This is a genomic window from Micromonospora sp. NPDC005252 (assembly GCF_042872475.1).
Taxonomy (GTDB): Bacteria; Actinomycetota; Actinomycetes; order Mycobacteriales; family Micromonosporaceae; genus Micromonospora.
Window position 1 is genome coordinate 1 of sequence record NZ_JBIAKN010000020.1, and the last position, 54,611, is coordinate 54,611.

Annotated in this window: 45 protein-coding genes and 1 pseudogene; 20 read left to right on the plus strand and 26 right to left on the minus strand. The window is 69.9% G+C overall.

Going from position 1 to position 54,611, the window contains the following annotated elements:
- From ACFYPH_RS29515 to ACFYPH_RS29525, 3 genes and pseudogenes are all read right to left on the minus strand, one after another.
- Window positions 1-131, minus strand: a pseudogene (locus ACFYPH_RS29515) (4Fe-4S ferredoxin); the annotation flags it as partial.
- A 3-nt stretch (window positions 132-134) separates the two neighbouring features.
- The gene (gene fdh, locus ACFYPH_RS29520) at window positions 135-3,410 is read right to left on the minus strand and encodes a formate dehydrogenase (RefSeq protein WP_387186331.1); all 3,276 of its coding nucleotides are present in this window, start codon (window positions 3,408-3,410) and stop codon (window positions 135-137) included.
- 136 nt (window positions 3,411-3,546) lie between these two features.
- Complete coding sequence (locus ACFYPH_RS29525) at window positions 3,547-4,344, minus strand: PrsW family intramembrane metalloprotease (RefSeq protein ID WP_354856811.1); 798 nt, start codon at window positions 4,342-4,344, stop codon at window positions 3,547-3,549.
- Window positions 4,345-4,468: 124 nt separating this feature from the next.
- Here ACFYPH_RS29525 and ACFYPH_RS29530 point away from each other — a divergent pair, with 124 nt between their 5' ends.
- Complete coding sequence (locus ACFYPH_RS29530) at window positions 4,469-4,801, plus strand: hypothetical protein (protein WP_387186332.1); 333 nt, start codon at window positions 4,469-4,471, stop codon at window positions 4,799-4,801.
- Window positions 4,802-4,852: 51 nt separating this feature from the next.
- Here ACFYPH_RS29530 and ACFYPH_RS29535 read toward each other — a convergent pair whose 3' ends face one another.
- Entirely contained in the window at window positions 4,853-5,017 is a 165-nt protein-coding gene (locus ACFYPH_RS29535; protein WP_387186334.1) for a hypothetical protein, read from the minus strand.
- Between the two features lie 61 nt (window positions 5,018-5,078).
- Between ACFYPH_RS29535 and ACFYPH_RS29540 the strand changes: the two genes are divergently transcribed.
- On the plus strand, window positions 5,079-5,477 hold the full coding sequence (locus ACFYPH_RS29540) for an NUDIX domain-containing protein (protein ID WP_387186335.1): 399 nt from the start codon (window positions 5,079-5,081) through the stop codon (window positions 5,475-5,477).
- An 884-nt stretch (window positions 5,478-6,361) separates the two neighbouring features.
- Window positions 6,362-7,903, plus strand: coding sequence for a TROVE domain-containing protein (locus ACFYPH_RS29545; protein WP_387186337.1), 1,542 nt, complete (start codon window positions 6,362-6,364; stop codon window positions 7,901-7,903).
- A 41-nt stretch (window positions 7,904-7,944) separates the two neighbouring features.
- Here the strand turns inward: ACFYPH_RS29545 and ACFYPH_RS29550 are convergent, their stop codons facing one another.
- Complete coding sequence (locus tag ACFYPH_RS29550) at window positions 7,945-8,829, minus strand: LysR family transcriptional regulator (protein WP_355066247.1); 885 nt, start codon at window positions 8,827-8,829, stop codon at window positions 7,945-7,947.
- 55 nt (window positions 8,830-8,884) lie between these two features.
- Here ACFYPH_RS29550 and ACFYPH_RS29555 point away from each other — a divergent pair, with 55 nt between their 5' ends.
- Window positions 8,885-10,162, plus strand: a complete 1,278-nt coding sequence (locus ACFYPH_RS29555) for an MFS transporter (RefSeq protein ID WP_387186395.1) — start codon at window positions 8,885-8,887, stop codon at window positions 10,160-10,162.
- A gap of 56 nt (window positions 10,163-10,218) precedes the next feature.
- Here the strand turns inward: ACFYPH_RS29555 and ACFYPH_RS29560 are convergent, their stop codons facing one another.
- Window positions 10,219-10,968 (minus strand): glyoxalase, encoded by a 750-nt coding sequence (locus ACFYPH_RS29560; RefSeq protein ID WP_354856827.1) that lies wholly within the window; start codon window positions 10,966-10,968, stop codon window positions 10,219-10,221.
- 165 nt (window positions 10,969-11,133) lie between these two features.
- On the opposite strand from ACFYPH_RS29560, the gene ACFYPH_RS29565 reads away from it, so the two are divergent.
- From ACFYPH_RS29565 to ACFYPH_RS29580, 4 genes are read left to right on the plus strand one after another with little or no spacing between them, the layout of a single operon-like run.
- Window positions 11,134-12,060, plus strand: a complete 927-nt coding sequence (locus ACFYPH_RS29565) for a hypothetical protein (protein ID WP_387186339.1) — start codon at window positions 11,134-11,136, stop codon at window positions 12,058-12,060.
- Window positions 12,057-12,509 (plus strand): ABA4-like family protein, encoded by a 453-nt coding sequence (locus ACFYPH_RS29570; protein ID WP_387186341.1) that lies wholly within the window; start codon window positions 12,057-12,059, stop codon window positions 12,507-12,509. The genes ACFYPH_RS29565 and ACFYPH_RS29570 overlap by 4 nt, the downstream gene beginning before the upstream one ends.
- Before the next feature lie 5 nt (window positions 12,510-12,514).
- Entirely contained in the window at window positions 12,515-13,768 is a 1,254-nt protein-coding gene (locus ACFYPH_RS29575; protein WP_387186343.1) for a sensor histidine kinase, read from the plus strand.
- Window positions 13,765-14,391, plus strand: a complete 627-nt coding sequence (locus tag ACFYPH_RS29580) for a response regulator (protein WP_387186345.1) — start codon at window positions 13,765-13,767, stop codon at window positions 14,389-14,391. Before ACFYPH_RS29575 ends, ACFYPH_RS29580 begins: the two co-directional genes overlap by 4 nt.
- A gap of 21 nt (window positions 14,392-14,412) precedes the next feature.
- Here the strand turns inward: ACFYPH_RS29580 and ACFYPH_RS29585 are convergent, their stop codons facing one another.
- Both ACFYPH_RS29585 and ACFYPH_RS29590 read right to left on the minus strand, forming a co-directional pair.
- Complete coding sequence (locus ACFYPH_RS29585; RefSeq protein WP_354856839.1) at window positions 14,413-16,203, minus strand: gamma-glutamyltransferase family protein; 1,791 nt, start codon at window positions 16,201-16,203, stop codon at window positions 14,413-14,415.
- Window positions 16,204-16,255: 52 nt separating this feature from the next.
- Window positions 16,256-16,840 carry a TetR family transcriptional regulator gene (locus tag ACFYPH_RS29590; protein WP_354856841.1) on the minus strand — a complete coding sequence of 195 codons (585 nt, stop codon included), beginning with the start codon at window positions 16,838-16,840 and terminating at the stop codon, window positions 16,256-16,258.
- Between the two features lie 66 nt (window positions 16,841-16,906).
- On the opposite strand from ACFYPH_RS29590, the gene ACFYPH_RS29595 reads away from it, so the two are divergent.
- The 6 genes from ACFYPH_RS29595 to ACFYPH_RS29620 all read left to right on the plus strand — a co-directional run bounded on the left by ACFYPH_RS29595 (window position 16,907) and on the right by ACFYPH_RS29620 (window position 20,574).
- The gene (locus ACFYPH_RS29595) at window positions 16,907-17,602 is read left to right on the plus strand and encodes an NAD(P)-dependent oxidoreductase (RefSeq protein WP_387186348.1); all 696 of its coding nucleotides are present in this window, start codon (window positions 16,907-16,909) and stop codon (window positions 17,600-17,602) included.
- A 127-nt stretch (window positions 17,603-17,729) separates the two neighbouring features.
- Window positions 17,730-18,128, plus strand: a complete 399-nt coding sequence (locus ACFYPH_RS29600) for a YbaB/EbfC family DNA-binding protein (protein WP_354856845.1) — start codon at window positions 17,730-17,732, stop codon at window positions 18,126-18,128.
- A complete protein-coding gene (locus ACFYPH_RS29605; RefSeq protein ID WP_387186350.1) occupies window positions 18,115-18,435 on the plus strand; it encodes a type VII secretion target in 321 nt (106 codons plus the stop codon). Before ACFYPH_RS29600 ends, ACFYPH_RS29605 begins: the two co-directional genes overlap by 14 nt.
- A gap of 56 nt (window positions 18,436-18,491) precedes the next feature.
- On the plus strand, window positions 18,492-19,625 hold the full coding sequence (locus ACFYPH_RS29610; protein WP_387186351.1) for a WXG100 family type VII secretion target: 1,134 nt from the start codon (window positions 18,492-18,494) through the stop codon (window positions 19,623-19,625).
- Window positions 19,622-19,969 carry a hypothetical protein gene (locus tag ACFYPH_RS29615; protein WP_387186353.1) on the plus strand — a complete coding sequence of 116 codons (348 nt, stop codon included), beginning with the start codon at window positions 19,622-19,624 and terminating at the stop codon, window positions 19,967-19,969. Before ACFYPH_RS29610 ends, ACFYPH_RS29615 begins: the two co-directional genes overlap by 4 nt.
- 389 nt (window positions 19,970-20,358) lie before the next feature.
- The gene (locus tag ACFYPH_RS29620; RefSeq protein ID WP_387186355.1) at window positions 20,359-20,574 is read left to right on the plus strand and encodes a DUF4926 domain-containing protein; all 216 of its coding nucleotides are present in this window, start codon (window positions 20,359-20,361) and stop codon (window positions 20,572-20,574) included.
- A 168-nt stretch (window positions 20,575-20,742) separates the two neighbouring features.
- Here the strand turns inward: ACFYPH_RS29620 and ACFYPH_RS29625 are convergent, their stop codons facing one another.
- Window positions 20,743-26,733, minus strand: coding sequence for a DUF4011 domain-containing protein (locus ACFYPH_RS29625; RefSeq protein WP_387186357.1), 5,991 nt, complete (start codon window positions 26,731-26,733; stop codon window positions 20,743-20,745).
- A gap of 118 nt (window positions 26,734-26,851) precedes the next feature.
- Here ACFYPH_RS29625 and ACFYPH_RS29630 point away from each other — a divergent pair, with 118 nt between their 5' ends.
- Window positions 26,852-27,340: a hypothetical protein gene (locus tag ACFYPH_RS29630; RefSeq protein WP_355138692.1), complete on the plus strand. Its 489-nt coding sequence runs from the start codon at window positions 26,852-26,854 to the stop codon at window positions 27,338-27,340.
- Window positions 27,341-27,547: 207 nt separating this feature from the next.
- Window positions 27,548-28,417 (plus strand): NAD(P)-dependent oxidoreductase, encoded by an 870-nt coding sequence (locus ACFYPH_RS29635; RefSeq protein ID WP_387186359.1) that lies wholly within the window; start codon window positions 27,548-27,550, stop codon window positions 28,415-28,417.
- Between the two features lie 48 nt (window positions 28,418-28,465).
- Here ACFYPH_RS29635 and ACFYPH_RS29640 read toward each other — a convergent pair whose 3' ends face one another.
- Both ACFYPH_RS29640 and ACFYPH_RS29645 read right to left on the minus strand, forming a co-directional pair.
- Window positions 28,466-28,816, minus strand: coding sequence for a hypothetical protein (locus ACFYPH_RS29640; RefSeq protein WP_387186360.1), 351 nt, complete (start codon window positions 28,814-28,816; stop codon window positions 28,466-28,468).
- A gap of 82 nt (window positions 28,817-28,898) precedes the next feature.
- Complete coding sequence (locus ACFYPH_RS29645; RefSeq protein ID WP_363935736.1) at window positions 28,899-29,348, minus strand: VOC family protein; 450 nt, start codon at window positions 29,346-29,348, stop codon at window positions 28,899-28,901.
- 111 nt (window positions 29,349-29,459) lie between these two features.
- Between ACFYPH_RS29645 and ACFYPH_RS29650 the strand changes: the two genes are divergently transcribed.
- Window positions 29,460-29,894 (plus strand): TIGR03668 family PPOX class F420-dependent oxidoreductase, encoded by a 435-nt coding sequence (locus tag ACFYPH_RS29650; RefSeq protein WP_387186362.1) that lies wholly within the window; start codon window positions 29,460-29,462, stop codon window positions 29,892-29,894.
- Between the two features lie 16 nt (window positions 29,895-29,910).
- Here the strand turns inward: ACFYPH_RS29650 and ACFYPH_RS29655 are convergent, their stop codons facing one another.
- The 5 genes from ACFYPH_RS29655 to ACFYPH_RS29675 form a co-directional block, all read right to left on the minus strand.
- On the minus strand, window positions 29,911-30,822 hold the full coding sequence (locus tag ACFYPH_RS29655; RefSeq protein WP_387186364.1) for a TIGR03619 family F420-dependent LLM class oxidoreductase: 912 nt from the start codon (window positions 30,820-30,822) through the stop codon (window positions 29,911-29,913).
- A 40-nt stretch (window positions 30,823-30,862) separates the two neighbouring features.
- A complete protein-coding gene (locus ACFYPH_RS29660; RefSeq protein ID WP_387186366.1) occupies window positions 30,863-31,255 on the minus strand; it encodes a DUF2267 domain-containing protein in 393 nt (130 codons plus the stop codon).
- Window positions 31,256-31,303: 48 nt separating this feature from the next.
- Window positions 31,304-31,720, minus strand: coding sequence for a DUF2267 domain-containing protein (locus ACFYPH_RS29665; RefSeq protein ID WP_387186368.1), 417 nt, complete (start codon window positions 31,718-31,720; stop codon window positions 31,304-31,306).
- 158 nt (window positions 31,721-31,878) lie between these two features.
- Window positions 31,879-32,130 carry a hypothetical protein gene (locus ACFYPH_RS29670; protein WP_387186369.1) on the minus strand — a complete coding sequence of 84 codons (252 nt, stop codon included), beginning with the start codon at window positions 32,128-32,130 and terminating at the stop codon, window positions 31,879-31,881.
- Window positions 32,127-32,426, minus strand: a complete 300-nt coding sequence (locus ACFYPH_RS29675; protein ID WP_387186371.1) for a DivIVA domain-containing protein — start codon at window positions 32,424-32,426, stop codon at window positions 32,127-32,129. The genes ACFYPH_RS29670 and ACFYPH_RS29675 overlap by 4 nt, the downstream gene beginning before the upstream one ends.
- Before the next feature lie 231 nt (window positions 32,427-32,657).
- On the opposite strand from ACFYPH_RS29675, the gene ACFYPH_RS29680 reads away from it, so the two are divergent.
- Together ACFYPH_RS29680 and ACFYPH_RS29685 are read left to right on the plus strand one after the other, a co-directional pair.
- The gene (locus ACFYPH_RS29680; RefSeq protein ID WP_387186372.1) at window positions 32,658-33,545 is read left to right on the plus strand and encodes a helix-turn-helix domain-containing protein; all 888 of its coding nucleotides are present in this window, start codon (window positions 32,658-32,660) and stop codon (window positions 33,543-33,545) included.
- Entirely contained in the window at window positions 33,538-33,753 is a 216-nt protein-coding gene (locus tag ACFYPH_RS29685; protein WP_387186374.1) for a DUF397 domain-containing protein, read from the plus strand. Before ACFYPH_RS29680 ends, ACFYPH_RS29685 begins: the two co-directional genes overlap by 8 nt.
- Window positions 33,754-33,800: 47 nt before the next feature.
- On the opposite strand, the gene ACFYPH_RS29690 is transcribed toward ACFYPH_RS29685, so the two are convergent.
- Genes ACFYPH_RS29690 through ACFYPH_RS29700 form a run of 3 tightly spaced genes read right to left on the minus strand, consistent with a single transcriptional unit; the run spans window position 33,801 to window position 43,761 of the window.
- Complete coding sequence (locus tag ACFYPH_RS29690; protein ID WP_387186376.1) at window positions 33,801-35,105, minus strand: serine/threonine-protein kinase; 1,305 nt, start codon at window positions 35,103-35,105, stop codon at window positions 33,801-33,803.
- A gap of 50 nt (window positions 35,106-35,155) precedes the next feature.
- The gene (locus tag ACFYPH_RS29695; RefSeq protein WP_387186378.1) at window positions 35,156-37,336 is read right to left on the minus strand and encodes a UvrD-helicase domain-containing protein; all 2,181 of its coding nucleotides are present in this window, start codon (window positions 37,334-37,336) and stop codon (window positions 35,156-35,158) included.
- Window positions 37,333-43,761, minus strand: a complete 6,429-nt coding sequence (locus ACFYPH_RS29700; RefSeq protein WP_387186380.1) for a DEAD/DEAH box helicase — start codon at window positions 43,759-43,761, stop codon at window positions 37,333-37,335. Before ACFYPH_RS29700 ends, ACFYPH_RS29695 begins: the two co-directional genes overlap by 4 nt.
- Window positions 43,762-44,017: 256 nt before the next feature.
- Between ACFYPH_RS29700 and ACFYPH_RS29705 the strand changes: the two genes are divergently transcribed.
- Entirely contained in the window at window positions 44,018-46,546 is a 2,529-nt protein-coding gene (locus ACFYPH_RS29705; RefSeq protein WP_387186382.1) for a DUF262 domain-containing protein, read from the plus strand.
- 526 nt (window positions 46,547-47,072) lie between these two features.
- Here the strand turns inward: ACFYPH_RS29705 and ACFYPH_RS29710 are convergent.
- From ACFYPH_RS29710 to ACFYPH_RS29740, 7 genes are all read right to left on the minus strand, one after another.
- Window positions 47,073-47,516, minus strand: coding sequence for a hypothetical protein (locus ACFYPH_RS29710; protein WP_387186383.1), 444 nt, complete (start codon window positions 47,514-47,516; stop codon window positions 47,073-47,075).
- Window positions 47,517-48,019: 503 nt separating this feature from the next.
- Entirely contained in the window at window positions 48,020-48,508 is a 489-nt protein-coding gene (locus ACFYPH_RS29715) for an NUDIX domain-containing protein (protein ID WP_387186385.1), read from the minus strand.
- 27 nt (window positions 48,509-48,535) lie between these two features.
- On the minus strand, window positions 48,536-49,402 hold the full coding sequence (locus ACFYPH_RS29720; RefSeq protein ID WP_387186387.1) for a protein phosphatase 2C domain-containing protein: 867 nt from the start codon (window positions 49,400-49,402) through the stop codon (window positions 48,536-48,538).
- A complete protein-coding gene (locus ACFYPH_RS29725) occupies window positions 49,351-50,352 on the minus strand; it encodes a hypothetical protein (RefSeq protein ID WP_387186389.1) in 1,002 nt (333 codons plus the stop codon). The genes ACFYPH_RS29720 and ACFYPH_RS29725 overlap by 52 nt, the downstream gene beginning before the upstream one ends.
- Window positions 50,353-50,365: 13 nt before the next feature.
- Window positions 50,366-51,103, minus strand: coding sequence for a hypothetical protein (locus ACFYPH_RS29730; protein ID WP_387186391.1), 738 nt, complete (start codon window positions 51,101-51,103; stop codon window positions 50,366-50,368).
- Window positions 51,104-51,122: 19 nt separating this feature from the next.
- Entirely contained in the window at window positions 51,123-51,455 is a 333-nt protein-coding gene (locus tag ACFYPH_RS29735; protein ID WP_355250282.1) for a hypothetical protein, read from the minus strand.
- A gap of 92 nt (window positions 51,456-51,547) precedes the next feature.
- Window positions 51,548-54,412, minus strand: a complete 2,865-nt coding sequence (locus tag ACFYPH_RS29740; RefSeq protein WP_387186393.1) for a DEAD/DEAH box helicase — start codon at window positions 54,410-54,412, stop codon at window positions 51,548-51,550.
- Between the last annotated feature and the right edge of the window lie 199 nt (window positions 54,413-54,611).

The window sequence follows — 54,611 nt, forward strand, 5'->3', positions numbered from 1 at the left end:
GCCACCTCGCACGCCTTGCACCCGATACACACGCTCGTGTCGGTGAAGAACCCCATCCGCGGCGGCGCGTCCACATAGCCGGCGTCCGGCGCCGGGTCGAGCGGCCCGTACAGGGCGTTGGGGTGGGGCATCGGTCAGGCCTCCTGGTCGCTGCTGCTGTCGGCGACGTCGGTCGTGATCAGCGGCGGGTAGCGGTGGGTCAGGTGCCCCGACCGTCGCCGGTAGTCGAATACGAGGTTCAGCAGATCCTGGCCCCTCGGGCGTCGGCCGGGCCGCACGTCGCACGTGCCGACCTTGCTTTCCTGGATGAGGACGTTGGGGTCGAGGGTGATGCCGAACAGGTCGTTGGCCGAGTCGCCGGTGACCAGACCCTCGTAACCGAAGTGGTACGGCACCCAGACCTGGTGGATGATCCGACCGTCTACCCGCAGCGGGGTGATCCGGTCGGTGACCAGGACCTTCGCCTCGATGGCCGCGCGGGCGGTGACCAGGTGCGCCCAGCCCAGGTGGGTCAGGCCGCGTTGGGCGGCCAGTTCCGGCGACACCTCGACGAACATCTCCGGTTGCAGCTCGGCGAGGTGCGGCACGGTCCGGCTCATGCCGCCGGCGGTGTGGTGCTCGGTGAGCCGGCTGACCGTGAACACGTACGGGAAGACGTCGCTGTACGGCTCGGGCGGGCTCGGGTTGAGGGTGTTGATCGGATGGATGTAGACCTTGCGAGCCGGGTTGGCCTGCTGGCGGTAGAGCGGGTTGCGCACCGGCGACTCGATCGGCTCGTAGTGCGTCGGCAGCGGCCCGTCCAGCACGCCGGTGGGCGCGTAGAGCCAGCCCTTGCCGTCGCCCTGCATGATGAACGGGTCGTCGCCGGCGATCCCCGCCGGCCCGGACGCGTCGGCCGGCGGCCGGTACGAGGGCGGTTTGGTCTTCTCGAAGTCCGGCACGTCGTAGCCGGTCCACTCGGCCTTCTCCGGGTCCCACCAGACGTACTTCTTGCGCTCGCTCCACGGCCTGCCCTCCGGATCGGCCGAGGCACGGTTGTAGAGGATCCGCCGGTTGGACGGCCACGCCCAACCCCATTCGAGCGCCACCGAGGACTGCTCCGAGCCGGGCTTGCGGCGCGCGGCCTGATTGACGCCGTCGGCGTACACCCCGGTGTAGATCCAGCAGCCACCGGCGGTGGAACCGTCGTCCTTCATCTCCGTGTAGCTCGACAGCGGTCGGCCGCTGGCCACCTCGTATCCGTTGATCTCGTATAGCACCGATTCGGCGCTCGGTTCGGCGTGCGGACCGTGCGTGGGGTAGTTCCAGTTGAGGTCGAGCAGCGCCCGGTCGCGGGGCCGGGTCGAGCCGGCCAACCGCTCCCTGACGATGCGTCCGAGGTGGTAGAAGAACCACAGTTCGGAGCGGGCGTCGCCCGGCGGCTCGACAGCCTTCTCCCGCCACTGCAACAACCGCTGCGTCTGGGTGAACGTGCCCTCCTTCTCCACGTGTGAGGCGGCCGGCAGGAAGAACACCTCGGTACGACACTCCTCGGGCACGATCTCGCCCGTTTCGATCTCCGGGGCGTGCTGCCAGAACGTGGCGCTCTCGACCATGAAGAGGTCCCGCACGACCAGCCAGTCCAGGTTGGCCATGCCGAGGCGCTGCGCGCGGGCGTGCGCCGAGCCCACCGCGGGGTTCTGCCCGAGCAGGAAGTACCCCTTGACCTTCCCGTCGATCATGTTGAGCACCTGCTGGTAGGTGCCGTGGTCACCGGTCATCCGCGGCAGGTGGCCGTAGCAGTAGTCGTTGTCGGCGGTGGCCGCGTCACCCCAGTACGCCTTGAGCAAGTTCACGCCGTAGGCGCGCGCGTCACCCCAGAAGCCCTTCTGCCCGGGGTGGCGGATGCTGTCCACCCACTCGTCGAGGGTCGGGTGGTCGGCGTGGTGCGGCATCGGCAGGTAGCCGGGCAGCAGGTTGAACAGGGTCGGGATGTCCGTCGAACCCTGGATGCTGGCGTGACCGCGCAGCGCCATCACCCCGCCACCCGGACGGCCCATGTTGCCCAGCAGCAACTGGATGATCGCCCCGGTACGGATGTACTGCACGCCCACACTGTGCTGCGTCCACCCCACCGAGTAGATCAGCATGCCGGTGCGGTCCCGGCCCGAGTTCGCCGTCCACGCCTGCGCCAGTTCGAGGAACTTCTCCTGCGGGATCCCGCAGACCCGCTCCACCATCTCCGGCGTGTAGCGGGAGAAGTGCCGCTTGAGGATCTGGTAAACGCAGCGCGGATGCTGCAACGTCTCGTCCCGCTGCGTCTGCCCGCCAACCGGCGCGCCGTGCGACTCGTGCTCCAGCCCGGCCGCCGTTTCCCGCTGCGTCTCGGTGTCCCGGGGGGGGATGTTCTCCTCGACGCCCTCGTACTGCCAACTGCTCTGGTCGTAGCTGGCGTTGTCCTCGGCGAAGCCGGAGAAGAGCCCGTACAGATCCTCGGTGTCGCGGTACTCCTCGGTCACGATGGTGGCGGCGTTCGTGTAAGCGACCACGTACTCGCGGAAGTCCAGCTCGTTGTCGAGGATGTAGCGGATCACGCCGCCGAGCAGGGCGATGTCGGTGCCCGCCCGGATCGGCAGGTACGCGTCCGCCACCGCGCTGGTCCGCGTGAACCGCGGGTCGACGTGGAACACCTTCGCGCCACGGTGCTTGGCCTCCATCACCCACTGGAAACCCACCGGATGTGCTTCCGCCATGTTCGAACCCTGGATGACGATGACGTCAGCGTTGGCGATGTCCTGCTGGAACTGGGTGGCGCCGCCACGACCGAAGCTGGCCCCCAGACCGGGGACGGTGGCGGAGTGTCAAATACGCGCCTGGTTCTCGATCTGCAGCGCCCCCATCGCGGTGAACAACTTCTTGATGAGGTAGTTCTCCTCGTTGTCCAGCGTCGCCCCGCCCAGACTGGAGATCCCCAACGTCCGGTTGAGCGGCCGGCCCTCGTCGTCACGGTCTTCCCAGGTCTCGTCCCGGGCAGCCAGGACCCGATCGGCGATCATGTGCATCGCCGTGTCGAGGTCGAGATCCTCCCACTCGGTGCCGTACGGCCGCCGGTAGCGGACCGTCGTCTGCCGCAACGGACTGGTCACCAGACTCTTGCTCGCCGAGCCCTTCGGGCAGAGCCGGCCCCGCGAGATAGGACTGTCCGGATCACCCTCGATCTGCGTGACCTGACCGTCCTTGACGAACACCCGCTGCCCACACCCCACCGCGCAGTACGGACAGACCGACCGGGCGACCGAGTCGGCGGTGTCGGTGCGGGCGGTCAGCGACAGTGACAGGGCCGACTTGGCCGCCGCGCCCCGCCCGAGCGGGTCGGTGCCGGTGAGCTGGCGGTAGAGCGGCCAGCTCTCGACCCAGCGCCGCACCCCCATCGCTGCACCTTCCCGACGAAAGCCACTAAATGTGAACAGTCCGACAGTAGATGAGGTGCCAGCCCGGCCGCAGCGGGATCAGCAGAGCGGGCCATTTCGCGCTGGCCGCCGACGGCATGGTGTAGGAGGGCCGCGATCAGTTCGACGGGTGCTGGACCGCCAGGCGATCACCGAAGGTCCGGTAGCGGTGCAGCTCCCAGAACAGCCAGCCGATGCTGACGATCGCCAGTACGACGAAGACCAGCGAACCGGAGAACGTGTCCCAGAGGGTGTGCAGGACGACGACGCCGAGGAAGGTGCCGAGGAACCCGAACAGCCGGCCGACGCTCGGGCTGGCCAGCAGCGCCCACAGCGCTCCGGCGGTGAGCCCGGTCCAGGCGGTGTGCCCGGCGGGCGCGGTCAGACCACGGATGAACAGGGTCTGCTCCACCGCGCCAATGTTGCCCTGCGAGCTCAGCAGCGCGGTGAAGGCGTACCCCATCGTCTCCAACGCGGCGAAACCCATGCCGGCGGCCACACCGATGACCAGACCGTCGGACGGCAGGCGGCGACGGTGCTGCGCCAGGGCCGTGAACAGCAGCACCACGGGGACGATCAGCTTCGCCGACTCCTCGATCAGTGCCACGAACAGCATGGGCAGGGCGCCGAGGCCGCGCAGAGTGTCGTACTCCAGGGTGCCGGCGACCACCGTGCCGATCACCCCGCCGAAGAACGCCGATGTCACCAGCACCGACGCCGGCACCTGCCAACGCCCGGTACGGGCCTGGGCGAACGTGAGGAACGTCAGGGGAGCCAGGGTCGCGCCGAGCAGGATCAGTGCCGGCACGAAGTTCGGGTTCTGGGTGCGGACGAGGGTCCGCAGCACCGCGAGATACAGGATCAGCCCGATGACGAGCACTCCGACCCACGCCCACCGGCGCGAACGATCACCCATACCGGGGAGTCTCGCGGATCCAGGTTACGAAGACCAGCCTGGCGCTGAGATCCCCACGACTCGACGGCGACCACGGTGTGCGAGCGAGCGTGGAGGTCTGGCGGGCCGTGCCTACGCTGGCGGGATGGATCGATGGCTGGGAATCGGCGGGTTCATCACCGGCGTCGTTGGTCTCGTGCTCACCGTCTACTACGCGCGCAAGGCCGAAGAACTCAACCTGATGCGGAAGCGGCTTGAGTGGCCCGACCTGCAGGCGGCCGCGAACGACCTCGGCCGGCGGATCAAGACGGAATTCCCACCCACCGCGATCATCGCTCCCGGCGTCGCTGCCGATCGCATCCGGGCCGCATCGGTCGCCGTCACGCGGGTGGCGTGCAGGAACCACAAGTCTCCCGAGTACTACTGGTGGCTCGCCGACAGTGACGACTTCTTCTTTCCCTGGGGTAAGGCCAGGTAGCCCAGGACCGACCGCGGCGCAGGGCTGATCCGGCGGCCGCCCCAGGGCTGTTCAGAGCACGTGACCGACCTCCGGCAGCGGCTCGTTCGCGTGCTCGTAGCCGAGCAGCAGCGCGGACGTGGAGGTCTTCGCGCCGGCCAGGATCGCGGCCACGAGCGTGTCCCGCAGCGGCCCGGGGAACCCGAACTCCGCCACCGAAGGATGATCCAGATCCATTCACGGAGGGTACGCCCGACCGTCGGTGACGAGGGCCGGCCAGCGTGGCATCGTCTCGTGCATGGCCACCTACGACGTCGCCCTCGTCCTGCTCGTCGACGCCTCCGGGGCGGTGCTGATGCAGCATCGCGACGAGCACACGCCCGTCTCGCCCAACCAGTGGAGCCTTCCCGGCGGTCACATCGAGCCCGGCGAGTCGCCCGAGCAGGCGGCCCGCCGCGAGCTGCTGGAGGAGACCGGCCTGACAGCCGGTGAGCTGCGCCTGCTGTGGAGCGGTCCGCGCCCGTACGAGGCGGGCTTCGGGCACACCGTGACGGTGCACATCTTCCATGGCGTCACCACCGCGCGACAGGAAGACGTCGTGCTCGGCGAGGGGCAGGCCATGGTGTTCGTCCCGCACGACGAGGTGTTCGATCGGGAGCTGGCGGCCTCGACCGCGCTGGTCCTGCCCATGATCTAGACGAATAAGTCCTAACTCAAGACGGGGCTGGGGCTGCGGCGAAGGGCGCTGGTCATCCGCTTTGGCTGCCCGCCGTGTCGATGTGCTGGTGAGCGGTATACCTCAGAGGTATGAATATGACTCTGAGGTATACCGCTCACCACCGCATCCGCCCCCACGGAGGTGACCGACGGTCGCCGCCGGCCAGCGGCTGCGCCCACCGCCCGGAGTCCTCGACAGCGGATGCGGAATCGGGTTGTTGGCGTGGCAACGCGGGCCTACCGTCATGGGGCACCTCCCGGTGCGCAGGCAACGGCTACTTCCGCTTCCAATCGGGGAGACGTGGGTTCGAATCCCACCGCCATGTCACGTGGCGTCGACCAGCGGCCCAGGTCACCTTGGCCCGCGAGGGCCGGTCGCCGTCGCCGCTTCGATCTCGGGAGGTGCTCTCGCCGCACGCCCGGTGCGACGGATACGGTTACTTCCTGGTGAAGGCCCGGCAAGGGCCTGCGGTTCGAACCCGCGAACACCGTGTCCACTTCTGATCTCGGGCGTGCGGTGCGACCGACCACACCGCCTCCGATCACAAGATCACAAAGCCCGTTGCCCCTCCCGCACCGCTGCCGCTACGGTTGTGACCGCACTTCCCGGTGCGTAGGCAACGGCTACATCTGGAGGGGTTCCGGCCCCGGTGAAGGACATCCGTCGCCAACCTCGATCTCGGGAAGCGCGACCACACGCACACCCGGTGCGCAGGCAACGGTTACTTCCCGGCTCCGCAGATGGGGGTTCGAATCCCCCCGACACCTTCGGGTCGGTGGTTCAACGGACAGAACGGCGGACTAGTCCGTGGCCGACTCTGATCTCGGGTGTGCGCTGTGGTGGCGCCTTCTCGGCTGACTGACGTGGGGGACGTCATGGCCAAGTTCAACGTCAAGCTGCGCACGAGCCGGCATCGGCCGGCGACCGGCGAGGGCGCACCCGGTTTCGTCCGTGAGCCGCGCCTCGAACTGTTCCTGCTCGGTGTCTCGAACATGGTGGGCGAGGACACCTTCTACGAGGGTTCCACCAGCCGGGAGGCCCGTTTCCGGGACCTGGTCGCCGCCGTCGCCGTCGCGGATCCCGACTGGTTCGCGCGCTTCGTACCGTGGCTCCGAACCGGTGCGATGATGCGCTCAGCGTCCGTGGTGGCGGCCCTTGAAGGTGCCCGTGCCCAGGTAGCGGCGGGAATTCCGGGCTCGCGCGCGGTCGTGGATGCGGCGTTGCAGCGTGCGGACGAGCCGGGCGAGGCGCTCGCGTACTGGCTGGCTCGTCATGGCCGGGCACTGCCCAAGCCGGTGAAGCGGGGCATCGCTGACGCGGCGGTCCGGCTCTACACCGAGCGGAGTCTGCTCAAGTACGACTCCGTCGCCAACCAGGTGCGCTTCGGTGACGTCATCGAGCTGACCCACCCCACCGCCAGGGATGAGCGACAGGGCGACCTGTTCCGGCACGCGCTGGATCGGCGGCACCGGCGGGACAACCCGGTACCCCCGTCCCTGCGGATGCTCAGGGCGCGGGACGCGCTCATGGCGATGCCTGTCGAGCAGCGCAGGGAGGTCACCGATCCGGCGACGCTGGACGCTGCCGGTATGACGTGGGAGGCGCTGGCCGGCTGGCGACAGAGCGCGATGGACGCGGCGGCATGGGAGTCGGTCATCCCGACGATGGGCTACCTGGCGCTGCTGCGTAATCTGCGCAACTTCGACCGGGCCGGGGTCAGCGACACCGTCGCGGAGACCGTGGCGGCCACGCTCTCCGACCCGGCTCAGGTCGCGAGTTCGCGGGTGCTGCCGATGCGCTTCCTGTCGGCGTACAATGCGGCGCCGAGCCTGCGCTGGGCGTACCCGCTGGAGAAGGCGTTGCAGCACGCCCTCGCGAACGTGCCCGCCCTGGACGGGCGGACGCTGATCCTCATCGACACGTCCGGCTCGATGCAGAGCCCGTTCAGCAAGGACGGCACGCTGCTCTGCTGGGACGCCGCCGCGGTGTTCGGTCTCGCGCTGGCCGCCCGCGCACAGTCGGCCACGGTGGTGTCGTTCTCCAATGACAGCCTGGTGTTCCCTGCGGTGGCGGGCGAGTCGGTCCTCGCGGCGGTGCGGCGGTTCAAGGAGGGCGGCTACTTCCTCGGCAGGGGAACCGACACCGAGAAGGCGGTCCGCGAGCACCACGGCCGACACGACCGGCTGATCATCCTCACCGATGAGCAGGCCCACTGGCACGGCTCGACGGATGTCGTCGCGGCGGTGCCGGCGGAGGTGCCCATCTACACCTGGAACCTGGCCGGATACCGGGTCAGGCACACGCCGACCGTCACGAACCGGCACACCTTCGGCGGACTGTCCGACGCCGCGTTCGCGATGATCCCGCTGATCGAGGCCGGGTCCGACGACCGGTGGCCCTTCTGATCCACGCGCTGCGGGGCTGCACCCGCCCCGCAGCGCGCGGGTCAGGGTAGGAACTCGCCGGTCAGGGCGATGAGGGCGCGGGCGGCCGCGCCCACCGGTCGGTCCACCGGCGTGGCGAGCGACGCCGTCCAGTCGAGGTCGGCGTCGGTGACCGTCAGCGTGCGCACGCCCCCGGCGTCGGCGACGGCGAAGCGGGGCAGCAGCGCGATGCCGAGGCCGTGCCGGACGTGGTCGGCGCCGGTGGCGATGTCGGGGATCTCGATCGTGACGCGCCGGGACAGGCCGGCGGTGGCGAACGCCCGGTCGGTGACGGCGCGGTTGCCGTACCCGACCGGGGAGTCGATGAAGTTCAGCCCGGCGATTTCCCCGAGCGTCACCGCCTCGCGGGCGGCCAGCGGATGATCGTCCGGCACGACGAGATCGATCACCGAGCGGGCCAGCTCCGTGAAGCGGACCTCGGCCGGCGGCGCGCCGGGCAGCGAGACGAACGCGAGGTCGAGCCGGCGCTCCGCGAGCGCGTCGATGAGCCCCTGGGAGCCGGACGGAGCGACGCTGGTGTGCAGCAGCACCCCGGGGTGCCGGCGGTGGAACTCGCCGAGCAGGGCCGGCAGGTGCAGGAGTCTGATCGAGGTCATCGTGCCGATGCGCAGGGTGCCACGGAGGCCGCCGTGCACCTCGGCGACCGCGTCGCGGGCGTCGCGGGCCGCGTCGAGGGCGATGCGGGCGCGGGGCAGCAGCGCGGCGCCGGCGTCGGTGAGGAGTACGCGTTTGGAGTTGCGGTCCAGCAGCGGCGCACCCAGTTCGCGTTCCAGGGTCTTGACCGCCGCCGAGACGGCGGACTGGACGACGTGCAGGCGGGCGGCGGCGCGGGTGAAGTTCTGCTCCTCGGCCACGGCGACGAAGTACTCGAGTTGGCGGAGTTCCACGCCGCCAAGTATCACCCATACTGATCGCTGCTAGCGTCAACTTTCGTTGCACGCGATGATCGCGTGGAGCGACAGTGGGGTCATGTCGTCGACGATCCTGTCATCCCGCCGGCCCGCCGCCGCGTCCACCCGCGCCGAAGGATCGTCTCGCCGCCACGGCCGGGGCTTCTGGGTGATCGCTCTGGCGTTTCTGACCGCGATGGCGTTCGGCACCGTGCCGGCCCCGCTCTACCCGCTCTACATGGCTCGGGACGACTTCTCCACGTTCATGGTCACGATCGTGTTCGCGTCGTACGCGGTGGGTGTGGTGATCAGTCTGCTGCTCGCCGGGCACGTCTCGGACTGGGTCGGCCGGAAGAAGATCCTCATTCCGGCGCTGGTGTTGGAGCTGGTCGCCGCCGCGCTGTTCCTGGGCGACGCGTCCCTGCCGGTGCTGCTGGTCGCCCGCCTGGTGAGCGGACTGGGCATCGGCATGATCACCGCGACCGCCACCGCCTACCTGCAGGAACTGCACGCGGCGCACCGGCCCGGCGCGTCGCGCCAGCGCTTCGAAGTGGTCTCCACCGCCGCCAACATCGGCGGCCTCGGCGTGGGCGCGTTGGTCGCGGGCGTCCTCGCCCAGTACGTCCACGCGCCGCTGCGCACTCCGTACCTGGTGTTCGCCGTGCTGCTGACCGCCAGCATCGTGGCGGTCGCGGCGACCCCGGAGACCGTCGAGGAGCGGCTGGTCAAGCCCACGTACCGGCCGCAACGGATCAGCGCCGACCACGGCGACCGGGCCGGGTACGTGGCCGCTGCCGGCGCCGGTTTCGCGTCGTTCGCCGTGTTCGCCCTGTTCACCTCCGTCGCCCCGGGCTTCGTCGCGGGCGCCCTGCACCTGCCCTCACGGGCGCTGGGCGGCGCGGTCGTGTTCGCCGTGTTCGGCGGCGCCGCCGTGGCGCAGACCGTCACCAACCGGCTCCCCGCCCCGGCGAAGGTGCGGCTCGGGCTGCTGGCGCAGGCGGTCGGCGTGCCCGTCGTGCTGGTGGGTATGCACACCGCCAGCCTGACCGCGTTCCTGGTCGGTGGTGTGGTCGCCGGTGTCGGGGCCGGCGTGCTGTTCAAGGCCGCCGTCGGCATGGTCGCGGCGATGGCCACGCCCGCCCGGCGCGGCGAGGCCCTGGCCGGGCTGTTCCTCATCGCCTACCTGGGAATGAGCCTGCCGGCCGTCGGCATCGGGATCGCCACGCGAACCGTCAGCACGATCACGGTGATGAACTGGTTCACCGGACTGCTGCTCGTCCTGCTCGCCGGTGTGACGGCGCTCTTCCGTCGCCGCCCCGCAGCCCGCTGACCCGCTGACCCGCCGACCGGGGTCGGGCCGTGTCCGGCTCGCCCCGGTCCGTGTGGTCAGCGCGGATCGGACCACCAGGGTTCGAGGACGACCGGGTCCGCGATGTAGGCCCTCACCTGCGTACGCTCCGGCTCGGTCAACGTCAGCGCGCGGAGGCGGGCGCCCCACTCGGGCACCCGATCGGTCTTCCCCAGCGCGATCGACAGCTCGATCAGGCCGGCCAGCGCCGTGGCCTGCTCGACCGTCGGAGCGTCTTCGGCACGACGGCGCATCCCCGAGTCGAGCGCCCGGTAGGCGGCCCGGTCGTCCAGCTTGAACTCGCGCAGGATCCGCGCGTTGTCGAGCACCCGGGCCAGTCCTTCAAGCTCGGACGACCCGCCGTACTCCAGATCCTTCGGCTCGTCTCGTTGGATGAAGGTGATGGTGTTGCCCGACGGGTCGACGACGCTGAACCGTGATGCTCCGGCACGGTAGCGGGTCAGTCGGGGCAGGCCCTTGACCAGCACCTTGCCGTGGGCGCGGCGCATCGCGTCGGCGAACGCCGCGTGGTACGGCGCGACCGCGTCGACCAACACCAGGCAGCCGCCGGTCTGTTCCTTCGCCGGGTCGAGGTCCTTCGGCGCGGGCCCGTAGTGCAGCGCGAACCCGCTCCACTGAACGACCAGATACACGTACGGCCTCATCTGCTCGTAGGTCACCTCGAAGCCCAGGGCACGCCAGAAGGCCAGGGTCTCCTCCGGCGCCGGGCAGGGCAGCAGCGGCACGGTGGTCTCGTTCGGCTGGACGCGGTCCTCGTTGATCGTCATGGTCACTCCCGGTCCGGTCGGCAGGCCGGCCATTGTGCCAGCACCGGCGGCGGGCCGCCCCGATCGCGCCTCCTACCCAGGGAGGAGAGGCGCTCCGACCCCGGGCCGCAACCGGGGCCCGCGGTCGGACGCGACCGGCGGGATCGGCCCCGAGCATCTACAGACATGACTACCGTTCTGCGTCGGGCGACACACTGGAACCGCCCCCTCCTGATTCTCGTCTGCGCGATGGCGGTGCTCGCCGTCATCGCCACGGTCGGCATCCTCGTCGACCCGCGCGTCCTCACCGGGGCGCCGATCTGGCTCAAGCCGTTCAAGTTCGCGGTGTCCTTCGTCCTCTACGGCGTGACACTCGCCTGGATGCTCTCCCTGCTGCCCCGGCGCAGCCGGATCGCCGAACGAGCGGTCATCGTCATCGTCACGGTGGCGGTTTTCGAGAACGCGTGGATCGTCGGTCAGGTGATCCGCGGACAGACCAGCCACTTCAACGACACCACAGCCCTGAACACCGCCCTGTTCGCGACGATGGGCGCGGCGATCATGGTGCTGTTCCTCGCGCACCTCGTCATCGGGATCGTCGTGCTGATCCGGCGGATCCCCGACCGGGTCGCCGCGACCGCCGTCGGGTGGGGGCTCGGCCTGTCCCTGCTCGGCATGCTCGCGGCGGTGCCGATGGTGCTGCCGATGCAGGACCCGGGCATCGAGGGCATCTCCGGGGCGCACAGCGTCGGCGTGGCCGACGGTGGGCCGGGGCTGCCCGTGGTCGGTTGGAGCACCGCCGGCGGCGACCTGCGGATCGGGCACTTCGTGGGGCTGCACGCCCTGCAGGCCCTGCCGATCCTGGCGATCCTGCTGACCCGTTTCGCGACCCGGCTCGACACGCGCACCCGCGTCCGGCTGCTGGTCGTCGCGGGCGGCGCGTACGGCGTACTCACGATGCTGTTGACCTGGCAGGCCCTGCGCGGGCAGCCGCTGCTGCGCCCGGACGCCCGCACCCTGGCCGCCGTCGCGGCCCTGGTGGTCGCGACGGCGACCGCCAGCGGCCTGGTCCTGGCCCGCCGACGCCGCCCGGAACTGGCGCTCGCGGCATGACCGCGACGCTGTTCTCCCTGACGTTCGCGGTGGCCGCGCCGTTCTGGGCGCTGATGATCCTGGTGCCGCGCTGGTCCTGGACCGCCCGGATCATCAGCTCACCGCTGATCGTGCTGCCCGTCGTGGTGATCTACGCGCTGCTGGTGGTCCCGGCGTTCGGCGAGGTGCTGCCCGCCGTCGCGTCGCCGACCCTGGCCGGGGTACGCGAACTGCTCGGCACGCCCGACGGCGCGGCGGCGGGCTGGGCGCACCTGATCGCGTTCGATCTGTTCGTGGGCCGCTGGGCTTGGTGGGACAGCCGGGAACGGGGGGTGCCGGCGCTGGTCATGGCTCCGGTGCTGGTGCTGACCATCCTGCTCGGACCACTCGGGCTGGCCGCCTACCTGGGCGTACGGACGCGGTGGCCGCGGTCGGCGGTCGCTGCCACCGACCGTGAGCACCTAGGCTGACGACCGTGGGGTGGCTGGGACGACTGTTCGACACGCGGGACGCGCGCGTGCGGATGGTGCTGCTCGACCTCAGCGGGTTGGGCTACCTGCTCGTCGTGCCCCACTCCGGCTCCGCGCCAACGGTGACACAGTGGATCCTCGCGGTGGCCGCGTTCGCCGCCGCGCTCGTGACGTATCGCCGGCCGGTGGTCAACCTGGTGCTCCAGACGGCGTTGCTGGCGGTCGCGGTCTGCCTCATCGACGACTTCACCATCAACCAGGTGGGGGCGAGCTGGGCTCTGCTCGAGGTCACCATGCTCTCGGCTCGCGCCCGCACCATCTGGCTGGGCGCCGGGCTGCTGGCCGTGGTCGACCTGACCGACTCGATCGGCGACCCGCTGCGCCAGGTCGCCTCCGGCGTCGTCGGGCTGGCCCTGGAGGTCGGTGTCCCGGTGCTGCTCGGCCTGGTCATCCGGACCAACCGGGAGCTGGGTCGGCAGGCCGTGGAACGGACGCTGGCCGAGCAGCGGCGCCGCGAGTCGGAGAGCCGCGCGGCGCGCGCCGACGAGCGCAGCGCCATCGCCCGCGAGCTGCACGACGTCGTCGCCCACCACGTGGCGTCGATGGTGCTGCGGGTCGGTGTGGCCCGGCACGTCCTCACCGACCTGGACCCCCGCGTGGACGAGGTGTTCGACGACGTGCACGGCACGGGCACCGCGGCCCTGGCGGAGCTGCGCCGGCTGGTCGCGGTGCTGCGCAACCCCGACGGGGTACGCGGGGACGCGGCGCTGACGGCGATCGAGCCCTCGGCGCTCCCCTCGGCGCTCGGCGCCGCCGTCGACCGGGCCCGCCAGGCCGGCATCACCGTGGACGCCGACATCGACGCGGCGATCGGCTCCCTCGACGCGGTGCGTGGCCTGGCGGTGCTGCGGTTGACCCAGGAGGCGCTGACCAACGTGGCACGCCACGCCGGGCCGGCCGCGCGGGCGCACCTGGTGGTCGCCCTGCACGCCGGGGCCGTGCACTGGGAGGTCACCGACGACGGGGGTGGCGTCGACGGCGACAGCGCCCCGACGCCCGTGCCGGCCGGCGGCGGCCACGGCATCACCGGCATGACCGAACGCGTCGAGGTCCTCGGCGGCCGGCTGGAGGCGGGACCGACCGGCACGGGCTGGCGCGTGCGGACCGTCCTGCCGAACACGCTCCCCGAGACCGCCGCCGGGCCGGCGCCGCGGGCCCGTGAGGTACCGGCCGCATCAGCCGCCCCGGAGCCGGCGTGATCCGCATCCTGCTGGTCGACGACCAGCACCTCATTCGCGCGGGCCTGCGCATGCTGTGCGACGCGCAACCCGACATCGAGGTCGTCGGCGAGGCCGACAACGGCCGCGAGGCGGTCGTCCTCGCCGCGCGACTCATCCCCGACGTCGTCGTCATGGACCTGCGCATGCCCGGCGTCGACGGAATCACCGCGACATCGCGGATCCTCGCCGAGCGTCCCGCCACCCGGGTGCTGGTGCTGACCACGTTCGGCGACGACGACCACCTCTACCCCGCGCTGAGCGCTGGGGCGTGCGGCTTCCTGCTCAAGGACGCGCCCCCGACCGAGCTGCTGGACGGCATCCGCCGCGCCGCCGCGGGCGACAGCCCGTTCACCCCGGAGGTGCTGCACCGCCTCGTCCAACGCGCGGTGCGCGCCCGCGCCGAGCCGCCCCGATCCGTGCAGGGGCTGACCGCCCGCGAGCAGGACGTGCTGACCCTGGTCGCCGAGGGCCTGTCCAACAGCGAGATCGCCGAACGGCTCCACATCGGCGTCACCACCGTCAAGACCCACATCACGAGCCTCATGACCAAGACCGACAGCCCCAACCGCGTACGCCTGGCCCTGTTCGCGCGCGGCGCCTGACCCTCGGCCATCCGGCGCGCGCTATCGGCCGCACGCGTAGCCCTGCATGCCTCTCGGGTTCGCGCCGGCGGCGAGCACGCCCGTGCCCGGGTCCCGGGTCACGGCGCAGAGCCGGCCCAGACTCCACGCGTCGGCGAGCCGCACCTCGTGCCCGTACGCCCGCAGGGCCCGCACCACGTCGGCGTCGAACCGGTCCTCCATGAGCAGGACGCCGGGCTCCGAGTCGCGGGGATAGAACGACGCCGGCAGGCTGACGGTGTGCCACGCGGGCGCGTCGATGGCCTCCTGCAGGTGCTGACCGCCGACGAGGTGGCGCAGCAGGAAGGGCACCTGCCACTGGTCCTGCTGGTCACCGCCGGGCGTACCGCATGCCAGGACCGGCTCTCCGTCGCGGTGCACCATTGTCGGGCTCAACGTGGTGCGCGGTCGGCGGCCCGGGGCGAGCGACGAGGGCAGCCCCTCCTCCAGCCAGAACATCTGCAGCCGGCTGCCCAGCGGAAAGCCGAGTTCCGGGATCGTGGGCGAACTCTGCAACCAGCCACCACTCGGCGTCGCGGAGATCATGTTGCCCCAGCGGTCGACGACGTCCACGTGGCAGGTGTCGCCCCGGGTCACCCCGTCCGACCGCACCGTCGGCTCGCCCGTGGTCGGGTCCGACGCGTCGACGCGGCTGCCGGCGCCGCGTCGGACGTGGGTCGGCAGGCGCGGCTGCGCCCCGTCGGGACTCCCCGGTCGCAACTCGGTCGACGCGCGGTCACCGATCAGGGCCGCCCGCTCCCGCGCGTACGCCGGGGAGAGCAGCGCCGCGGCGGGCACGTCGGCGCTGTCGCCGTACCATGCCTCGCGGTCGGCGAAGGCGAGCTTGAGCGCCTCGACCTGGGCGTGGACGCCGGCGGCGGTGGCCGTCTCGTACGCGCCGTCGTCGTCGAGCGCGTCGAGGACGGCCAGCGTCTCCAGCAGCACCGGCCCCTGGCCCCAGAACCCGGTCTTCGCCACCGAGTAGCCCTGCCAGTCGAGGGTGGTCGGGGCCTCCCAGGTCGCCGAGTAGGCGGCCAGGTCGTCGCCGGTGACCAGCCCGGCGTGCGAGCGGCCGCTGGAGTCCCGGAACGGCCGCCGGCTGAACTCGTCGATCGCCTCGGCCACGAAGCCCGTACCCCAGGCTCGGCGCGCGGCCTCGATCTGCGCCTCCCGGTCGGCGCCGGCCGCCTGCCCGGCCTCGACGAGTCGGCGCAGAGTGCGCGCGTACGCCGGGTTGGCGAACCTCTCCCCCGCCGCCGGTGGCCGGCCGTCGCGCAGCCAGAGCTGGGCGGACGTCGGCCAGTGCTCCTCGAACAGCGACCGCACGGCCGCGACGGTCTCACCGACCCTGCCTACCAGGGGGTGGCCGGCGGCGGCGTAGCCGATCGCCGGCTCCAGCACGTCGGCGAGCGCGAACGTGCCGTGCTCGCGCAGCAGCAGGAGCCACGCGTCCACCGCGCCGGGCACGGCGGCCGCGAGCGGGCCGGCGCCCGGGATGAGGTCCATGCCGAGGGACCGGAAGTGGGCGATGGTCGCGGCGGCCGGCGCCGGGCCCTGCCCGCACAGCACCTTCGGACGAGGATCCTGGGCGGTCGCCACGATGGCCGGCACCTCGCCCCCCGGGCCGTTGAGGTGGGGCTCGACCACGTGCAGGACGAACCCGGCGGTCACCGCGGCGTCGAAGGCGTTGCCGCCGCGTTCCAGGACCCCCATCGCGGACTGGCTGGCGAGCCAGTGCGTCGACGACACCATGCCGAAGGTTCCCTGCAGGGTCGGCCGGGTGGTGAACGCCATGACAACACCTCACTCGTGTCCGCGGCCCGGAGCGTACGTCGTGCGCGGCGGGTCAGGGCCGGCGGGGCCGGGCGTGCAGGGCCGCCCGCAGCGCCGGACCGAAGACGCGCCGGACGTCGGCAGGGGACAGTGCGCCGATCGAACGGATCGGGTTCAGGTACCGCGTGAAGATCAACCCTCCGAGTACGCCGACGGCGGCGGTGGCGCGTCCGGTCGCGTCGGGGCCGCCGAGAAATTCAGCGATGCGGAGGCGCAGCTCACCGTCCAGGTAGTCACGCAGGGCGCGCATCGTGTCGTCGTCCCGCACCGCCATCCGGTTCTCGGCGGGCACGCTGGCGTCCCACAGACCGGTGACCGAGTCGAGCAGGCGGTCGGCCAGGCCGGCCTGGTCACCCCGCAGAGCCTGGTCCAGAGCGGCGGGGTCGACGCAGAGCAGATTCAGCGACTGGCTGAAGAGGCCCTGCTTGGAGCCGAAGTGATAGCTGATGAGCGCCGGGTCGACCCCCGCGGCGGCGGCGACCGCCCGCACTGTCGTACCCGGGTAACCGTGCTCGCGGAACAGGTCGCGGGCGGCCTCCGCGATGCGGGCCCGGGTATCGGGATTGCCGCGGGGCCGACCCCGCGTTTTATTCAACACGGTTGAATAATGCGCTCCTGCGGTGGCACGGTCAACACCGTCACCACAGCAACGAGAAGTGCACCCATGCGTACCGTCGTCTTCGGCGCCACCGGACCCACCGGCCGCCAGATCACCGAGCAGGCCCTGGCCGCCGGCCACGAGGTCGTCGCGGTCACCCGCCGCCCCCACGCCGTCCGGCCTCGGGCCGGCCTCACCGTCGTCGGCGCCGACGTCGCGGACCCCGACGCGGTCGACCGGGTCGTAGCCGGCAGCGACGCCGTCCTGTCCAGCCTGGGCGTGCCGCTCACCCCGAAACCGATCACCGTGTACTCGCGGGGCAACGCGCACATCATCGCGGCGATGCACCGCCACGGCGTGCAGCGGCTCGTCACGGTCAGCTCCAGCGTCCTGGACCCGACCTGGCGGCCGGCCGGCGAGTTCTTTTTCAACAACGTGCTGGATCCACTGTTCAACCGCCGGGTGGGCCGTACCGCCCACGAGGACATGCGCCGGATGGAGTCGCTCGTACGCGAAAGCGACCTGGACTGGACCATCGCCCGCCCGTCCGGCCTGTTCGACCACCCCACCGCGACGCGCTACGAGGTGGCGGAGAACGTCGCGGACGGCCTGTTCACGGCACGCGCGGACCTGGCGGCGAGCATGCTGGCGCAGTTGACCGACGACCGGTTCGTCCAGCGGGCAATGGCGGTGATCACCACCGAGGTCCGGCCGAGCATCGCAGGTCTGCTCTGGCGCGAGGCCGTCGCCAAAAAGAAGTGACGCCCTCCGGAGCGACTCGCACGAGGACGCCGCCCAATATCCGGGCATGCACACAGCGCCACCGGTTGGTAGCGTACCGGTGATCTCGCCGGCGGCGGCCGGCGGTGGTCCCCTGGGGAGGGTCAGCATGTGGGCGGACGACGCTGCGCTCGACGCGGCGGGACGCCGGCTCGACGAGTGGGAGTCGTCGCTCGCCGAACGGGCGGAACGGGCGAAGACGCTGTCAGCGAGGATGCAGGATCTGACCGGCAGCGCCCGCAACGCCGACGGGACGGTTGACGTCACCGTCGACTCGGCTGGCCTGCTGATCGACCTACGGCTCGACGAGCGCACCCGGCAACAATCCGCGGCGCGCACCGCCCAGCAGATCCTCGACACCACGAGAGCCGCGCGCACCGACCTGCTGCGGCAGGTGGCTGACGTAACCGCGGAGTCCCTCGGCGATGACCCGAGCGCCCGGGCCATCATCGACTCGTACCGCAGTCGGCTGGGCCACGACCAGGGGCCGAGCGATGCCCGCCGGTGACGGCATCCAGGTCGACCCGGACGACCTGACCGCCCACGCCGCACGCCTCGACCGCTGCGCCAGCAGCCTCGACACCGCCCAGCAGGCGGGCCAGAACGTCCGGCTGGGCGGTGTCGCGTACGGGCAGCTCTGCGCGATGCTGCCGATGCTGCTCGACGGCCTGCAACAAACCCTGATCGACGGCATCGGTGCCGCCGCCGCGTCGGTGCGGGACACCGCCGGCAGGCTGCGGACCGGCGCGGACCGCTACCGACACTCCGACGCCCGCGCCAAGCACCTGCTCGACGGGGTGCGGCAACGCCCGTGACGTCCAACCCGCTCGTCGCCGCCACAGCGGACACCCCGCCCAGCGCGTGGGCGGGTGTGTGGATCTGCGAGGACATCGACCTCATCGCGCAGGGCGTCCGCAGCGGCAGTTGGATCGACGGCAGCCTCGGTGTCGTCAGTGCCGGCCTCGACGCCCTCGCCTTCGTCTCCGACCCGGTCGGCGCCCTGCTGCAATACGGGATCGCCTGGCTCATCGAGCACGTCAAGCCGCTCAGCGAGGCGCTCGACTGGCTCGCTGGCGACCCGGCGCAGATCACCGCACACGCCCAGACCTGGCACAACGTCGCCGCCTCGCTCCGCGAGGAAGCAGCCACGCTGACCCGCGCCGTCCGCGACGACGTCGCCGGCTGGGGCGGCAACGCCGGCCCCGCCTACCGCGCCTGGGCCGCCGAACAACAGCAGGCCATCACCGGCCTCGCCCAGGGCGCCGACACCATGGCCGCGATCACCGAAGGCGCCGCCGGCCTGGTGGCCGCCGTCCGGCTCCTGGTCCGCGACGCCATCGCCACCTGCGTGTCCCGGATCATCGTGTACGCGGGCGAACTCGTCGTCACCGGCGGACTGGCCACACCGCTTGTCGTGGAGCAGGTCACGACGCTGGTGGCGGCGTGGGGGGCGCGGATCGCGCGGCTGCTGCGAGGACTGCTGGCCAGCCTGCGACGGCTGATCCCGGAGGTACGCCGGCTCGGCGACCTCATCGAGAAGCTCAAGCAGACGCTCGGGCGACTCCAGAAAGGAGAATCGCCACCGAGCCGGAACACGCCCGAACCTGAGCCGCCTCGCGAGGCCCCAACGCTTGCGGCAAGGGAGCAGCAGCGGATACACGATCTCGGCATGGATCCGGCGACCGGGAGGTTCCGTCCGGGCGAGGCGGAGACAGCGGTCCGGCTAGAGCAGGAAATGAGCGTGATACTCCACCGCGCTCCCCCGGCCTCCTCTGCCGACTGGGTGGACGAGGCCGGACGGACCTACGATGCGGTGGGCAACTTCCCGGCGCAGTTCTTTGACCGTCAGTGGCCCCAGTTGCAGTATCAAATCGAACGACACTTGGACAAAGCTGACCTGGTGCCGGTGGACGTGTCGCAGTTCGTCCCGGAACAGGTTGCCCGCATCGAACAGTTCATCACGGATCGAAACCTCGGTCCGCGAGTATTCATCGTGGGGAAATGATGGCTGGCCTCATCGTGCTGAAACCCGGCGTCGACTGGACCTCATCGGGAGGGCTGTTTGACTGGACGCTGGAGTTTTTGATCTCCCGCCTCTCGGACAGACAGACCGCTAACCGCCTGCAGGAGATCGTCGACAACAACCTCGGGTCGTTGTGGGTCGACGACCTGCCCGCGGCAGCACAGCTGGAGATCATCAGTCATTGGCGAAACGACCTGGTGACGACTGGCGAACGGCAACTGCCCGAGACCGAGCACAAGGTCGACGTCATCCGCCATCTTCAGGAACTGGTGGACGCAACCTACTCAGCCGGGTTCCCCGACTCGAGCAATCCTGGTAGTCGATGACGCTACGCGGTCCCGTCACCCAGGAGTTGGGCGCCGAACCCGCTACGACGTGCCCACAAGGTCAGCGGCGTTAGATCCGTTTCCCGGTCATGATGCTCGCTGACCTGACGGCAACGATGGCATGCACGGCCTGGAGTCGGCCGCCTCGAACTCTCGCATCGTCGTCTCGACCTGGTGGGCCGCGGTGGGTGCGTGCTGATGGCTCGCCGGGATCGGGGTGACCGGGCAGTCCCCGTACGCCAGGACCTGCTCAGAGGCCGACGAGAGCGACCTTCCGACGGGGTTGGTGGCGTGCACCTGGGCCAGGTACTCGGTCCAATCGCACCTGGAGAAAGGCGCATCTGCGCCTCGGATGGTGACCATCTCGCTCCCGCCGAAGGAAGGCTGACATGTTGGAGCTGTACGACGTGGTTGAGCTGTACGACGTGGTTGAGCTCCGAGAAGCCATTCCGGGAGAAGGCCTTCCTGCCGGGGCAGTGGGGACCGTCGTGCATGTCTTTGACGGCCCCCCGCCTGCGTACGAAGTCGAGTTCGCCGACGCCGACGGCCGCACCGTCGCCATGGTCACGCTCCGGACAGACCAGATGATGCATCGCGACGCGTAGTTCCGTGGCAGCGAGCCGGTTACGGCTGGCGAACGGCAGCTGCCGGAATCGAGCACAAGGCCGACGCCGCTCGCCTGGGTCCTCAACACCGGCCGGACGAGCACGCCTCGGCTGAAGCGGCCCAGACCCCGCCCACTCTGTCGCGACCGGCACGAGTGGTGACTCTCGTCAGCCGTGGGTGAGGCGGCCCTCCTGGTCGAAGCGGAGGCGACCGCTGGTCACGGCCACGTGCAACCCGTACCGGAGTAGCTTGTCGACTTTCTCGGTGCGTCGGCGGTAGCCGAGCCGTTCCAGGCCAGCGCGCAGCAGCCGTTCCTCGTCCATGCTCGGTACGCCCTGGAGCGCGTGCACGAAGGCGTTGGCCACCTCCTCGGGCGGCACCTCCTCGAATGCCCGGTCGTTGCTCACCTGAGTCACCCGGTACGCGCGGTACGTCTGCGGATCGGCGCCCTCGGGCCAGGCATACCGGCTCACGGTCGGGTGCGTGTACAGGCGGCGGGAGTCGACAAGCGACAGCACGGCGGTACGCCGGTCCTCCCGTGTCCGGAGGAAACCGAACCGCGCGAGGGCGAGGCGTGCGAGCCGGTGTTGCTCGATAGGCCCCTCAGCCTCGATGATCTCGCGGAGTGCGTTCCGCATCAGGTCACGTACCCGCCGGTCGGTGGCCAGAAGGTCGAGGTCGGCCTGCTCTCCGAGCGAGGTCGGGATGTACGGAACGAACGGGCTCACCGTGATGGTGCCCGCGTCCGAGATCGCCGTGACCTGCGGCGCGGTGGTCGCGGCGGCGAGTGCGGTGACGGGTTCCGCCGAGGCGCCCAAGAGGGGCTCCTCGTCCACCGCGAGGCGCGGCTGTGGCAACTCGGCGGCCGGTGTGGGGCGTGGCGGCTCCACATCCGTTACGGAACGCGGCTGCGGCAGTTCGATGGCTTCGGGTGCCGCTGCGACCGCAGACGACTCGGGCTCCGGCGCGGCGGTCGTGGGGGCGTCGGCCCGGGTGACCGCTTCGTCGACCCGGTCGAGCATGGCCGACCGGTCGTGGATCCACGCCGGCAGCCAGAACCGCACGACGTCCGGCCAGCCCATGATCGACCGGAGAAGCGTCGGTGCGGAGTCGCGGTCCGCCACCGTCGGGCGGGCACTCCAGTCCGGGCCATCGAGCATGACGGCCACCTGCCAGCGTGGTGAGCCTGGTCTGCGTACGGCGAGGTCCACTGTGAAGTCGGAGAGGCCGTGCGAGGTGCGGACCTCGTGGCCGCGGTCGCGCAGCGCCGCGGCCACCTCCTCGCGGATTCGACTGCGCCGCTCGGTGCGGTCGGTGGCGAGGTCGCCCAGGCGCTCCGCGCCGGCGGCGGCCATCTCGCAGTACGCCCGCAGGTGCTGTGTGCCCAGCGCGGACGTACGGGCGAGGTCGATGTCGGACGGGTCGAAGGACGAATAGAGGACGACCTGACGGCGGGCGCGGGTGATGGCGACGTTGAGCCGTCGCTCGCCGCCGGCCTGGCTGAGCGGACCGAAGTTCAGCGGGAGTTGGCCAGTCTCCGGGTTGGTGGAGAAGGCCAGGGAGAACAGGACGACGTCCCGCTCGTCGCCCTGCACGTTCTCCAGGTTCTTCACGAAGATCGGCTCCGCGACGGCACCGGAGAGCTGCTCGCGGATGATCGGATCGGTGCTCTCCTCCAGCAGGTTGAGGATGAGGTCCCGCTGCTGGATGTTGAAGGTGACCACGCCGACGGACTGGGTGGCGGTCGCCGGGTCGTGCAGCCGCCGGGTGATGTCGGCGAGGATAGCCCGGGCTTCGACCTCGTTGGTTCGGGATCCGCCCCGGTCGTACTGGCCCTCGACGCGCCGCCAGCTGACGCCCGCCGAGCTGGCGGCACCGGGCGACGGGAGGCTGGAGAGCTTGTTGTCGTAGTAGTAGCGGTTGGAGAAGGCGATGAGTGACTCGTCGTGACTGCGGTAGTGCCAGGAGAGCCAGCGCTGCAGCAACCCCGACTCGACGGCCTCGCTGAGAATGCTCTCCAGGTCCTCCGGCACCGGGCCGTTGCCCTCGTCGACCTCGTCCACGCTGTGGCTGGCCTGCATGATGCTGCTCGGCGGCATCTGCCGGGAGTCGCCGACCACCACCACGGCGCTGCCCCGACCCATCGCGCCGATCGCCTCCGCCACGCGGATCTGCGAGGCCTCGTCGAAGATGACCAGATCGAAACGTTGGCTGCCCGGTGCCAGGAAGTTCGCCGCGGACGCCGGGCTGACCAGCACGCACGGGGTCAGTGCGAGCACCGCGTCCGAGTACTGCTCGAACAGCTCTCGGAAGGACCGCCCGCCCCGCTTGCGGCGAAGCTCCGCCGCGAAGTCAGCGAAGCGTCCACGCCGGTCGCCCGGGCTGAAGGGACGGCGACGGACCAGCACCGACGGCAGCTGCGTCGGCAGCGCGGACCGTAGCTCACCGGCGGCTGCCTCGAACTGGCTGATCTCGTCGTCGTGCAGCTCCGGGTCGAAATACTGCAGGCCGCCGGCCCGTACCCGCTCGGTGAGGGACGCGGTCGCGACGCCCCGCCGGTAGACCTCCTCGGCGAGCTGCCCGGGCACCTCGGCGCGCAGCAACTGGTCCCGGTAGTCGGTGAGACCGGCCGAGGCGAGCACGTCGGCGTGGGCCAGAACGGTCGCCCATCGGCGCAGCGGAAACAGCTCCTCGCTCTGCAGCTCCTGCAGCCAGACCGCGCCGTCGCGCTGCCAGGCGTCCACCCAGTGCGAACCGGCGAGCCACAGGCCCAGCTCCGGCCCGCCCGAGCGCAGCACCCCGCGCCAGGCCCGCCACCGTGAGGCGAACCGGTCGAGGAGTGCCGCGCCGACGTCGGTGAACCCGCTCTGGAACAGCTCCCATGCCTGCGGGTGCTGGCTCAGCAGCGTCCGGCCAACCCGGGTCGCCTCGATCGCTTCCGTCAGCCGCTCCTGTGCGTTCGGGTCCGTGGGCAGCCACTGCGACAGCCGCAGCCCACCGAGCCCCAGCAGGTGTTGGTGGAGTGCGGCGGCCTGCGCCTGGGCGGCGACCAGTCGACCGGTGGTGACCTCCACCTGCTCCGCGTCGAGCGGAGCACCTCCGACCAGGTGCACCGCCAGCCGGTCCACGATGGCCTGGCGGCGCTTGCGCTTGCCTAACAACCGCTTCGCCGCTTCCTGGGCCTCACCGTGCCAGGCGGTCAGCTCCGGTCGTGCGAACACGTCTGGCCGGAAGGTCGCGAGCTCACCGGCGAAGCCCTGCCGGAAGGCTGCCAGGTTCACCTGGAGCCGGGCCACCGCCTCGTCCCACCGTCGGTCGCTGGCGTGCAGGGTGGTCTGCCGGTCCGGCAGCATTCCGCGTACGGCGAGCCAGGCGCCCGCCTGCAACTCGCTCACGGTTTCCGGGGCGGGCAGCGTCCGCAGCAGGTCGACCAGGCGCGGGTGCGCGGCGAGGTCGGCGCGGAGACGTTCGAGCTCACCAGCGATCTCGGTGACAGCGGCACCATGCAGCCCGTCGAGGGTCCGGCAGCCGCTGAGCGCCCACGGGTGCGCGGCCCGGAGTCGGGCCGATCGCGCGGCCGCCGGGAACTCCCGCAGGGTCGTCTCGACCTGCGCGCGTGCCTGGGCGGGTGCGTGCAGGTAGGCCACCGGGATCGCAGCGGCCGGGCCGTCCCCGTACGCCAGGGTCTGCTCGTAGGCCGACCAGAGCGACATCCCGACGGGGTTGGTGGTGTGCACCTGGGCCGGGTACTCGGTCAGCGGGGCGAGCCGTGTCCGGTAGGCCGTCTCGACGGCCGTCCACGTGCCGTCGCCGCCCTGGTCGTACTGGTCGAGGGCGTCGCGCAGCTGCTGGCGGATCGCGTTGAGGGACTGCTTGCGCCCGTGCAGGTCCAGGGCGAACGGCCCGAGGCCGACCTGCTTGAGGCGGCGCTTCACCACCTCCAGCGCGGCCTGCTTCTCGGCGACGAAGAGCACCGATCGACCGGCGCTGACCGCCCGGGCGATCATGTTGGTGATGGTCTGGGACTTGCCGGTGCCCGGCGGGCCCTCCAGGACGAACGAGTGGCCGCGCTCGGCGCGCACGATGGCCTGCATCTGCGACCCGTCGGCGGGGATGGGCAGGTGCAGGTCCGCCTCGTCGACCATGATCTCGGCGTCGTCGGGGCGCGCCGGGTCGTCGAACGTGGCGCCGGAGGACTCGACCAGGTGCCGGACGACCGGGTTCTCCATGAACCGGGGCCAGTGGTCGGTGAGGTCCCGCCACATCTGGAAGGTGGAGAACTGCAGCAGTCGAAGGCTGGCGGTCTCATCGATGCGGTAGTTGAGCCGGTTGTCGAGCAACCCCGTGTTGATCGCGGCGAGGGTTTTGGCGATGTCGATGCCGTGCTCGTCGAGGACCGGCCGCTCCAACTCCGGGATCCGCACGCTGTGCTTGACCCGCAACCACTCGATCAGGCAGTAGTTCGGGCTGGCGACCTCGGTGCCGTCGATGACCATCGCGTACGGGCGACGGCCGCTGCCACCCTCGATACGCACCGGTAGGAGGAACAGCGGCGCGTACGCCTCTCCCCCGGTCGTCTTGGTGTGCACCAGCGTGCCGATGGTCAGGTAGAGGTAGTTGCTGCCGGTCTCCTGCTCCATCGTGCGCGCCTCGCGCTGCAACGCCCGCATCGCCGTCTTGTAGCGGGCGTCGGTGACCGCGCCGTAGACCCGGCGGTCGGTGCGCAGCTCCCGGGTGAGGATCTCGGCATCGAGGTCCTGCGCCCGGCGTGCCCCGGCCAGCTCGTGGACGTGGCTGATGTCGTCCTGCGGGATGACCTGCACCTGACGGCCATCGTGGATGAGGTCGTCGAGCAGGGCCAGCGCACCCGCCGGCACGTGCAGGTCCAGGCCACGGCCGCGCTTGGGCAGGTTGAGCAGCGGGTTGCGCAGGCTCAGGTCGAGCAGCGACTTCTTCCACTGCTGGACGCGCGCCGGCGACCCGTCGGACTGCTGCGGCGCTTCCTCACCCTCATCGGTGAGCTGGCGCAGCTTCGCGGCGGCGACGCCGGGCGGAAGGTCGAGGGACGCGACTGCGCCGGCGGTCGCTTCCGTGAGCAGCGGCGTGGCGACCAGTTCGTCGGCTGACGGCAGCGGGCGGATCCCCGAGCGATGGGCCAGGTGCACGTCGACGACGCCCTGCAGGCGCTCGCCGTCGCCCCGGAAGTGACCGAGCCCGACGCGTACCGCCTCGGTGAACGTCGCCGACTGCGCGCCCGGCCCGATGCGGGTCAGCTCGACCGGCACGGCCCGGCCGGAGTCGACCATTGAGATCAGCAGGTTGGTCTCGGTCACCGCGGCCGAGCCCAGCCGCTCCTCCTCCAGCAGGAAGCCACCGAAGGCATGCCCCGCGCTGATGAAGATGAGCGGATGCAGCCCCGCCGCCTCCAGACACGCGGCGTATGTGACGGACAGGTCGAGGCAGTTGCCCAGTCGCCCGTCCAGCACGGCGGCTGTCGTCCGAACCTTCTGGCCGGTGTTCTCGAACGACGCCGGCAGGGTCTGGTAGGTGATCTCCAGCTGGCGCAGTGCCTCGTACACCGCGCCGGCGATCAGCGCCGCCCGCTCCGAACCCTCCTGATAGCCCTGCAGAGAGCCGGAGCCCGTCCGCGCGAGCAGGAACTGGGCGGCTGCCCGCAGGACCGCCTCTACCGCCCGGGTGTTCGGCTGCACGAAGGCGGCCAGGCTGTCGTACAGGGCAGGGCTGTTGAACCATTCGTTGTGGGCCAACACTCTCGATGGGGCAACCAGCCGCAGTGCGTCCTCCTGCGCTTGCACCCGGAGGGTGTAGTCGACCGGGAACGCCTCGTCGGTGCGATACAGCAGCACCCGGTCGGGCGTGAAGTCCCGGAAGTCGTCCCAGCTCGTGCTCGCCCCCGGCCGCAACGGCGCGGTCAGCGTACGCGTCCACGGCTCGGTCAACGCGCCGTCCGGGCCTCGCAGTTCCAGCGTCAGCGTGACGTCGGTCAGCGGCACCGGACCTCGGTTGACGAGGGTGAGGTGACGGACCAGCGGCACCCGGTTGTGCACCAGGGCGGCGTTGATCGCCGGCTGCACGATCAGCCCAACTTCGAGCTGGTCGTCGTCGGCGGTGAACTGCGCGAAGACGCTGTCGGACATGGGCGTTTCTCCAGGTGGCGAGGCCAGGAGGGCCAGCCTAGCGGTCAACCAACCGGTGGACAGGGCCCCGGCCGTACGACGATCTTGGAAGTCGTACGTCTGAGGCAGGATGTGCGCCATGACGACGCACCACCAGCACCTGGTCTACGGCCACGCCACCAATCACGACTGCCTCGCCTTCATCGACGCCCCTACCGCCGCGGGGGAGGCCGCGGAGATCAGGGCACTCGCCACCGCGCGGACCTGGGGCGAGGCCCGACAGGTCCAGATGACCCGCCTGTCGCACCCCGCCGGCCCCGACTGCTACGAGCCGGAGGACGGGTACGGCGACGACGAGCCCTTCCACATCACTGAGGTGGGCGCGGTCGTGGAAGGGTACTGGCCCCCGATGGTCACGACGCGCGCGCTCGATGTGCTGCCGCAGGACCTGCGGGACCGGTACGGCAAACTCGTGCTCACGGTTCACACCGGTGAGTACCTCGAGGTTCCACTCGACTGCGAGACCGAACTGGTGGCGGAGCTGCGCGGGCGCGGCTACGAGGTGACCCGCGACGACGAGCTCATCAACCTGCTCGACGGCTTCAGCCTGGGCTCGCTGGCCAGCTGAGACGTCCTCACGCCCGAGCATCGGCAGAGATCGCCGCCAGGGGCGAACCTTCAGGGTGCGGCGGCGATGGTCGGCCGCATGACCGAATCACCGCCGCATGCTCCTGCACCTTGCCGGGGTCAACCTGCCCGGCAGGCATGATCAAACGGCAGCACCAGCATCCAGGTTTGTGCGGCATTGCCCGGGCAAAATTGGCAGGATGGCGCCATGGCCACGGTCGCTGTGATCGGTCTGGGTGAAATGGGTAGCCGGATGGCCCGCCGGTTGCTCGATGCCAGCCATGACCTCGTTGTCTGGAACCGCACGCCGCAGAGGGCCAACGATCTTGTGGCGCGTGGCGCGGTCGCTGCCGACAGTCCGGCAGAGGCTGCCCGCCGGGCCGATTTGGTCATCACCATGCTGTCCAACCCGGCGGCGCTGCGAGAGGTGGTCGAGGGTCCGCAGGGCATCCTCGCCGGTGCTACCGCGTCGACGACGCTCGCTGAGATGTCCACGGTCGGGCCGCCCGCGGTGCGTCGGTTGGCCGCGATGCTGCCGGATGGTGTTGGCCTGCTCGATGCGCCAGTGCTGGGCAGCGTCCCGGAGGCCGAGTCGGGTTCGCTGCGGATCTTCGTCGGAGGGCCGGAGCAGCTTGCCCAACAGTGGATGCCGGTGTTGGGCGCGCTTGGCTCGCCGATGCATGTCGGACCGCTCGGTGCCGGCGCGGCGGCCAAACTGGTCGCCAATTCGACCCTCTTCGGAGTGCTCGCTGTTCTCGGTGAGGCGCTCGCTCTCGCGGACGGGCTTGGTCTGCCGCGTGACATCGCGTTCGAGGTCCTGTCCGCGACTCCCGTCGGCTCGCAAGCGGATCGGCGGCGGCCAGCGATCGAGTCGGGTCAGTTCCCGCCCCGGTTCGCGCTGTCACTCGCCCGTAAGGACGCCGATCTGGTCGTGTCGGCCGCCGAGTCGGCAGGCGTCGAACTGCCAGTCGCGACGGCCGCACGGCAGTGGGTCGCGTCAGCCCAGGAGGCCGGCCTTGGCGACCGGGACTATTCGGCGGTAATCGCGCACATCACCGACACTGCCTCAGCAGCCTGAGACTTGGCCGTAACTCTGCCGGGCGCGGCGGCAACCTGCCCGCCAGGTTCAGCGGGGGCGACTCAGCCACTCCCAGGCGCGGCGGAGGCCCACCTGCACCGGGTCGTCACCCGCGGCCTCGGCCCTTCTGGCCGGCGTGTCCTCGCCCGGCTCGTGCATCTCGCCACCGGGTACCGACAGCACGACCCCCCGCTCGTACAGGTCGGCGATCTGCTCCCGGTGGGCGAAGCGGTGGGACTGGTCGGGCCCCGGCGGTGCCACGATGATGCCGTGGAAGATGTCCTTCGGTTCGTCGGTCAGCACGTGCTCGACCACGCCGACGGGTGCCGAGTCGACGTCGTAGACCCGGGTGCCGACGCGAAGCGCGAGGTACGAGACCTTCGCGCCGAGATCCTCCACGACGTTCACCGTACCCGCCGCCTGATCACCAGGGGCCCGATCACGTTGGCTGGTCCGGGCTGGGTTCCCCGGTGTCGGTCGCTCAGGCGGCGGCTGCTCGACCCATCCCGGCGAGGATCCCCGTGCCCTGGCCGAGCTCGATCAGATAGCCGTCCGGGTCGCGCAGGTAGCACCGGATCTCGACGCCATGATCCTTGGGCTCGGTCAGGAACTCCCCACCCCGTGACCGCCACTGCTCGTAGACCGCCCGGACGTCGGTGACCCGGACGTTCATCGCGCTGCTGAGCGTGTTCGGATCCGGCGGCGCCTTCGCCTGCACACCCGGCTTGTCGTCGGTCGGACCACCCTCGTCGTTGATCACGATGTAGCTGTTGTGGAACCGCAGGATTGCCGGCTGGCGTTCCCGCACCACCGTCGCGCCCAGCACCCGCTGGTAGAACTCCCGGGAACGGTCCACGTCCCGCACAATCAGCAGGTGCGTGAGCACCAGCCCAGCCTCGGGCTGGAAGTAGTCGGGCGCCTCGCTCGCCATCACGCCTCCCCCGGGGTTCAGGTCGGCAGGGCATACCCGGCTGCAGCACCGACATACCCCCACGGCAACAACGAGTCACCGTGACGGGTTTCGGCTGTTACCGTCGGGCCTGTGCCCGCCGACGACATCCGGGATCGGGTCCGGTCGGCCAGGGTGGCCCGGCTGACCACCGTCCGGGCGGATGGGCGTCCCCACCTGGTGCCCGTGTGCTTCGTCCTGCTCGACGATGTCGTCTACCACGCGGTGGACGAGAAACCCAAGCGCCACCGGCGGCTACGCCGGCTGGAGAACATCCGGGCGACGGGGCATGCCTGCCTGCTCATCGACGAGTACGACGAGGACTGGTCGCGGCTGTGGTGGGTCCGCCTGGACGGGCACGGTCGGCTGGTGGAGGACCACGCGGAGGACGCCGCAGCCCGCGCGGCGCTCGCCGACAAGTACCCGCAGTACGTCCAGCGGCCACCAGCCGGGCCGGTGATCGCGATAGCGGTGACCGGCTGGTCGGCGTGGTCCGCGGCGGACGCGGCAGCCGACCCGGCCGGGTGAGCGCCGGTCAGGGGTGTCAGCGGGCCGGAGCGAGGGCCTCGAGCACCTCGTCGGCCCGGCGCAGCGACGCCTGCGCGTCGGCGCGGCGTGACCCGATCTCCGGATCGAAGTTGAGATCGACGAACACTTCCGTGATGCCGGCTTCGGCGAGTCTGCCAAGATCCGACCGGATCTGCTCGAGCGTGCCGGTGAGCGGCTCGCGCCCGGGCGGGCCCGTCGGCCGTACGCGGACCGCGCCGCGGCAGACGAAGCGCAGTGCGCCGGGATCGCGGCCGGCCTGCGCGGCGGCGGCCTTGACGGTCGCGACCGCCTCGCCGATGCCTGTCAGGTCCGCCTGGCTGCCACTGACCCAGCCGTCGGCGAGCCGGCCGGCCCGGCGCAGCGCGGCGGGCGCCTGGCCGCCGAGCAGGATCGGCGGGTGTGGCCGCTGCACCGGTTTCGGCTCCATGCGCGTCGGCGGAACCTGGTAGAACTCGCCGCGATGCTCGGCGACCTCGTTCTGCCAGAGAGCGCGGAGAACTGCCACGAACTCCTCGGCCCGATGGCCCCGCCGATGTTTGCTCACCCCCGTCGCCTGATACTCCTCATCCGCCCAACCGAGACCGAGTCCCACGTCGAGTCGTCCGCCCGCGAGGATGTCGAGGGTCGCGGTCTGCTTGGCCAGCAGCACCGGAGAGATGAACGGCATGTTGAGCACCGCGACGCCGAGCCGGATCCGCGTGGTGTGGGCCGACAGGAACGCCAGCGTGGTCAGCGGGTCCTGGACGCTGTGGTAGGTCTCGCTCCAAGCGAGGTCGGCGGGCACCAGGAGCCGCTGGAACGTCCAGAGCGAGTGGTACCCGAGCTGCTCGGCGCGGCGGGCGACGTGGATCATGTTCTCCGGTGTGGCCCACGAGCCGGAGACGGGCGGGGCGAATCCAACCTCCACCCGCGCACCGTACCCGGATCGGGCCAGGAATTGGCTCGGTTCAGGCGCCGACGCTGCGGCTCACCGGACGCAGCAGCCGCCGGAAGTCCTTTGGCAGTTCGGATTCCAGGTACTCGAGATCGTCCGCGCTCACCACCTCGCGCAGGGTCGTCAACACGGCGCGGGCGCCCTCAGCGGTCCGCTCGTCATCCGTTCCCGCGCGGACCCCTACCTCATTGAGGAACTCCACGAGGTCGATCCGTTCGGCGAAGTCCACGTCCTTGTGCAGGTACCCCCGCAACTCCTCGGGGACCTGGGTGGCCAGGTGTCGCGCCTCGCCACCACTGACCCCTTCCGCCAAGGTCGTCAGCGTGGCTCCGACGACGTTCGCCGCCTCCGCCGCCGGCATTCGCGCCCGCTTCCCCACCGCTTCGAGAAATTCGGCGTAGTTCACCAGTTCTCCTTCCGGACCAGTTGGGGTGCGTCGCGGGGTCCGTGCGTGCTACCCGCGGCGCTGCCGGCCACCGGCGCCCACCGGTTCGACCACCTGCCGGAACTCCTTCGGAAGCTGGGCCATCGCGTCCTCGAACTCGTCACGGGAAACAGCCTCACGGAGCGTGGTGAGCACCGCGCGGACCCCGGCACCGGCGAGCGCACGGTCGACGGCCGGGTGGTCCGCCACGCGCCGCACGAACTCGTCGAACCCGAACGGCTGGGCATGTTCCTGCCTTCTAAGCGGTGGAGGTTTGCGCAGGTGATCGTCGAGCCCGTCGGGAAGCTGATAGGCAAGGTCCTCGGCCTGGCCGGCGCTGATCCGATCCGCCAGTGTCTCCAACGTCGCGCTGGTAAGTGTCGCCGCCTGATCGGTCGACACCTTCAGCCGCGTGGCCACTGCGTTGATGAAATCCTCGTATTCCACCTGATTCTCCTCCCCGGCCCGATCGCCGTCGAACCGCCAGTTACGAGCCCTGTGCCGCTATCGCACACTTCACCGCTCGGGTGCCGAGCGAACTGGTACCTCGACAGCCTCCTGGGACAGGGGGTGACCCTGCCTCATCCCCATCGGGCGAATCCAGGTCAGCGGCGCAGGCGGCGGGCGCAGGGGCCGTCGTGGTCGGCGCGGAGCAGGCAGCGCCGGCCGCCAGGCATCAGCAGGTCGCAGAAGACCCGATGGCGTACGTTCTGGTGGTCCTCGGCGGAGACGGTGGTCTCCCCCGGGTCGGTCTGCGGCAACACCAGCAGCCACCGGCCGATCACCCGGGCCAGGCGCTGCGCGGCGGGCAGGTCGGCGGCGGCCACCGGCAGGTGGATGACGTACCGCTGGCTCATCGGGCCTGGCCCCGCTCGTTGCGGGCGCCGGCCTGATCGGCCTGCCAGCGACGCAGCCCGGCCTTGATCCGGGCCGTCTCGAGGCGGCTCTCGGCGAGAGCGGCGTAGACGGCGGCCATGTCGACGGCGACCCGGTCAAGGAAGGCGTACACGTCGTCGGGGTTCAGACCGCGACGTCCGAGCCCGGTAGGCACGAAGCGGCGCTCACGCACCTGCCACGGCAGCAGACTGGTGTACGCGCCGGAGCGGTACGTCGTACAACTCGGCGACTCCGGTCGCTGGTTTTTGGCGTTCATGTCTGCCTGCCTTCCTGACGCGGAGGGGCGAGGGTGTTCGGGGAAGCACGGCGGCCGTTCGGGGGGACCGGACGGCCGCCGTGCTGTGATCAGCCTGCGACAGTCCGCAGTGAAAACGCAACGTTCTAAACCGCAATTTCGCCGCTGTGCATTGACTTTCTTTGCTGAAACCCGTAGGAGTTGCAGGAGCAGGTCACGCAGCGTTGCGCTACGGGACCAGGGAGTGTGCGGATGCCCGACGACATCGGATCGACCGTGCCGCGCCGGCAACTCGGCCGGCTGCTGCGACAGTTCCGCAACGAGGCCGGGGTGACACTCGACGCCGCCGCCGAAGCCCTCGAATACAGCCGGCAGAAGATCTGGCGCCTCGAATGCGGCCAGGGATCGGTCCGGGTGCTCGACGTCAAGGCGATGTGCGAGCTGTATGGGGTCTCGCCCGAGATGACCGAGGCGATGCGCGGGCTGGCCGTCGAAACGAAGTCGAAGGGCTGGTGGCACGCATACGGCGATGCGGTGCCGAGTTGGTTCGAGCTGTACGTGGGCCTGGAATCCGCCGCCGCCCACCTCCGCCGTTATGACGAGTCGCTCATCCCTGGGCTCCTGCAGACGAAGGAGTACGCCCGCGCGCTGTACCGCCTCGGCGGGACGCTGAGCGAGGAGGAACGCGAGCGGGCCGTACAGGTCCGACTTCAACGGCAGGCATTGCTCTCTCGGCGGTTGCCAGCAGCTCCCAGGCTTGAGTCCGTGCTGTCTGAGGCGGTACTCCGCCGTGGCGTTGGCGGGTCGCCGGTCATGACCGGGCAGCTCGCTCACCTCACCAAGCTGTCCGAGCTACCGAACGTCAGCCTCAGGGTGCTGCCACTGGCAGCAGGCCCCCAGCCCGGCGCGGTTGCGGGATCCTTCGTGATCCTCGACTTTCCGACGACCAAGGGTGGCCGTGCCGCGCCCGAGCCGTCCGTGGTCTACAGCGAGTCGTTGACCGGGGCGCTGTACCTCGACAAGCCCGACGAGTTGGCCGCCTACGAGCGCGTCTGGCGAGGGCTGGATGCGCTGGCACTCGGCGAGGCAGAATCGACTGACATGATCAAGCGGATGGCTGGGGAGATGCGGCATGACTGACCTGACCGGCGCCGTCTGGCGCAAGAGCACCCGCAGCGGCGACAACGGCGGCGACTGCGTCGAGGTCGCCACCAACCTTCCCGGCATCGTCGCCGTCCGCGACTCCAAGGATCAGGCCGGTCCGGCTCTCACCTTTCGCCCGACCGCTTGGTACGCCTTCGTCGGCAGCGCCCGCAACGACGGTCCACGGCCGGCAGCACGATCTTAAATCGTGCCAGATCAGAGGAATGCTGGGGATGACGACGAAAACACAGGTCAGGTCAGGGTGAACCGACCCTTCTGATGCAGGAGGGGCTTGGGCTGGATGAAGCCGTTGCTGGTGACCTGGCCCATCTCGGTTTCGCAGACCAACACCTGATGCCGGCACTCCTCAGCAAGATCCTGCTGGCCGCCTGACTGGTCCAGGTCACGGGCCAAGGCCGCGAAGGCGCCTCGGGCCTGCCGGAAATCACCTGCCAGCATCAGAAGGTTCGCGATGTCCAGACGCACCGACATTGCCTCGGTAGCTAGCAGCCCACCCTCGCTTTCCGACAGCGAGTGAAGGGCTCGCTCCAACACTTCGGCGGCCTGCACGAAGCGCTCATTCTCGGCGAGTTCTCTTGCCTTCGCCCGCGATGCCGCAAATTTCTGCTGCGAGTTCTTCGGCGGCACAGCGGCTGTGCGCGCTGTGGCATCGGAGCTCCTGTTGCCGGCCCGGCCGGCTACAACGCCTGGAGTGTCGTCGCCATCGACGAACGGATTGAGGAGCCGACGAACCTCGCCCGCCGACGCCGGCCTCTCCGCTGGATCCTTGGCTAGCAGGCAGTACAGAAGATGCGCCAGGTCGTCGGGCACGTCCGAGCGATATTCGCCGATGATGGGGATCGGCGAGTACAGGTGACGACGCATCATGTCTGGCGCGTTCGCCGCCTGGTAGGGAGGGTGCCCGCCGAGCATCTCGAACAGGATGCAGCCCAAGGCGTACAGATCGGCGGCGGGCCCGACGGGCCCGCCCTGGGCTTGCTCGGGTGCGATGTAGGCAGGAGTCCCGAGCGTGCGCCCGGTCGCGGTGATGCGGGACGCCTCGGCCGGGTTCAGCAGCGCGGCCACACCGAAATCGAGCACCTTGGCCACCCCTGCCGGGGTAATCATGAGGTTCTGCGGCTTCAGATCACGATGTACGAGTGAGGCGGCATGTGCGGCCTCCAGCACCGAACAGACCTGCGCGGCAATGGAAACCGCCTCACCGACAGGCAGTCGCTCCTGCTCGGCGATGTGGTCGGCGAGGACGATCCCCGGCACGAGCTGCATGACGAGGTAGAGGTCTTCACCGTGCACACCCAGATCGTGTACGGCCGGCACGCCGGGATGGTCGAGCCTGGCGGTTGCTCTCGCCTCCCGCCGGAAGCGCTTGCCTGCCGTCTCACGCTCGTCCTCCGGCACCTCCAACTGCCGGAGAAACTTGATCGCCACCGGCCGGTCGAGCCGCTCGTCGAAGCCGGCCCAGACCTGGCCCATTCCTCCGCGACCGACCGGATACGTCAACTCGTACCGGTCACCGATGCGATCCCCCGCCTGCACCTACAGCCTCCCCCGCATCGCACGCCGACTCGCCTGAGCAGGAGCCGGTCTCAGGCTAGCTGTCGCTGCACAAGCCGCCCGGTCAGGAACGGGCTGGGCGTGCCGTGCCAGAACACCGCAAGCTCGTCACGCGCGCGGGTGGCGGCGACGAACAGCAGTGACCGGTCGCGCTGGCGTTCGCGCTGGTAGCGCTTCGGGTCCGCGTCCCGGTACCTGCTGATCATCTGCCGAGGCACGAGACCGTCACTGACCCCGGCGATGATCATTCGCTGGTACTCGAGGCCCTTGAACCGGTGCATCGTGCCGATGTGCACGCCGTCCGGGCGCTTCGGGCCATCCGGCCCGATCTCGACCACCGCCAGCCCGTCAGCTTCCAGTCGGGTGATGACCTCCGCAGCAAGGTCCTTCGTCGGTACGCAGATGGCAATCGAGCCATCTGACGCGTTGCCCCAGTCACGCAACTGCTCGACGATGAGGTCCCGCTCCTGCGCCCATGTAGCGGCGCCGCGGAAGACCGGGCGGCCGCCACGCAGCAACGACCGGTAGCCGGCCAGGTCCTCCTCACCGCCGTCGAGGTCGTCATACACCTCCCCGGTCATGATCTGCAGGGCATCGGCGAGGATCTGCCGGGTGGTGCGGTAGCTCAGCGTGAGCCGGGACGACCGGCCGCGGATGTTGACTCCGAGGCTGCCCAACGTGACGTGGTTGTCGTAGATGCGTTGGTGGGTGTCACCGGTGAGGAACATGTCGTCCGGACCTGGCGCGACCATGGCACGCAGCATCTTCCAGTGCGCGGCGCTGAGGTCCTGCGCCTCGTCGACCACGACGTGCCGGTAGCGCGGCCGGTAGAACCCGCCGGACGACTCACCCGCTACGCCGGTGTTCTGGGCGGTGCGGTCCATTTCCAGTCGGGCGGCCCGTTGCGCCACCTGCCGCCAGGTCCAGACGCCACGATTCTCCAGCCAGGTCGCGAAGCGCTCGGTCAGCTGCCAGATCTGGTCCCGCTCGGCCCGGGTGAGGCTGCGGCCACGGTTGGGGCGGCGGGCTTTGAAGTAGTCGGTCCGCGAGTTGAGCACCTGACCGAGAATCACCTGGGTCCACTCGGCGGCCAGGAACTCCGCCTCCCAACCGGACTCGCCGGTCTCTACCAGGAACTCATCCCACAGCTCAAGGACGCGATTGTCGTCCACCACGCGGCGACTACCGCCCGCCTTGGCTTCGGCCACCACCCGGCTGGCCAGCCGGTCGATGTTGACGATGTCGACGCGTGACACCAACTCCTGCCCGCCCAGGGCCATCAGGCGGGTCCGCAGGTCGGCGGCGAGGTTGCGGTTGAAGGTGGTGAGCAGGATCGGCTTGTCGACCCCGGGCGGCAGCTGCCGCGCGAGGTGCGCGACCCGGTGCAGGGCGACGATGGTCTTTCCGGTTCCCGGGCCGCCACCGACCCGAGCGGGGCCGCTGTAGCGGCGCTCGACCAGCTTCCGCTGGGTGGGGTGCAGGAAGATCTGCCACCGCTCGAAGGCCTCGCCCAGCATCGCCTGCAACGCCTCGTCGTCGGAAGTCACCTGGGTGGCGGGGCGCTCGACGGCCGCCTCGAAGTCCTCAGGGTCAACCGGCTCATCGGCCCGGACCGGTTCGGTGACCTGCTGAAGCACCTCGTCGTAGGGGGTGCCGTCGAAGAGGGCGAAGAGCACGTCGGTGGTGAGCTGCGGTGCTCGGTCGAGTAGTTCCAGGAGCTGCGCCTCGGTGGTCAACTCGCGGATCTGCGGCAGCAGCGGCTCGGAGACACCGAGGTCCAGCAGTTGCGTGTCGGTGTAGGTGTCGAAGAGCGGCTTCTGCGCGGGCTCGGGCTCCATCTCCGGCGGCACGACCCGGCCGATGATGCTGTCACCGACCGGTGCCATGTCGACGACCTCGATGCCGCCGGTGATTCGATTGATGCGGTAGGCGTACCGGCTGAGGTCGTCGTACACCTCGCCGCGGTGCTTGACCGCGACGAGGAGGTAGTCGCGCGCGGAGATGTGCAGCAGCAGCGCCCGGTAGTCCTTGTTGGCGCGGGCGGACATCAGCCGGGATTCGCTGTTGAGCGCCTTCAGGTTGAGCCCGGGGTTCTCCGGATTGTGCCGGAACTTGTGCATGAACTCGTAGACCGCGCCGATGTCGGCGCGGGTGAGCTTCATGACCTCCTTGTCGGCCCGGTCCAGCATCCGCAAGCTTGCTCCGGTGCTCATCGACGTTCTCCCCCGCTCGTCGCCTTGATCTCTGCCGCCAACTCGTCAACCGACCATTCACCCGCGGTGCGGGCGTGCCAGCCCGCCTCGGCGTACGCCCGATCGCGGTCTTCGGTCTCCGGGTCGTCGGACGATCCGGTCAGCACGATGGCGATGCGCCGGTCAGGCCAGGCCAGCTCCGCCTGCCAGCCCTGGTCACCCAGCTCGTAGCCCACGACCGGGGCCGGCAGGTCCTGTCGCGCGAGCTGTTGGACGAGCTGGTCGAGCGTCTTCTCGTCCGGGTCCAGGTAGCGCAGAACATCGCGCCACGGCGACTCCGTGTCGAGCGTCCCCGGCTCGACGGCCACCGGCTGGGCTACGACGCCAAGCCACGTCGCTGTCTCCTCGTCGAGCGGCAGTGCGCGTTGAGCGAGCACGATCCCGGTGCCCTCGGTGACGGCCATCGAGGCCGGCTCGAAGGTGTCAAGGGTCGACACGGCGAGCTGACCCGCGTCGCCGCCACCGTTGCCGAGGAACTGGATGACGTTGCCCCAGGCGAGCCACGCAGCCCATCGGTCCTTGTGGCCCGCACTCGCGACGGCGGCCGGCAGGTCGTCGAGGACGGTCAACGCCGACCATGTCGGCAGCGGCTTGCTGCGCCCGTCCACCACGAGGGTCACCGGGCAGTCGGCGGTGTCACGGCCGCGGGCGATCATGATGTGGCGGGCGTTCGGCCCGGGCAGCGGTTCGCCGCGCAACGCGGCCAACAGGCGCTCCGATACACCGCTGGAGTCGGTGGCGGTGTTGTCCCGGGCCTGTTTGAGAAGGCCGGCGAGGGTGGCTTCCGCCCGCCGCTGCCATCGGGTGAGGTCGGGGTCGGCGAGGAAGCGCATCAGCTGCTCGATCGGGTTGACCCAGATGGTTTCCTCAAGCTCATCCGGATCGGCGCCGGGGAGGAACTGCCGGTACCTCTCCCGAGCGGCCTGCTTGCTGACCCCGCCGTACGGCGTCCACCGCCCCTGCCTTTCGGTGTTTCCCCAGGTCTTGACGTCGTCCCAGGTGGCGGCGAAGACCAGGTAGCCGTGCGCGCGCAACCGGGCCCGCTTCTCCGCGTCGTCAGAGAGCCGGTTGTACTGGGACGAGGCGTGGTATTTGAAGCCGTCGAGGTAGACGGCCACCTCTGGCGACGGGGCGTCGAGGCGTTTGAAGTGGACGTCGGGGCGGGTGCCGCGAACGGTGTTCTGCAGCTTCATCTGCCAGTGGGTGAAGCTCTGACCGTTGTCGCGGACGAATCGCAGGTCGGCGATGCGGGCGCCGTCATGGTCGGTCCGCCGATCGATCCGCAGACCGGAGTTGGGTGTCTCGCCGAGCGCCAGGAGCTTGGTGAGGAAACGCATTTCCAGCTCGCTCTCCACCTGGTGGATCAGCGAGATCTCGTCCGTGCGGGTGCCCTCCTGCACGTCCCAGGTGTCGAGGAGCTTGTCCAGCATCCCCAACGCCTCGTCGCGGCTCATCAGGGCGAAGTGCTCGTTGCGTGCGTGGCGCAGGAGGCAGCGGTGACACACCGCCCTGCCTTCGTGCCGGCAGACGCAGTCGGCGATCCGCTGCCGCGCGAGTTCCAGGACCGCGCGGAACTCCTCGGGCTTGGCAAGGCGGTGCAGGTAGCCGGTGCCTTGCGGCTGAGTGTCGTAGACGACCACGAAGTTGCGCGTCCCGTCGCTCTGCCCGTCCGGCATGGTGGCCGACACCGCCTGAAGGTGTGCCGGGTCCCCGCCGTACTGCGCGGCGATGCCGAGGCGGATCGCGGCAGCGAACGACGCGATACGTTCCTGCACCACAGCCGTCGCAGCCGGGATCAGGATGCGTAGCGCCTCGGTTTCCAGCTCGTGCGCGAGGATCAGATCGACGTGGGCGTCCGCAGCGGCGGGCGAGCGCCGGTACGGGCACCAGGGCCGATGGTGCTCGGCACCCTGCACGACAGTCGAACCGGCGGCCTGCGCGGCGAGTTGTTGGCTCACCGCGGGGGCGCCGTCAACCGTGGTCCCGCCGCAGGAGGTACAGGCGTGGAACCGGTTGATCCGCACCTCTTCGCCCGCGAAGAGTTCAGCTGCCCGGTCGTAGCGCTGTGCGCCCAGGTTGAAGTGACGGATCATCGCGTGCCGGCTGTAGTCCACGCCGAAGGTGTCGTGGGCGTGCCGCCAGGATGAATCGACCTTCGCAGGGTCGACATCGACAGCGACGGTGGTGGCGTAGAAGCGCCGGTCCCGGTCGTCGCTGTCGTCGCGGATGCGGGCGTCGTCGCGCTTGTCGCGGCTGAGTACCCGGGTCGGTTGGAGAACTTGAAACAGTCGCCCGTGGTCGGCGATGCCCGGGTCCGCGCAACGCGGGCAGGCGCTGGTGTCCTCCTTGGCGAGGTGTGTGCGGACGTAGCCACACTGGGCACAGACCCGCCACTGCTCGTACGCCGGCCGGTCCGCGGGGCCGACGTCTAGCCCCGAGATCTCATGCTTGTAGCCCCGCACGTAGTAGCTGTTGCCAGGGGCGATCTCGACCAGCGCCTGGCGGGCGGGGCGCGCGTACTCGCGGAGTTCACTGTGGAACCGGCGGTCGCCGTCGGTCTTGTCCTCCCAGGTCAGGGTGGCTTCCAGGTCGGTCCGGGTGTCGATGAGCGCGTAGTTCGGCAACAGACCGAACTCGACCAGGGTGCCGTGTGCGGCAGCCGCGCTGACCTCCCGCAGTCGGCGGCGGACCGCACCCTCCTCCGCCTTCAACATCTTGATCTCGCGGGCGTGGTCCGGGTCGCTCGGCACCAGCGTGCCCCGGGCGGTGGCGAGTTCCTGCATTCGACGACGCAGGTCGGCCAACCGGGATTCCCAGACCTCGTCGGCCTCCTTGACGCGGTGGACAATGCCGTCCGCCGCGAACTCCCGCAGTTGATCGGCGGCGGCGCGCAGGACCTTGTTCCCGAACAACGCCAGGAAGTCCTCCACCAGCCGTCCGCTGTCGCGGCGACCAGCCTCGGCGAGGCCGGTCAGCCAGCCGGTCGGCCCGAACAGCACGTGTGCCCGCCGTGGCATCGGCAGCACTCCGGCGAGGCGGCCGCGGGCGGCCAGGTCGATCAGGTGGGCGAGGTACTGGCGGCGCAGGATCTCCACGGCGGAGAGGAAGCAGCCGGGCGGAACGATCTGGCCGGCGATCATGTCGCGTGGGTCGGCCAGGTAGTAGCGATCCCGCTCCGTCCGCCCGACCAGGGTCAGCACCAGCGCGTTGCCGCTCTTGCGGCCGGCGCGGCCCGCCCGTTGGACGTAGTTGGCCGGGCCGTGCGGGAGTGACGCGAGCACCACCGCGGAGAGGGCGCCGATGTCGATGCCCATCTCCAGGGTGGGCGTGCAGGAGAGCACGTTCGGGTCGGTGTAGCGCTCGCCGTCGCGGAACTGCTTCTCCACCGTCTCCCGTTGGGCGCGGGTCAGCATGCCGGTGTGTTCACCGGTGACGACCCGGAACACCGGGCTGTCCAGGTAGAGCCGCCGGTAGTAGTCGTCGGGAGCAGTGTCGTCGTGAGCCGCCTGGAGCTGGCCCCTGCACCGGTACTGCCGGCACGGCTGCCCGACCCAGTCGGCAACCCGGTCGGGATGCTCGGTCTGCTGCCAGTGGCAGGTGTCGCAGCCGACCCCGGCCGTCACGGCGGACGCGTCGTCGAGCCGGGTCACCCGCAGGTGGCCGGGCATCAACCCGTACACCGTGTTGCCGTCCTCGGTGTCGCCGACGGCGACCACGTCGGCGGCGGCGAGGGCCGGCAGCAGCCGGCTCAGGAAGCCGGCGGTGTCGCCGGCGTCGAGGCCGAGGCAGCGCGACGTCCAGTCCTGGTACCAGTTGCCCCGCGCGGTGATCACGTCGAACTCCGAACGGGACTTCGGCGTCGCGAGCAGGAACGCGGGCGCGGACAGCCCCTTCGGGAACGCGGGCATTCCGGCGGGCCGGCCACCCCAGATCTGCCACCGGGTGCCACCGCGCTTCAGGTACGGCACCAGCCACTCATGGAACACCGCGCCCCGGGTCCGCAGCCGCTCCAACAGGCCGCGGAGGAAGGCGAGGTAGCGGGCGTCGTCCGGGGGTGTGCCGGCGAGGTGACCGGGGCCGGTGAGGTGGACGTCCCGGCAGATCGCGGCGGCACGCGCCGGATCGTCGAGGGCCACCTCGACGGCGACACTACGGGTCAACTCCAGGGTGCGGCCTTGGCGGGAACGCAGCCCGGTCTCCATCACGGTGGCGAAGACGAGTCGCTCGCTGATCAGCTCCCATGTTTCCCGGCTGCCGCTGTGCTCGCCGGCGAGCAGGCTGTCGACACCGGGCTGATCGTGCAGGTCCGGTGGCACGACCGTGCAGAGGATCTCCGGCTTGGCCGCCTCTTCGATCATCCTGACGAAGAGGTCGTCGAGCCCGATCGACTCCCCGGCCTTGAGTCGACCGGCGAGCAGAGAGCGCAGGGAGAATGAGTAGGACCGGTTGGCGACGAAACCGGCGCGGTGCGCGGCGTCCTGCACCGAGTCGTTGAACAGCAGCGTCTTCTTCTCGGCCTCGTCCAACTCCCCGCCGGTGAAGAGCTGCGTGATCGCCACCGAGGCGAGGGTGGCCAGGCCGGCGCCGAGGAAGCGGATACCGTGGTCCAACTCGCAGGACGGACAGCGGTCCTTCTCGGCGCCGTCGATGTCGAGCACGTCGCCCAGCACGACGATGGCGTCGTCGGTGGGCTTGCGGTCTCGCTGCTCGTCGAAGGGGCGCACCCGACGGCCGTACTCCAGGACCAGCAAACCGCGGGAGCGCTGGCGCACCTCGTCGTCGGTCGCGGCGATCAGCGCGCGGACCCGGCGCTTGTCCCGGCCGACGCTGGCTCGGTAGATCTTGTCCGGGTCGGTCTCCAGTTCCTGCGGGTCCTTCTCCGGCGACAGCGCCATCCAGCCGGAACGACCGCAGTGCCGACAGTAGATGGCCGGCAACCGTGGGTAACGATTGTCGGCCACGACCACGTCGCCATCGGCGGCGTACGGGTCCAGCTCGCGCGGCGCCTCGCCGTACCAGCCGAAGGATGCCTGGTGCGAGGTGCCGCGCAGCAGGCGGGAGACGGCGCGTACCCAGAGGTGGGTTTCGATGTTGAGCAGCGGGCGGCCGGGAGCTTCCGGGTTCTGCGCGACGGAGAGCAGGCCGACGAACCGGGCGAGAGCCTTCGCCGTGATCTCCGGCGGCGTCTTCATCACGCTGCCCCAACCGGTCGCGTTCTTGCGGGGCAGCACATCAATGATCTCGTCAAGGGTGCACGGCCGCGCCTGGAGCGAGTCGAGCACTGCCTTCGTCAGCGGATGCTGGCGGAGCAGTTCACCGAGTCGGGTCGGGGCATCGAGGCAACGCTCGCCGACGACCAGCTCGGCGACTTCGGCCATCATCCGCTCGGGGTCGCGGTCGTCGACGGCCGCGAGCTGCTCCGGGCTGGGCAGCGGCAAGCTGAAGTCCTGGCTGGCGATGAACTCGCCGGCCTCGTACCGGTCCTCGCCCACCAGCGAGCCGGCGTCGAAGGCGACGCCGAAAACCTGCTCGGCGACCTCGCGGATCGCGGTTCGACCGTCCCGGCCGCCACCCTCACCGAGCGTCGCGGAGGTGGCCACGGGACAGATCGGCCCGAGCGGGCGCTCCGGCTCGTCGAGATCGAGGGCGGCGGCGAGCCGGCGCAGCAACATCGCCACGTCGGTGCCCTGCGCGCCGTCGTAGGTGTGGAACTCGTCCAGCACCACGTACGCCGGCTCGGCACCCTCCCAGAGCGGCAGGTCGTCGGCGCGCTGGAGCAGCAGGTCCAGCATCTTGTAGTTGGTGATCAGGATGTCCGGCGGCGTGCGGCGCATCTCCGACCGCTTGGTGAACACGTGCGGGTACTCGATGGCCGCGACGTCACCGATGTAGAGACCGGCGGTGACCTGGCTGAGCGCCGGGTCGGTAAGTAGCTCGTTGATGCGTTGTGTCTGGTCCGTCGCGAGGGCGTTCATCGGGTAGAGCAGGATCGCCTTGACGCCGGCTCTGCCCTGCTGCTTCTGTCGCCGGCAGTGGTCGAGCACCGGGATCAGGAACGACTCCGTCTTACCCGAGCCGGTGCCGGTGGTGATCAGGGTCGGCTCGGCCGCCTTGCCCTTCGTCGACAACCGGGCGAACGCATTCGCCTGATGCAGGTAAGGGGTGAAATCGGCCGGCGCCCAGTCGAGGTGCGCCCGCCAGTCGCCCTCCGCCGGGCGGAAGGGGGTGCGGATCCGCAGGTACGGGCCGCGGAAGATTCCCTGCTCCGGGTGGGAGAGGAAGCCTTCCAAACCATGGCGTACGCCGTCCTCGGTCAAACCGAAGGTGGTGGTCAGGTACTGGGTGAGGGTCCGACGCAAAGTGTCGGCGGCAATGGTCGGCCTCATGAGCGGATCACCGCCGCATGCTACTTCACCCCTTACCGGGGTTGACCTGCCCAACAGCCCCTGGGCGGGGCGAGTCGGATTCGCGACAAAGACGCGGCGGATCGAGCGCCGAACGCGACCGACCACGACTTACTTTGCAATCAGGCGCCCCATACCACTCTCTCGGTGAGCAGTGAAAGGGTGTACGACTCTTTGTGATCCGTCTTATGATCGCGTGCCGGAACAGCTCCGGAACGGATGAGGTGACGGCTTCCCGATGGTTGCAGCGCAAGAGACCACCCTGCAAGGCCTACTCGAAGGCACGAAGCAGTACCAGGTGCCCCTCTACCAGCGCACCTACTCCTGGCAGGGTCATCAACTGGAGCGCCTGTGGGACGACATTGTCCGGCTCGCCGACGACCGGGCCGAGAACCCAAAGACGACCCACTTCATCGGTTCACTGGTGCTGGCGCCCAGTCCCAACAACGGTCCCGCCGGTGTCGGCGTGTTCCTGGTGGTCGATGGTCAACAGCGGTTGACGACCCTGTCCATCTTGCTCTGTGCCATCCGGGATCACCGGGTGGTCAATGAAGACGACACGCACCGCGACCGACTCACCGGCCAGTACCTGATCAACCAGTGGGTGCCCGAGCGTCGGTTGAAGCTCGTTCCTACCCAGGCCGACCTCGATGCATATCTAGCCTGTGTGGACTCCTCGGCGCAGGCCGGTGGGGGCGAGGTCGGCGCCGCGTACGAGTTCTTCCGGGGCCGGCTGGCGGAACCGACGGTCGCAGCGCGGGTGAAACACCTGGAAGACGCGGTGCTCTTCGGGTTGGCGTTGGTCTCGGTGATCGCGCACCCCGACGACAACGTCTACCGGATCTTCGAGTCGCTGAACAACACCGGCCTCAAGCTGACCCAGGCCGACTTGCTGCGCAACTACCTGTTCATGCGTCTGCCGAACCGCAGCAAGACCGTCTATGACGCGCACTGGCTGCCGTTGCAGAAGCGATTCAACTCGGTGGAGTTGGAAACCCTGTTCTGGCTGGACCTGGTGCAACGCGACCCCCGAATCACGCAAGGCGACACGTACGCGCGGCAGCAGGCGCGGCTCGACCGGCTCGGCACGGAGGACGACATCGAGGCCGAGGTGCGCCGATTCGGCCGCCTCGGCACGCTGTTGGAGATCATCCTGCACCCGGAGAAGGAGCAGGACTCCGACGTACGTTTCCGGCTGGAAAGGTTGCACGCCTGGGGTACCACCACCGTCTACCCGCTCCTGCTGCATTTGCTGGACCGGCGCAGCCTGGGCACCGCGACCAGCGCACAGGTCGCATCCGCGATGCGGTACGTAGAGAGCTTCCTCGTCCGGCGGCTACTGATCGGCCGCGCCACGGCGAACATCAACCGCAATCTGCTGTCCATCGTCACCGAGATGGACAAGGACCTGCCGGTCGACGAGGCGGTACACGCCTACCTGTCGGCCGGCCGCAAGTATTACGCGACGGATTCCGACGTACGCCACGCGGTCCGGTCACTGCCGTTCTACACCAACGGGCGGGCGTCGCAGCGTTCGCTGGTGCTGCGCTGGTTGGAAGAGTCGTACGACAGCAAAGAGCCGGTCTCGCCAGCGAAGCTGACCATCGAGCACGTCCTGCCGCAGAGCATGGGCCCGGAGTGGCAGCGCATGCTCGCTGCGGACCTCGAACCGCACGAGAACGTCGTCGAGGTGCACGACGCCCTGAAGCACACACTGGGCAACCTCACGCTGACTGGCTACAACGTCGAGTTGGGCAACAGCCCGTTCGCCGTCAAGCGGGTCGATCTCGCAAAGAGTGGCGTACGCCTCACGCGGGACATCGTCGCCTGCGAACGCTGGGGACGGCCGCAGATCCACGCCCGCGCCGACGCCCTTGCCGAGCGCATAATCAATCTTTGGCCGGGCCCGACCGGGCCAACGGTCGATCAGTCCGAGGTGCGCTGGGACCTCATGGAAACGGCGCTCTCCGCGATGCCGGCCGGATCCTGGACGACCTACGGGGACCTCGCCGCGTTGATCGGCACCGCACCCCAGCCGGTCGGCAACCGGCTGCGCGCCGTCCCAGTAACCAACGCCCATCGGGTGTTGCAGGCCGAGGGAACGAAGGCCGGTGGTTTCCGGTGGCCCGACGGACGCACGGACGACCCGGTCGCGGTGCTGCAAGCCGAAGGGGTCGAGTTCGACCAGCACGGCCGGGCCGACCAAACCCAGCGCATCGACCTCGACGAGTTGGCACAACTGACCGGGCTGGCCCCCGACGAGTTGCCACGGCGGCTGCCCCAACCTCGACCCGGTGACGGGCAGTCCCTCGCCGAACGCTTCACCGAGCAGCTCGGGGTACTGCAGGGCCCGGTCGTCGCCGGAGCCACGCTGACACTGCTCGACCGATGGACCGAGATGGGCGGCACGCTCCTCTACGGCGGCGGGGCGGAGACGTCCTGCTTCCTCATGGCTCGGGAGCGCGGCCACCGCGATGGCGACATCTGGCCCCTGACGCTCTACCCGAGCGGGAAAGCCGAGGTGGTCTTCCAACACCTCTCCAGTCGCTGGCCGTTCGACGACGTCGCGTTACGCGAACAGTTCCGGCAACGACTCAACCAGATCCCCGGCGTGAGCATCGCCGCTGCGAAACTCACCCTGCGCCCTGGACTCCCACTGACCGTCCTCGCCGACAGCACCGCCGTTGCCGCCCTCGTGGAGCACCTGCAGTGGTTCTACGAGCAAGCGCATCTGTCCGAGGAAGCAGATGAGCCCCTTACGGTCTAGCGGTTAGCGCGGGCCCAGGAGCGCCTACCGCCGAAGGAGATGCCGCCGTGGACGTCGGCGCCCGCACGACTGACCCGCCGACACCGCCGGACAGGGCATTGGTCACGTTGCTCGTATTGACCGTCAGGAGCGCCTCGGCTTGGGCGAAGCGGGCCCCGAACGCGGCACGGAAGGCGGGATCGCAAAGAATCTCCTGTGCGAGGGGCACGGCGAGGTGCCCGCCAACGCGCTCGAGGCGGTGCATCGCGCTGCCACGATCCGACGCCAGTTGGATCGTGGCAGCCGCCGGGAGGCGATAGCGTTAACGGAGCCGGGGAGGCGTTCCGGGGGCTGGGGCGGGAGGCGGCAGCGCTACTGACCAGGTTTATCAACCGCCGCCCTGTGAAACTGCGTCGGCGCATAGAGGCTGATTTCCAAGACGTCGTCGGCTGACAGCGCGGCCCGACCAGCCGGCGACTTCCGGCCCAACACCGGTGGCTCGACCATGCGCACGTCAGCTACTACTGGCGCTTCCGAAAGTGCCTTGCTACACCGCTGTGGGTTTGGCCGGGAAGTGCGCCAGAGCACTCCAGTCCTCCATTGCGGCGAGAAGGATCTTCTTCACCTGGGTCTTCGTTTCCTCGAGCGCGAGATCGATGAAGCACTGACACCTCGTCAGGTCATCCCCGTTCACGATGCACAGCAGCACCCCAGTCACCTGCAGGCCTCGCGCGGCCGCCACCATCTTGGTGTCCGGGGGCAGCGGAATGTTCGTCGCGAGTTGGCGAGCGAAGGCCTGCACGATCCGGTCACCACCGAGGAGTGAAACGAACCAGGCCGCGATCGCGCCGACCACATCGTGCAGCAGTTTCTTGCCGGTCAGGATTGCCGCTGCCATCTCCGCCAGAAGCTTGCACCGCCTCCGCCGCCGGCGGCTGAACAACTGCTTCCAGGTTTCCTCGGTCACGTACTCGGCGGCGCGCTCGGACACGACGCTGGTCCACTCGTCGTTGAAAACCGCGACGCAATACTCGGCGGCCTTCTCGACGCGCTCTTGGCGTCGGCGCTCCCGTGCTGCTGTACCCCGTCCGCCTCCGCCTCGCGAATCACTCCCGCGAATGGCCCGACGACCTGGCGGCCTCGATCGTCGAGGTGGTCTTCGCTCCTTCAGATGCCGCGGTCCGGCCTCCGGCATCCCGACATGGCGGTAGCAACGCGTTCCCGGCGCTTTCACTCGCTTCTTGCACAGAGTGTTGTCCTTGCACCGCGCACGGCATTTAGACATTGCGTCATCATCACGTCACGCAGAGATGAAGACTGTCAGGATATCTACACTTGACGATGGCAGTGCGGGTCAGAGCAGCGGCGGTCGCGTCGTGGCTCATCTCCGGGGTACGACCCCAACGCCACCGCCACGCCGACTACGCCAGCCGGAACAAGTGGCAGGAAATTCTGCGCCGGAGATGAGCGACAGGTGTTGTCGGCATCATGACGCTAGGCGTGCCCGGGCCAGGCAGGATCGCGTGAAGTAGGGACACCGAGGCCGGTCGGCCGGCGCTCACGCCAGCGCTGGATGGTCCGCTTGTAGGGCTCGGGCATGTGCAGGTGAGGCACCTCGTCGTACGTGAACACGCCGAGTTCCTTGTGCTCCGCAGAATAGACAAGCTCCTCGTCGCCGACGTAGGTGGCGCCGAAGCTCACGATGAAAACGTGCCGGACCGGGGTGATCTCGTAGACCCAGGAGTCGATGATGTCGACCTCCGTGATGGTCAGCCCGAGCTCTTCGGCGACTTCTCGGCAGACGCCATCCTCGGGTGTCTCGCCCACTTCGAGCTTGCCGCCCGGAAGCTCCCATTCGTCACGTTCGTTCCGCAGCAGCGGCACCCGGCCGTGGTGATCGATGACGAGCTTGACCGAGATCGGTAGCTGGTACTCGAAGTACCCCGGGTTCCGCTCGACGAGGTACGGCGGTCGCTCGGTCATGCGGGCGGTCCTTCCATTGGTGCGGCGTCAGTTCGGGGTCAGCAGGAGAGCGGCGATGTCGTCGGCCCGTTTGAATCGGCCCCCGCCACTGCCGGGTTGGCTTTCTGCATCCCGGATCAGCTTCTCCAGGTAGTGCAGCCCTCGATCGCGCGCATCGGTGATCACCTGGGTCCACGAGCGGTAGAGCCTGTAGTCGGTGACCAGTCGGGCGAAGCCGTCGGTGCACAGCAGTATGCAGTCGGTGTGCGTCCACTCGCCGCAGGCGGTGTGCGGACGGAGCTGGCGAAGCGGGTGACCGGAGAAGACCGATTCGACGTCACCGGAGGTCATCGTGTGCAGCCGGCGCTGATGCATCGCCGCGACAACGCGGTTCGCCTCGCCCTCATTTGTCGCCACCGCCGCAGCTTCGCGTTGGTCGAAGTAATCAGTCGACAGGACCACCGGCCGAACGCCGTCGACAACGGCGGTGGCGTCGCCGATGCGGGCGAGGTCGTAGCGGGTGCCCTGGTCGACGCAGACCGCTATCGAGCAGGCGGGCGGCACCCTGTTTGGTGGGAACGACAGTGCTGCCTGCTCGCGCGCAACCTCCGCGGCAGTTAACGTCAGCAGCTCAGCGGCGGAACCTCGGTAGTCGTCGGCGCCTGCTTGGGTCAATCGTTCACCGATGCTGTCGACAAGCCACTGCACGTCGCTGTCAGCGGGTAGCGCCTTGTCGTCGTACAGGTCGGTGGCGCCGTCGATGACCCAGGCGAGGGTGCCGCGGTGGCCGACGCGGTCCTCGTTCGCCCGCATACCGCCGGCGGAGGTAATCGCCTCTCCTACCTTCATGGCTGGTCCAACTCTCATGACATCCACGAGGCTGGCACGAACATACCGGCCCCGATCATGGCGCACCCGATGACGACCGCTGCGATCACCCGGCGAACGCGGCTGTTGTTGACGAGAGAGAACGTACCGAAAACGACAGCGATCGCCCCGGACGCCACGAGCATGAGACGGAGGCCCTCGACGCCTGTGCTCTGGCTGGCGATGTTGGTGGCCGTGGCGATGAAGGCCACCACGGCCGCCAGCAGGCCCAGAAGTTGCAGTTGCTGGCCCTTGAACTCGGTCAACTCGGTGCGGAAGCGGGCGTGGGCCTGGGCCCACCGGGCGCGCTCCTGCATCAGATCGATCCGGATTCGGCTCGACTGGTACTGGGTCAGCCGACGCAGGTGGTCCCGCGAGTCGCGCGGCTCAAGTTCGATTGCCTGCGCGACGGCGGCCCTGGCCGCCTCGAACTCCCCGCGCAGCGCCAGCACCCGGCCTTTCGTCTCGTAATAGTGGGCGGCACGCCCCTGGGTGAGGGTTATCGCCCGGTCGATGTGCCGCTCCACCGCGTCCAGATCACGTGCCGGGCCTGGATCCTCCAGGCGTTCGAGGTATTCGACCCAGAACGCCGCCAGCTGATGGATCACCGCCGCCACGTCAGGCATGGAGGCGACAGCCTGACGGGAGTATTCGACCGAGCTGCGAAGTGAGGCGAGGTCGCCCTTGGCGCGGGCCACGATCGCACGGAAGGTGTGGAAGTAGGGCTCTGCCCCAAACTCGTCCTCGTAGTCTCGGACGACTGAGGCGTACTCGGCGTGGCGCTCCTCGCGTCGTAACCGCAGCAGGAGAGCGTAGAGCGCCGCGAACCGGGACCGGCTGCGAATGGCGTGATCGTCGAGAACGGCGCGCAGCAGCGGCTCGGGGTCGGGGTACGCCTCGACGACCGCCCGGATTGCACGCGGGAAGGCCGCGTCGGACGGTGGCGGCACCTTCGACAGCGCGGCGATGAGTCGCGCACGGCTTTGCGGTGAGGCCACTGCAGCGCGAGGTCTAGGAACTCGCAATCGAAAACCCCCGGTTCAACCAGGCGTACGGATGGTCGCTGTTGACTCTCGCCAGGAACCGCACCAGGCTCCGATCGCCGGTGAAGGCTGTGCGCCCGTGCAGGAAGCGGTGATTGTGTACGAGGTAGCCGTCGCCCGCACCCAGGTGCAGAGTTTGGGCCGTCTCAGCGATCAGGCTACGGATCGCGACCACGAGGTCCGTACGCCCATCGGTGCTGTACGGACCGGCGATCCGGTCGTCGCGATAGCGGATGCGGGCGTGGCCGGCACCGATCTCGACAACCGCCGGGCCTGGTCGACCGGTTGCCGTCCTCAGCCGCAGACCGGCGATCTCGGTATCCCCGGCGTGTTGGCGGACGAGGGACAGCACCCGCACGCCGTCGACCAGTGTGGCGCCTCCCCGGGCCCTCGCCGGAGTCAGCATGAGGGTGGCGAGCACGCTGGGGGGCTGTGCGTGCAGACTGCGATCGGTGTGCGGCGACAGGGCCAGAGCGGTGAAGCCGGCCTTGTTGTCGTCCTCGTCGGTACGTAACCGAGGCTCGATGACGGTCAGCCCGTCGGCCACCTGATGCGGATGGTCGACGGGGACGGCCCAGCGGTCGAGCAGAGTCTTGACCTCGGCGATCGACCCCTGCCGGATCAGGACGACACCATCACGGGCGAGTGCGCCGGGCACGAGGTCCGGGCGCACCTCAGCCTCGCGTCCCGCCTCCACCAGCCGCATACGCCCCGCCTACGCGCCGTCAGTCCTCAGGATCTTCGAGGTCGACGGCCGCCGGAAGCTCCGACCGCGCGGGGGGCTTCACCGGGGCGGGCGTTGGCAACGCACCCAGGCCTGCTCGGTCCAGCGCCGTGTGCAGGGTGCCGACCAGTTCCTTGAGCACATCTTCCCGGGCCTGGTTGTAGGCGAGTTGTGCGGCCGCGCCGGCGGCGGCTCCGGCACGCTCGTAGCCGCCCCAGGTGTCCAACCACTCGTAGGAGCCGTTGACGCGGCGCATGCGAGCGACCCAGTAGACGGATCCCTGCTTCCGAACCGTCCAGTAGCTGCCATCGGCCGTGTAGTTCCGGTATGCCATACCGACCAAGCTATCGATGGAAGCAGCAGGCCACTTCAGCCGTACGTCCACTTCAGACCGTTGTACCCGGCCTCGAGAGGTCCTGTCGGCGGCTACCGGTGCTGGTCCAGGCCAGCCAGGTCGAACGCGCCACGAGTGCCTGGGCGAGAGCGTCGACCGGACGGGCTGTCGCAGCGCATACAGCCGTACCCGACGGTCGGTAGCCCGCGCCGGCCCACCTCGAAACGGACCAGCATGCGGGCACAGCGACCGCAGTCGTCGCCGAGCTGTCCGCTGCCGGGCGCGTTGCCGGGCCGCCGCCGCTGCGCCCGTCGCACCGCGTCGGCGAATGCCGCGTGCCGCGTGCGGAGCACGACGCCGGGATCGAAACCGAGCAGCGAACCCGTCGAGGTCCAGACCACGTCGTCGATGACAGCGCTGGATTCCAGGATCGGCGTGCACGGGCGGATGTTCACGCCCCCGCGCCTGGCCTCCACCGCCTCCGCGGACAGGTAGCCGTCCGGGTCCGGCTCCACCCAGACCGTCACCGGCTCGGTGTCGACGTCCTGTTCGGCGATCAGTTTCAGCGACGGCAGCAGAGGCTTCAGGCCCACCAGTGGCGCCCGGGGCAGCCACATGTCGGCGGAGGTGGCACCCGCCAGATCGGCGCTCAACAGCTCGATGAGGTCGTGGGTCACCCGTCGGGTGACCGGGGAGTGCATGAGTACCTCGTCCGCCGTGCGGATCCGCCCCCGATCGACCAGCCGTGCGAAGAACCGCCACACCGCATCCCTGGCGGTACGTTGCCGGTGCAGTTGGTCCATGGCGGCGACGACCACGAGGTGGTCGCGGGCGCGACTGGCCGCCACGTTGAGCAGCCGGGCGCCCGTGCCGCCGGACTCGCCCTCGGTGAACCAGCGGTGCAGCGGGCGTACGCCGCGGCCGGTGTCCACGGTGTCATAGACGACGATGTCCCGCTCCCCGCCCTGGAACCGGTGCACCGTCGAGGCAGCCCAGCCATCCCTCCCGGCCTCCGGGAGCAGTGACGCCAGCAGACCGGCCTGCGCGGCGAAGGGCGAGATGACACCGAGGCTGGCCACGTCGCCGTCCGAGCCGGCGACGAGCCCGGCGATTAGCTGCGCGTGCATCAGGTTGTACCGGGAGGACATGCCCTGCTTGCGGGCGGTCCGGGCCCCCAGCCGTGAGGTGTCCAGCAGGACGAGTTCGCCGTCGGCCCAGTCAGCCCTGCTGTTTCGTGGCCTGGTGGAGACCGTCGGCCCGGTGACGAGCGGGCTCTCGGGGTAGAACGCCTCGCTCACCACACCGTTGATGCGACCACGCATGCGGTACTGCTGGGTGAGTGCCGCGAGCCGGCCGGGCGCGGCCTGTCCCTCCACCGCGAGGTCCACGGCGGCCTTCTCGAAGGGACTCTTCAGCAGCCACTCCTGCGCGGACGGGGTGTCGGCGACGACGACCGGCGGCAGCTGCCGGAAGTCGCCCGCGACTATCGTGTGGCCGCTGCCCGCGCCCGCCACCAGCATCGCCAGCGCCGTCGTGGTCATGCTCGCCTCGTCGAGGATCACCACGTCGAAGGTGAGTTCGCGGAGCGTCCGCAACACCACCTGATGCGAGGTGGCCGCCACCACCTCGGCCTCGCGGCACACCTGCCGGCGGACCTGGTGCAGTGCCTCATCGAGTTCCCGGACAAGAGCGGTCGCCTCGGCCAGGCCCCGCTCCAGGGTCAGCCGCTCCTCCTGGTCGGCGTCGGTGAGGTTCGCGTGCCGCCGTTGCAGGGCCTTGAGCCGCAGCCGCAGATCGCGAATCTCCTGCCCCTCCTGGACCCGCCTCTGGGCGAGGACGGCACCACGCTTGGCGGCGATCTCGTCGATCAGGACGTGCCCGCCGGCCCGTCCGACGAGGTCGGTGTCGGAGGGCTGGCCGAGCCGCACCAGCCCGCCGCCGGCCAGCTCGGGAATCTCCTTGAGGACGGCCTTGACCGCGATGTCGACGGCGGCGTTGGTAGGGGCGGTGAGCAGGACACGCAGCCCGCGTACGCACAGCTCCGCCACGAGCGTACCGATGGTGGTCGTCTTTCCCGTCCCCGGCGGACCCCAGAGCCAGGTGACACCCGGGGTGAGGGCGATCTGGACGGCGTACCGCTGCCCGTGGTTGAGGTGTTCGGTCGTGACGGCCGGCAGGTCGTCGGGCGCGGCGGCGCGGCCGGCGCTCAGCAGGGCGGCGGCGGCCTCGGCGTTGAAGCCCGGCCCGCCGTTGGCCAGCTCGCGGAGCCGTTTGCTCTGGGAGGAGAGCAGCCAGGAGAGGTCGCAGCGCAGCACGGCATCCGCCGGCACGGTCGCCCCCGGCGGCACCGACAGGGTCACCACGTTGCCGAAGACCGACACCACCTCCACGTCGATCGGCGTGCCGTCGACGACGAGCGTCGCCTGGGCGCCCTCGGACACCCCGAGATCCCCTTCGGCCTCGAACCGCATGAGCTTCCGGGAGGCGGTCTCCGCGACCACGAAGCCCCCGCTGACGGGTACGTCCTGGAGGGTGCGCCGGTCGGTGACGGCCCGGAGTTCCTCGTGCAGCGCCCGGGTCGCCTCGTCAGCGATCCGTGGCCAGGCGGCGGGGACCGGCCCGACCGGCGGGGTCGGCTCGTCCATCGGGACACCGATGGAGGAGGCGAGCCGACGGATCTCGGCGGCTGCGCGCCGGGTGCCAGGTGGGGTGGGCGGGCTCGGATGCGGAGACGCCGTCCCGGTCTCGGCCGCCGGGGCGGCCCAACCGCGTGGCTCCCAGATGTGGCCCCGCAGGTCGGCGAGACCGTGCGTCGTGCAGGCGATGTAGAGATCGGTGCTGTCGGTGCGTACACCGGCCTGCCGCAGCGCGGCGAGCAGATCCTCCTGCGGCATCGGCCCCTGCGACAGCGCCTGTCGTACGGCCTTGACGAGCTTCCGCTCGGCGCCGGTACCCATGTCGACCCCCGTCACCCGCGCTACCGGCGACGGCTCCGCGCGGGGCAGCGCCGCTGTCCCGCGCCTGAGGTACGCAGGTGCCGGCGGGTGTTGTCCGGACCACACTAAGGGACGTCTCGTAACTGGGCGAAGGCGTTGCCCGGGGCCGGGCTGGTGGTCAGCCGGTGAGGATGATGTTGTGGAGGTTGGCGATGCCGGA

Coding starts and splice junctions, on each gene's coding strand:
- ACFYPH_RS29680 (WP_387186372.1), top strand. CDS start 32,658: ATGCCCGACGACATCGGATCGACCGTGCCGCGCCGGCAACTCGGCCGG.
- ACFYPH_RS29625 (WP_387186357.1), bottom strand. CDS start 26,733: ATGTCCGACAGCGTCTTCGCGCAGTTCACCGCCGACGACGACCAGCTC.
- ACFYPH_RS29595 (WP_387186348.1), top strand. CDS start 16,907: ATGCGTACCGTCGTCTTCGGCGCCACCGGACCCACCGGCCGCCAGATC.
- ACFYPH_RS29600 (WP_354856845.1), top strand. CDS start 17,730: ATGTGGGCGGACGACGCTGCGCTCGACGCGGCGGGACGCCGGCTCGAC.
- ACFYPH_RS29560 (WP_354856827.1), bottom strand. CDS start 10,968: ATGACGATCAACGAGGACCGCGTCCAGCCGAACGAGACCACCGTGCCG.
- ACFYPH_RS29630 (WP_355138692.1), top strand. CDS start 26,852: ATGACGACGCACCACCAGCACCTGGTCTACGGCCACGCCACCAATCAC.
- ACFYPH_RS29675 (WP_387186371.1), bottom strand. CDS start 32,426: ATGAACGCCAAAAACCAGCGACCGGAGTCGCCGAGTTGTACGACGTAC.
- ACFYPH_RS29535 (WP_387186334.1), bottom strand. CDS start 5,017: ATGGATCTGGATCATCCTTCGGTGGCGGAGTTCGGGTTCCCCGGGCCG.
- ACFYPH_RS29620 (WP_387186355.1), top strand. CDS start 20,359: ATGTTGGAGCTGTACGACGTGGTTGAGCTGTACGACGTGGTTGAGCTC.
- ACFYPH_RS29735 (WP_355250282.1), bottom strand. CDS start 51,455: ATGGCATACCGGAACTACACGGCCGATGGCAGCTACTGGACGGTTCGG.
- ACFYPH_RS29645 (WP_363935736.1), bottom strand. CDS start 29,348: ATGGCGAGCGAGGCGCCCGACTACTTCCAGCCCGAGGCTGGGCTGGTG.
- ACFYPH_RS29635 (WP_387186359.1), top strand. CDS start 27,548: ATGGCCACGGTCGCTGTGATCGGTCTGGGTGAAATGGGTAGCCGGATG.
- ACFYPH_RS29565 (WP_387186339.1), top strand. CDS start 11,134: ATGACTACCGTTCTGCGTCGGGCGACACACTGGAACCGCCCCCTCCTG.
- ACFYPH_RS29570 (WP_387186341.1), top strand. CDS start 12,057: ATGACCGCGACGCTGTTCTCCCTGACGTTCGCGGTGGCCGCGCCGTTC.
- ACFYPH_RS29530 (WP_387186332.1), top strand. CDS start 4,469: ATGGATCGATGGCTGGGAATCGGCGGGTTCATCACCGGCGTCGTTGGT.
- ACFYPH_RS29705 (WP_387186382.1), top strand. CDS start 44,018: ATGGTTGCAGCGCAAGAGACCACCCTGCAAGGCCTACTCGAAGGCACG.
- ACFYPH_RS29585 (WP_354856839.1), bottom strand. CDS start 16,203: ATGGCGTTCACCACCCGGCCGACCCTGCAGGGAACCTTCGGCATGGTG.
- ACFYPH_RS29715 (WP_387186385.1), bottom strand. CDS start 48,508: ATGACCGAGCGACCGCCGTACCTCGTCGAGCGGAACCCGGGGTACTTC.
- ACFYPH_RS29525 (WP_354856811.1), bottom strand. CDS start 4,344: ATGGGTGATCGTTCGCGCCGGTGGGCGTGGGTCGGAGTGCTCGTCATC.
- ACFYPH_RS29695 (WP_387186378.1), bottom strand. CDS start 37,336: ATGAGCACCGGAGCAAGCTTGCGGATGCTGGACCGGGCCGACAAGGAG.
- ACFYPH_RS29555 (WP_387186395.1), top strand. CDS start 8,885: ATGATCGCGTGGAGCGACAGTGGGGTCATGTCGTCGACGATCCTGTCA.
- ACFYPH_RS29605 (WP_387186350.1), top strand. CDS start 18,115: ATGCCCGCCGGTGACGGCATCCAGGTCGACCCGGACGACCTGACCGCC.
- ACFYPH_RS29740 (WP_387186393.1), bottom strand. CDS start 54,412: ATGGGTACCGGCGCCGAGCGGAAGCTCGTCAAGGCCGTACGACAGGCG.
- ACFYPH_RS29615 (WP_387186353.1), top strand. CDS start 19,622: ATGATGGCTGGCCTCATCGTGCTGAAACCCGGCGTCGACTGGACCTCA.
- ACFYPH_RS29700 (WP_387186380.1), bottom strand. CDS start 43,761: ATGAGGCCGACCATTGCCGCCGACACTTTGCGTCGGACCCTCACCCAG.
- ACFYPH_RS29730 (WP_387186391.1), bottom strand. CDS start 51,103: ATGCGGCTGGTGGAGGCGGGACGCGAGGCTGAGGTGCGCCCGGACCTC.
- ACFYPH_RS29670 (WP_387186369.1), bottom strand. CDS start 32,130: ATGAGCCAGCGGTACGTCATCCACCTGCCGGTGGCCGCCGCCGACCTG.
- ACFYPH_RS29540 (WP_387186335.1), top strand. CDS start 5,079: ATGGCCACCTACGACGTCGCCCTCGTCCTGCTCGTCGACGCCTCCGGG.
- ACFYPH_RS29685 (WP_387186374.1), top strand. CDS start 33,538: ATGACTGACCTGACCGGCGCCGTCTGGCGCAAGAGCACCCGCAGCGGC.